At 64.3% G+C, this 57,671-nt stretch carries 48 protein-coding genes and 1 tRNA gene (2 of these 49 cut by a window edge); 29 read left to right on the forward strand and 20 right to left on the reverse strand.

Annotation, left to right across the window (positions count from 1 at the left end):
- The 5 genes from ISM_RS14560 to ISM_RS14580 form a co-directional block, all read left to right on the forward strand.
- Positions 1-107: the 3' portion of a holin-associated N-acetylmuramidase gene (locus ISM_RS14560; protein WP_009814954.1), read on the forward strand. Its footprint begins 505 nt before the window's first position; the window shows 107 of its 612 coding nt (coding positions 506-612); its start codon lies off the left edge, out of view; the stop codon is at positions 105-107.
- The gene (locus tag ISM_RS14565; protein ID WP_009814955.1) at positions 98-700 is read left to right on the forward strand and encodes a holin family protein; all 603 of its coding nucleotides are present in this window, start codon (positions 98-100) and stop codon (positions 698-700) included. Before ISM_RS14560 ends, ISM_RS14565 begins: the two co-directional genes overlap by 10 nt.
- Before the next feature lie 78 nt (positions 701-778).
- Entirely contained in the window at positions 779-2,752 is a 1,974-nt protein-coding gene (locus ISM_RS14570; protein ID WP_009814956.1) for a heme lyase CcmF/NrfE family subunit, read from the forward strand.
- Positions 2,749-3,204: a cytochrome c-type biogenesis protein gene (locus ISM_RS14575; protein ID WP_009814957.1), complete on the forward strand. Its 456-nt coding sequence runs from the start codon at positions 2,749-2,751 to the stop codon at positions 3,202-3,204. Before ISM_RS14570 ends, ISM_RS14575 begins: the two co-directional genes overlap by 4 nt.
- A 73-nt stretch (positions 3,205-3,277) precedes the next feature.
- Positions 3,278-4,057: an enoyl-CoA hydratase-related protein gene (locus ISM_RS14580; RefSeq protein WP_009814958.1), complete on the forward strand. Its 780-nt coding sequence runs from the start codon at positions 3,278-3,280 to the stop codon at positions 4,055-4,057.
- Between the two features lie 97 nt (positions 4,058-4,154).
- Here the strand turns inward: ISM_RS14580 and gltA are convergent, their stop codons facing one another.
- A complete protein-coding gene (gene gltA / locus ISM_RS14585) occupies positions 4,155-5,450 on the reverse strand; it encodes a citrate synthase (protein ID WP_040618587.1) in 1,296 nt (431 codons plus the stop codon).
- A 101-nt stretch (positions 5,451-5,551) separates the two neighbouring features.
- Positions 5,552-6,958, reverse strand: coding sequence for a glutamate--tRNA ligase (gene gltX, locus ISM_RS14590; protein WP_009814960.1), 1,407 nt, complete (start codon positions 6,956-6,958; stop codon positions 5,552-5,554).
- A gap of 89 nt (positions 6,959-7,047) precedes the next feature.
- Here gltX and ISM_RS14595 point away from each other — a divergent pair, with 89 nt between their 5' ends.
- Entirely contained in the window at positions 7,048-9,105 is a 2,058-nt protein-coding gene (locus ISM_RS14595) for a ComEC/Rec2 family competence protein (protein WP_009814961.1), read from the forward strand.
- Here the strand turns inward: ISM_RS14595 and lexA are convergent.
- The 6 genes from lexA to ISM_RS14625 all read right to left on the reverse strand — a co-directional run bounded on the left by lexA (position 9,099) and on the right by ISM_RS14625 (position 13,958).
- Positions 9,099-9,797 (reverse strand): transcriptional repressor LexA, encoded by a 699-nt coding sequence (gene lexA / locus ISM_RS14600; RefSeq protein ID WP_009814962.1) that lies wholly within the window; start codon positions 9,795-9,797, stop codon positions 9,099-9,101. The two genes, ISM_RS14595 and lexA, sit on opposite strands and share 7 nt — an antisense overlap.
- A gap of 103 nt (positions 9,798-9,900) precedes the next feature.
- On the reverse strand, positions 9,901-11,073 hold the full coding sequence (locus ISM_RS14605) for a molybdopterin molybdotransferase MoeA (protein ID WP_009814963.1): 1,173 nt from the start codon (positions 11,071-11,073) through the stop codon (positions 9,901-9,903).
- Positions 11,070-11,546 carry a cyclic pyranopterin monophosphate synthase MoaC gene (gene moaC / locus ISM_RS14610; RefSeq protein WP_009814964.1) on the reverse strand — a complete coding sequence of 159 codons (477 nt, stop codon included), beginning with the start codon at positions 11,544-11,546 and terminating at the stop codon, positions 11,070-11,072. Before moaC ends, ISM_RS14605 begins: the two co-directional genes overlap by 4 nt.
- Entirely contained in the window at positions 11,546-12,361 is an 816-nt protein-coding gene (gene trpC / locus ISM_RS14615; protein ID WP_009814965.1) for an indole-3-glycerol phosphate synthase TrpC, read from the reverse strand. The genes moaC and trpC overlap by 1 nt, the downstream gene beginning before the upstream one ends.
- Positions 12,358-13,380 carry an anthranilate phosphoribosyltransferase gene (gene trpD, locus ISM_RS14620; protein ID WP_009814966.1) on the reverse strand — a complete coding sequence of 341 codons (1,023 nt, stop codon included), beginning with the start codon at positions 13,378-13,380 and terminating at the stop codon, positions 12,358-12,360. The genes trpC and trpD overlap by 4 nt, the downstream gene beginning before the upstream one ends.
- A complete protein-coding gene (locus ISM_RS14625; protein ID WP_040618589.1) occupies positions 13,377-13,958 on the reverse strand; it encodes an anthranilate synthase component II in 582 nt (193 codons plus the stop codon). The genes trpD and ISM_RS14625 overlap by 4 nt, the downstream gene beginning before the upstream one ends.
- A 127-nt stretch (positions 13,959-14,085) precedes the next feature.
- On the opposite strand from ISM_RS14625, the gene ISM_RS14630 reads away from it, so the two are divergent.
- Positions 14,086-15,603, forward strand: a complete 1,518-nt coding sequence (locus tag ISM_RS14630) for a divergent polysaccharide deacteylase family protein (RefSeq protein ID WP_254655689.1) — start codon at positions 14,086-14,088, stop codon at positions 15,601-15,603.
- Positions 15,604-15,613: 10 nt separating this feature from the next.
- Here ISM_RS14630 and ISM_RS14635 read toward each other — a convergent pair whose 3' ends face one another.
- Genes ISM_RS14635 through fabI form a run of 7 tightly spaced genes read right to left on the reverse strand, consistent with a single transcriptional unit; the run spans position 15,614 to position 22,862 of the window.
- On the reverse strand, positions 15,614-16,174 hold the full coding sequence (locus tag ISM_RS14635) for a pseudouridine synthase (RefSeq protein WP_009814969.1): 561 nt from the start codon (positions 16,172-16,174) through the stop codon (positions 15,614-15,616).
- Positions 16,175-16,228: 54 nt separating this feature from the next.
- On the reverse strand, positions 16,229-17,740 hold the full coding sequence (trpE, locus tag ISM_RS14640; protein WP_009814970.1) for an anthranilate synthase component I: 1,512 nt from the start codon (positions 17,738-17,740) through the stop codon (positions 16,229-16,231).
- Between the two features lie 12 nt (positions 17,741-17,752).
- Positions 17,753-19,600, reverse strand: coding sequence for a peptidyl-prolyl cis-trans isomerase (locus tag ISM_RS14645; RefSeq protein ID WP_040618109.1), 1,848 nt, complete (start codon positions 19,598-19,600; stop codon positions 17,753-17,755).
- A gap of 44 nt (positions 19,601-19,644) precedes the next feature.
- Complete coding sequence (locus ISM_RS14650; protein WP_009814972.1) at positions 19,645-20,853, reverse strand: aminotransferase; 1,209 nt, start codon at positions 20,851-20,853, stop codon at positions 19,645-19,647.
- 60 nt (positions 20,854-20,913) lie between these two features.
- Entirely contained in the window at positions 20,914-21,414 is a 501-nt protein-coding gene (gene gpt / locus ISM_RS14655; RefSeq protein ID WP_009814973.1) for a xanthine phosphoribosyltransferase, read from the reverse strand.
- Positions 21,415-21,426: 12 nt separating this feature from the next.
- Positions 21,427-22,038 (reverse strand): LysE family translocator, encoded by a 612-nt coding sequence (locus ISM_RS14660; protein ID WP_009814974.1) that lies wholly within the window; start codon positions 22,036-22,038, stop codon positions 21,427-21,429.
- A gap of 8 nt (positions 22,039-22,046) precedes the next feature.
- Positions 22,047-22,862 (reverse strand): enoyl-ACP reductase FabI, encoded by an 816-nt coding sequence (gene fabI, locus ISM_RS14665; RefSeq protein ID WP_009814975.1) that lies wholly within the window; start codon positions 22,860-22,862, stop codon positions 22,047-22,049.
- 167 nt (positions 22,863-23,029) lie between these two features.
- Between fabI and pdxH the strand changes: the two genes are divergently transcribed.
- The 5 genes from pdxH to ISM_RS14690 all read left to right on the forward strand — a co-directional run bounded on the left by pdxH (position 23,030) and on the right by ISM_RS14690 (position 29,210).
- Positions 23,030-23,635, forward strand: coding sequence for a pyridoxamine 5'-phosphate oxidase (gene pdxH / locus ISM_RS14670; protein ID WP_009814976.1), 606 nt, complete (start codon positions 23,030-23,032; stop codon positions 23,633-23,635).
- Positions 23,636-23,775: 140 nt separating this feature from the next.
- A complete protein-coding gene (locus ISM_RS14675; protein ID WP_040618110.1) occupies positions 23,776-24,306 on the forward strand; it encodes a cold-shock protein in 531 nt (176 codons plus the stop codon).
- 38 nt (positions 24,307-24,344) lie between these two features.
- A complete protein-coding gene (locus ISM_RS14680; protein WP_009814978.1) occupies positions 24,345-24,764 on the forward strand; it encodes a DUF192 domain-containing protein in 420 nt (139 codons plus the stop codon).
- 44 nt (positions 24,765-24,808) lie between these two features.
- A tRNA-Pro gene (locus ISM_RS14685) sits at positions 24,809-24,885 on the forward strand.
- Between the two features lie 647 nt (positions 24,886-25,532).
- Positions 25,533-29,210 (forward strand): vitamin B12-dependent ribonucleotide reductase, encoded by a 3,678-nt coding sequence (locus tag ISM_RS14690; RefSeq protein WP_040618112.1) that lies wholly within the window; start codon positions 25,533-25,535, stop codon positions 29,208-29,210.
- A gap of 247 nt (positions 29,211-29,457) precedes the next feature.
- Here ISM_RS14690 and ISM_RS14695 read toward each other — a convergent pair whose 3' ends face one another.
- On the reverse strand, positions 29,458-29,958 hold the full coding sequence (locus tag ISM_RS14695; protein WP_156783408.1) for a hypothetical protein: 501 nt from the start codon (positions 29,956-29,958) through the stop codon (positions 29,458-29,460).
- A 202-nt stretch (positions 29,959-30,160) separates the two neighbouring features.
- On the opposite strand from ISM_RS14695, the gene guaB reads away from it, so the two are divergent.
- On the forward strand, positions 30,161-31,609 hold the full coding sequence (guaB, locus tag ISM_RS14700; RefSeq protein WP_009814981.1) for an IMP dehydrogenase: 1,449 nt from the start codon (positions 30,161-30,163) through the stop codon (positions 31,607-31,609).
- 66 nt (positions 31,610-31,675) lie between these two features.
- Here guaB and ISM_RS14705 read toward each other — a convergent pair whose 3' ends face one another.
- Positions 31,676-32,872: an MFS transporter gene (locus ISM_RS14705; protein WP_009814982.1), complete on the reverse strand. Its 1,197-nt coding sequence runs from the start codon at positions 32,870-32,872 to the stop codon at positions 31,676-31,678.
- Positions 32,873-32,983: 111 nt separating this feature from the next.
- On the reverse strand, positions 32,984-34,162 hold the full coding sequence (locus ISM_RS14710; protein WP_009814983.1) for an amidohydrolase family protein: 1,179 nt from the start codon (positions 34,160-34,162) through the stop codon (positions 32,984-32,986).
- 297 nt (positions 34,163-34,459) lie between these two features.
- Here ISM_RS14710 and ISM_RS14715 point away from each other — a divergent pair, with 297 nt between their 5' ends.
- The 8 genes from ISM_RS14715 (at position 34,460) to ISM_RS14750 (ending at position 43,047) form a co-directional block, all read left to right on the forward strand.
- Positions 34,460-34,894, forward strand: coding sequence for a MarR family winged helix-turn-helix transcriptional regulator (locus tag ISM_RS14715; protein ID WP_156783409.1), 435 nt, complete (start codon positions 34,460-34,462; stop codon positions 34,892-34,894).
- A 128-nt stretch (positions 34,895-35,022) separates the two neighbouring features.
- Positions 35,023-35,871, forward strand: coding sequence for an FAD binding domain-containing protein (locus tag ISM_RS14720; RefSeq protein ID WP_040618591.1), 849 nt, complete (start codon positions 35,023-35,025; stop codon positions 35,869-35,871).
- Positions 35,864-38,605: a molybdopterin-dependent oxidoreductase gene (locus tag ISM_RS14725; RefSeq protein ID WP_009814986.1), complete on the forward strand. Its 2,742-nt coding sequence runs from the start codon at positions 35,864-35,866 to the stop codon at positions 38,603-38,605. The genes ISM_RS14720 and ISM_RS14725 overlap by 8 nt, the downstream gene beginning before the upstream one ends.
- The gene (locus ISM_RS14730; protein ID WP_009814987.1) at positions 38,598-40,088 is read left to right on the forward strand and encodes a hypothetical protein; all 1,491 of its coding nucleotides are present in this window, start codon (positions 38,598-38,600) and stop codon (positions 40,086-40,088) included. The genes ISM_RS14725 and ISM_RS14730 overlap by 8 nt, the downstream gene beginning before the upstream one ends.
- Positions 40,089-40,937, forward strand: a complete 849-nt coding sequence (locus tag ISM_RS14735) for a UPF0280 family protein (RefSeq protein ID WP_009814988.1) — start codon at positions 40,089-40,091, stop codon at positions 40,935-40,937. It abuts the gene before it with no gap.
- On the forward strand, positions 40,924-41,505 hold the full coding sequence (locus ISM_RS14740) for an amino acid synthesis family protein (RefSeq protein ID WP_040618592.1): 582 nt from the start codon (positions 40,924-40,926) through the stop codon (positions 41,503-41,505). Before ISM_RS14735 ends, ISM_RS14740 begins: the two co-directional genes overlap by 14 nt.
- Entirely contained in the window at positions 41,502-42,086 is a 585-nt protein-coding gene (locus ISM_RS14745; protein ID WP_009814990.1) for an amino acid synthesis family protein, read from the forward strand. The genes ISM_RS14740 and ISM_RS14745 overlap by 4 nt, the downstream gene beginning before the upstream one ends.
- Before the next feature lie 145 nt (positions 42,087-42,231).
- Positions 42,232-43,047 carry a ferredoxin--NADP reductase gene (locus tag ISM_RS14750; protein ID WP_009814991.1) on the forward strand — a complete coding sequence of 272 codons (816 nt, stop codon included), beginning with the start codon at positions 42,232-42,234 and terminating at the stop codon, positions 43,045-43,047.
- Position 43,048: 1 nt separating this feature from the next.
- On the opposite strand, the gene ISM_RS14755 is transcribed toward ISM_RS14750, so the two are convergent.
- Complete coding sequence (locus ISM_RS14755) at positions 43,049-43,915, reverse strand: FRG domain-containing protein (protein WP_009814992.1); 867 nt, start codon at positions 43,913-43,915, stop codon at positions 43,049-43,051.
- A 180-nt stretch (positions 43,916-44,095) separates the two neighbouring features.
- Between ISM_RS14755 and ISM_RS14760 the strand changes: the two genes are divergently transcribed.
- The 6 genes from ISM_RS14760 (at position 44,096) to ISM_RS14785 (ending at position 53,806) form a co-directional block, all read left to right on the forward strand.
- The gene (locus ISM_RS14760; protein ID WP_040618114.1) at positions 44,096-45,082 is read left to right on the forward strand and encodes a TAXI family TRAP transporter solute-binding subunit; all 987 of its coding nucleotides are present in this window, start codon (positions 44,096-44,098) and stop codon (positions 45,080-45,082) included.
- Positions 45,083-45,180: 98 nt separating this feature from the next.
- Positions 45,181-47,109 carry a TRAP transporter permease gene (locus tag ISM_RS14765; RefSeq protein WP_009814994.1) on the forward strand — a complete coding sequence of 643 codons (1,929 nt, stop codon included), beginning with the start codon at positions 45,181-45,183 and terminating at the stop codon, positions 47,107-47,109.
- A 51-nt stretch (positions 47,110-47,160) separates the two neighbouring features.
- Positions 47,161-47,997, forward strand: a complete 837-nt coding sequence (gene nadC / locus ISM_RS14770) for a carboxylating nicotinate-nucleotide diphosphorylase (protein ID WP_009814995.1) — start codon at positions 47,161-47,163, stop codon at positions 47,995-47,997.
- A 4-nt stretch (positions 47,998-48,001) separates the two neighbouring features.
- Positions 48,002-50,062 (forward strand): phosphonate metabolism protein/1,5-bisphosphokinase (PRPP-forming) PhnN, encoded by a 2,061-nt coding sequence (phnN, locus tag ISM_RS14775; protein ID WP_009814996.1) that lies wholly within the window; start codon positions 48,002-48,004, stop codon positions 50,060-50,062.
- Between the two features lie 154 nt (positions 50,063-50,216).
- Positions 50,217-51,371 carry an RsmB/NOP family class I SAM-dependent RNA methyltransferase gene (locus ISM_RS14780; RefSeq protein ID WP_009814997.1) on the forward strand — a complete coding sequence of 385 codons (1,155 nt, stop codon included), beginning with the start codon at positions 50,217-50,219 and terminating at the stop codon, positions 51,369-51,371.
- Positions 51,372-51,571: 200 nt separating this feature from the next.
- Positions 51,572-53,806, forward strand: coding sequence for an ATP-binding response regulator (locus ISM_RS14785; protein WP_083780966.1), 2,235 nt, complete (start codon positions 51,572-51,574; stop codon positions 53,804-53,806).
- Positions 53,807-53,834: 28 nt separating this feature from the next.
- Here the strand turns inward: ISM_RS14785 and ISM_RS14790 are convergent, their stop codons facing one another.
- Complete coding sequence (locus ISM_RS14790; protein ID WP_009814999.1) at positions 53,835-54,470, reverse strand: gamma-glutamyl kinase; 636 nt, start codon at positions 54,468-54,470, stop codon at positions 53,835-53,837.
- Between the two features lie 193 nt (positions 54,471-54,663).
- Here ISM_RS14790 and recA point away from each other — a divergent pair, with 193 nt between their 5' ends.
- Both recA and alaS read left to right on the forward strand, forming a co-directional pair.
- Positions 54,664-55,746: a recombinase RecA gene (gene recA / locus ISM_RS14795; RefSeq protein WP_040618115.1), complete on the forward strand. Its 1,083-nt coding sequence runs from the start codon at positions 54,664-54,666 to the stop codon at positions 55,744-55,746.
- Between the two features lie 149 nt (positions 55,747-55,895).
- Positions 55,896-57,671 carry the 5' portion of an alanine--tRNA ligase gene (gene alaS / locus ISM_RS14800; RefSeq protein ID WP_009815002.1) on the forward strand. The gene runs 891 nt beyond the window's last position, so 1,776 of the gene's 2,667 nt are visible here — the first part of the coding sequence; the start codon lies at positions 55,896-55,898; its stop codon lies beyond the right edge, outside the window.

Genomic DNA, 57,671 nt, shown 5'->3' on the forward strand with positions numbered 1-57,671 from the left:
GGCGCGGCGGTAAGGGCGGCTGGATCAGGCGGGCGGAAGAGTTCATCTCGCCGCGCTATCACCTGAGCATGTCGGAATTTCAGGAAAGGGTGGCAAAATGGGGCTGATGGCAGAGATCCTCCGGCTGATTTTCGGCAATGGCCGCAATGTCGTCGCCGAAACCGCAGAGGTGTTTCGCGAGAACGCCGAGGCCGGATCCTTGCGCGAGGCGAGCCTGCGGGCCGCCGCGCTTGAGCAATTCGGCGCCGAGTTCGCCCATCCGGAGCGCAGCCGGTTTGATCGGGTGATGGATGGGCTCAACCGGGTGCCGCGCCCCGCCATGGCGCTCGGGACTCTGGGGCTGTTCATTGCGGCGATGGTGGACCCGCTGTGGTTCGCGGCGCGGATGCAGGGGATCGCCCTCGTGCCAGAGCCTTTGTGGTGGCTCTTGGGGGTGATCGTGTCCTTTTACTTCGGGGCGCGTCACCAGCAAAAAACACAAGAGTTTCAACGTGCCCTCAGCGCCACCATGGCCCGCGCGCCAGGCGTGGTGCAGCGGATCGAATACCTGCAATCCGGGCGGGCCGAGAAGCCGGGGCAGGCGGCGGCGGCGCATGATGCAGAAGTTGCCCTCGAGGCGGTGCGGCCCGAGGATAATCCAGCGCTCGAAGCGTGGCGGCGCACGGCACATCACGGGCCGCGGCAGGGGCGCGAGCGGTGATACACCCTGCGACAAAGTGATCGGCGTGGCGCTGCGAATCCCGTGGCCCCGCCGTTTCACGCGGCATATACTGCGCCTATGATTACAGAATTCGGCCACTTCGCCCTGATCCTCGCCTTTTGCATTGCCCTTGTTCAGGCCATCGTGCCGCTTGTCGGCGCGGCCAAGCGCTGGCCCGGCTGGATGGCCGTGGCAATCCCGGCGGCACAGGCGCAATTCCTGCTGATCACGCTGTCCTTTGCGGCGCTCACCTATGCCTTTGTGGTGTCGGATTTCTCGCTGCGTCTGGTGGTGCTCAACAGCCATACGGACAAGCCGCTCATCTACAAAATCAGCGGTGTCTGGGGCAATCACGAAGGCTCGATGCTGCTTTGGGTGCTGATCGTGGCGCTTTTCGGCGCGACGGTGGCGTGGTTTGGCACGGCCCTGCCGCCGAGCCTACGGGCGCGGGTGCTCGCGGTGCAGGCGATGATCGGCGCGGCCTTCATGGCGTTTCTTCTTTGGACATCGAACCCGTTCCTGCGGCTCGCCGTGCCGCCGATGAATGGCGAAGACCTCAATCCGCTGTTGCAGGATCCGGGCCTCGCGTTCCATCCGCCGTTTCTCTACCTTGGCTATGTCGGTCTCTCGATGACCTTCTCCTTTGCGCTGGCAGCGCTGATCGAGGGCCGGGTCGATGCGGCCTGGGGCCGGTGGGTGCGGCCCTATACGCTGGCGGCCTGGGTGTTCCTGACCATCGGTATCGCGCTCGGGTCCTGGTGGGCCTATTACGAGCTCGGCTGGGGCGGGTTCTGGTTCTGGGACCCGGTGGAAAACGCGAGCTTTATGCCGTGGCTTTTGTCGGTGGCCTTGCTCCATTCGGCCATCGTGGTGGAGAAACGCGAGAGCCTGAAAAGCTGGACCATCCTTCTGGCGATCCTTGGCTTTGGCTTCTCGCTCATCGGGACGTTTATCACGCGGTCCGGCCTGCTCACCTCGGTGCATGCCTTTGCCAATGACCCAGAGCGCGGGATGGTTCTGTTGCTCATCCTGGCGGTGTTCATGATGGCGGGGCTCATTCTCTTTGTGGTGCGGGCGGGGACGATGCAGGCGCGGGGCGTCTTTGGTCTCGGGTCGCGGGAGACGATGTTGGTGATCAACAATGTGCTCTTGGCGGTGGCGGCCTTTATCGTCTTTGTGGGCACGCTCTGGCCCTTGGTGGCCGAGATGTTTTTTGACCGCAAGCTCACCGTTGGGGCGCCGTTTTTCGACACGGCCTTTACACCCTTCATGGTGGTGCTCGGGATTATCCTGCCGGTGGGCGCGATGCTGCCGTGGAAGCGCGGCAAGATCGGCAGCGTGATGCGCAGCCTGATGCCCGCGTTCCTTTTGGCGCTGGCGGTGGCGGCGCTCATCTATGCGATGCAAAGCGGCAAGAGCGCGCTGGCGCCGGTGGGGATGTTCCTCGGCACGTGGCTCGTGGCCGGAGCCTTGGTCGATCTCTGGGGGCGCACCGGGCGGCAGGGCTGGCAGCAGCGGCTGGGCCGGATGCGCCGTTTGCCGCGGGCCGATTGGGGCAAGGCGGTGGCCCATGCCGGGATGGGCGTGACCATGGCCGGGATTGCCGGGCTGATGGCTTGGGAATCCGAGGATATTCGCGTGGCGCAAGTGGGCGACCGGTTCGAGGTGTCGGGCTATACAATCTGGTTGCGCGCGGTGAATGAGGTGCCGGGGCCAAATTACCGTGCGACACGGGCCGAGGTTGCGCTGTCTCGCGGCAGCGAGAGCATCGGCACGGTATTCCCGGAAAAACGCATCTATCCGGTGGCAGGGATGCCGACCACGGAGGCCGGGATCGACAACGGGTTCCTGCGCGATCTCTACGTGGTGATCGGTGACAAGCAGGAGGGCGGCGGCTGGGCCGTGCGCACCTATGTCAAACCGTTGGCGAACTGGATCTGGGGCGGGGCGATCCTGATGGCGCTCGGCGGGTTCCTGTCGCTGAGCGACCGGCGGCATCGGGTGGCCGCGGGGGCACGCAAGAGCGTGGCAGGCGGGGTGCCTGCGGAATGAAGCGGCTCGTGTTGATCCTGATGCTGATGGCGGCGCCGCTCTGGGCGGTGGAGCCGGATGAGGTTCTCGATGATCCGGCGCTCGAGACGCGGGCGCGGGAGATTTCCTCTGGGCTGCGCTGTCTCGTCTGTCGCAACGAGAGCATCGACGAGAGCAACGCGAGCCTTGCGCGCGATCTGCGCCTTTTGGTGCGCGAACGGCTTGTGGCCGGGGATAGCGACAGGGAGGTGGTCGATTTCATCGTCGATCGCTATGGCGAATATGTGCTGCTCGAGCCGCGCAAGGATGGGGCGAACCTGCTCTTGTGGTGGGCCGGGCCGGGGATGTTGATCCTCGCGGCGCTGGTTGCGGCGCTCTATGTGCGCGGCCAGCGGGTGCAGCCCGGATCGGAGCCAGAGGCGCTCAGCGCAGATGAGGCGCGGCGTCTCGACGAGGTCATGAAGGACGAGTGACGCGCGGTCCGGCTTTTCCAACGGGGCGGGGCAGGGTAGAGCTGGTCAAGCTTTGAGGGAGAGAGGGCCGCAGATGCGCGACTATAAGACCATCACCTATACCGTAACCGATGATGTGGCGGTGATCGCCCTGAACCGGCCAGACCGGATGAACGCGCTCAATTCCGCGATGCGGATCGAGATCACCGACGCCATGGGCCATGCCGGTCGCGAGGCGCGGGTGGTGGTGCTCACCGGCAATGGCAAGGCGTTTTGCTCAGGCCAAGATCTGAGCGATGGCGGCAACGCGGCCAATCTCGATCTCGAACGGGTGTTGCGCGAGGAATATGTGCCGATGCTGCATGCCATCGGCACTTGCCCGGTGCCGACGATCAGCGCGGTCAACGGGCCGGCGGCCGGGGCCGGGGCCAATCTGGCACTTGCGGCGGACGTGGTGATTGCCTCGGAAAAAGCCTATTTTCTGCAGGCCTTTACCCGGATCGGCCTGATCCCCGATGCGGGCGGCACCTATTGGCTGCCGCGCCAGATGGGGGCGGCCAAGGCGATGGGCGCGGCGCTTTTTGCCGAGCCGATCAGCGCCGAACAGGCGAGCGCCTGGGGGATGATCTGGGAAGCGGTGCCGGAGGAGGCGTTTGCGGACCATTGGGCCGCCCGGGCCGCCAGTCTCGCCAAGGGGCCGACCGAGGCCTATCGCCATCTGAAAACCGCCATTCGCGGCGCCTGGGATCACGATCTCGAGGGTCAGCTCGAGCTCGAAGCGCGGCTTCAGGGGGAATGCGGCAAGACGCGTGATTTCAAGGAAGGCGTGATGGCCTTTCTCGAAAAGCGTCCGGCGGAATACGAGGGACGCTAGGAGTTTCGCCTTCGGCGAGGATATTTGACGCCAGAAGAAGCGGATTTGAGGTTAAAAGAAAACCGCCCCGGAGGTGTCTCCGGGGCGGTTTTTTAGTTCAGCGGTTTTCCATGTCCACGTAGTCGCGGAAGGTCTCGCCCTGATAGAGCTGACGCGGGCGGCCGATCTTGAGCTGTGGATCGGCGATCATTTCCTTCCACTGCGAAATCCAGCCGACAGTGCGCGACAGCGCGAAGATCGGGGTGAACATCGAGGTCGGGAAGCCCATCGCCTCGAGAATGATGCCCGAGTAGAAATCGACGTTCGGGAAGAGTTTCTTTTCGGCGAAATAGGGATCGGCCAGCGCCTGTTTCTCGAGTTCCTTGGCAACCTGAAGCGTCGGGTTGTCCTCGACGCCGAGCAGGTCGAGCACCTCGTCGGCGCTTTGCTTCATCACTTTGGCGCGGGGGTCAAAGTTCTTGTAGACGCGGTGGCCAAAGCCCATCAGGCGGAACGGGTCGTCCTTGTCCTTGGCGCGGGCGATGAATTCGGGGATGCGGTCGACGCTGCCAATCTCGCGCAGCATTTCGAGGCAGGCCTGGTTGGCGCCGCCATGGGCCGGGCCCCAGAGGCAGGCGATGCCCGCTGCGATACAGGCGAAGGGGTTGGCACCCGAAGACGAGGCCAGACGCACGGTCGAGGTCGAGGCGTTTTGTTCGTGATCGGCATGCAGGGTGAAGATCCGGTCCATCGCGCGGCTCAGGATCGGGTTGACCTCGTAATCCTCGGCCGGCACCGCAAAGCACATGCGCAGGAAGTTCGAGGCGTAATCGACATCGTTGCGCGGGTACACGAAGGGCTGGCCGATGGTGTATTTATAGGCCATGGCGGCGATGGTCGGCATTTTGGCGATCATCCGGATCGACGCCACTTCGCGCTGCCACGGGTCGTTGATGTCGGTGCTGTCATGGTAGAAGGCCGACAGCGCCCCGACCACGCCCACCATGATCGCCATCGGATGCGCATCCCGGCGGAAGCCGCGGAAGAGGAAATGCATCTGTTCATGCAGCATCGTGTGATTGGTCACGCGGCTCTCGAAATCTTCGAGCTGGGCCGTCGAGGGCAGTTCGCCGTAGAGCAGCAGGTAGCAGACCTCGAGATAATGCGACTTCTCGGCCAGCTGATCGATCGGATAGCCGCGGTGCAACAGCTCGCCCTTGCCGCCATCGATATAGGTGATGGTGCTGTCGCAGCTCGCCGTCGAGGTAAAGCCCGGGTCATAGGTGAACACACCCGCCTGACCATAGAGCTTGCGGATGTCGATGACATCGGGGCCGGCAGTGGGCGTAAAGACCGGCAACTCATAGGTTTTGCCGTCGATTTCAAGCTTCGCGGTCTTTCCAGGTTCTGCCATCTTCATTCCTCCAGTTGTCTCGGGGCGCGCCCGGTCTCTCCGGGGCGCATGCTGCGCGGCGGGAGCGTTTCCCGCAAGAGATTCGGCGTGTCTACGCGTAACTACGCATCGCCAGACGCATCAGACAGCCGAGCGAGGGTTTCCTCTCGCCCCAGAACCAGCATCATATCGAAAACGCTGGGCGTCGCGGTGCGACCTGCCAAGGCAGCCCGAAGCGGGCCCGCCAGCTTGCCAAATTTCATGTCTTTGCTTTCAGCGAACGCTTGGGCCAAAGCCTCGATCGCCTCGCGAGACCACGTAGCATTTTGCAACTGCGGCGTCAATTCGCTTAGTATACCACGGGATACAGTATCGAGCTGAGCGGCGGCTTTTTCCTCGATGTCGATGGGGCGTTCGGCCAGCGCAAAATGCGCTTTTTCAAGGAGTTCCGGGTAGGTTTTGGCCCGTTCCTTGAGCTGCGGCATGGCCGCCTGTAGCCGGCTCAATTTTACGTCACTCAACGTGACCTTGTCTTGCGCCACCGCAAATGCCGTGACGTCATGCAGCAGTGCAGCATCGTCGGTGATGGCGATATGCTGACCGCAGATGTTTTCGAGCTTTTTAAAGTCGAACCGGGCCGGCGATTTGCCGATTCCTTTGAGGTCGAACCACTCTTGCGCCTGGGCGTCGGTGAAGAATTCATCGTCGCCATGGCTCCAGCCGAGGCGCGCCAGATAGTTGCGCATGCCGGCAGCCGGGTAGCCCATATCGCGATACTCCTCGACGCCGAGCGCGCCGTGGCGTTTCGAGAGTTTCTTGCCATCGGGCCCGTGGATGAGCGGGATATGGGCATAGGTGGGCAGCGGCCATCCCATCGCCTCATAGATCATCATTTGCCGCGCGGCGTTGTTGAGATGGTCGTCGCCCCGGATCACATGGGTCACGCCCATGTCATGGTCGTCGACGGCGACCGCGAGCATATAGACCGGCGTCCCGTCCGAGCGCAGCAGCACCATATCGTCGAGCTGATCGTTGCGGATGGTGACATCGCCCTGCACCTCGTCACGGATGGTGGTCGCGCCGTCGCGCGGGGCCTTGATGCGCACCACATAGGGCGCATCCGGGTGGCTCGCGGGATCGGCGTCGCGCCACGGGCTTTGATACAGGGTCGAACGGCCTTCGGCGCGGGCCGCGTCGCGGAAGGCCTGGATCTCGTCCTGGCTGGCAAAGCATTTATAGGCCTTGCCCTCGGCCAGAAGTTGATGCGCGACCTCGGCGTGACGCGGGGCGCGGTCAAACTGGCTGATCACCTCGCCATCATGATCGAGCCCGAGCCAGGCCATGCCGTCGAGAATGGCCTGGGTCGCCTCGGGGGTCGAGCGGGCGCGGTCGGTGTCTTCGATGCGCAACAGGAACTTGCCGCCGCGACCGCGCGCATAGAGCCAGTTGAAGAGCGCGGTGCGCGCCCCGCCGATGTGGAGATAGCCGGTGGGAGAGGGCGCGAAACGGGTGACTACGGCGTCGGTCATGAGAGCCTTTAACCTTTCGGTAACGATGTGGGGCATAGGTTTGGCGTCTGTCTATCGGGCCGCTGGCAAGGAGACAAGCATTGGCCGCTATGGAAGAGACGGGCGCGCGGGCGTTCTGGGCAGGGCCCCGGGACGCGATCGGCGCGGTGCTTTTGGCGCAGCGCGGGCATCTCTTTGCCTGGGTGCCGGTGATGATCGGGATCGGGATCGGGATTTTCTTTGGCCTGCGTCAAGAGCCGCAGACCGGTGTGCTCTGGGCGGCGGGGGCGGCCGCCGCGATGCTGCTGCTAGGGGCGAGGCTCTTGCCCGAGGCGCTGCGCCCCTTGGTGGTGGCGGGCGGTTTGATCCTCGGCGGTCTGGCGCTGGCGGGTCTACGGGCGCATCTGGTGGCGGGTCCGGTGCTTGGCTTTCGCTATTATGGCCCGGTGGAGGGGCGGGTCGTGGCGATGGATCGGTCCGGGTCCGATGCGATGCGGCTGACCCTCGATCAGGTGGTCCTTTATAACATGAGCCCGGAGCGGACGCCGAGCCGGGTGCGCATCGCGTTGCATGGCGGGGCGGGGGGGACGGCCCGGCCCGGGCAGATCGTGATGACCACCGCCCACCTGTCGCCGCCCGGCGGGCCGGTGGAGCCGGGCGGGTTCGATTTTCAGCGCCATGCCTGGTTTCTGCGGCTGGGCGCGGTGGGCTATACGCGGGTGCCCGTGCTGCGGGCGACGGATGAGGCGGCGGGGTTCTCCTGGGCAGGGCTGCGGCTGGCGATGTCGGAACGGGTGCAGGCGGCCCTGCCGGGAGAGCCGGGGGGCTTTGCGGCGGCGATCATCACCGGCGACAGGTCGGCGATGACGCAAGAGACGTTACAGGCGCTCAGGGTGTCCAACCTCGCGCATCTCTTGGCAATCTCGGGGCTGCATATGGGGTTGCTGGCAGGGTTTGTCTTTGCGGCGCTGCGGCTGATCATGGCCTGTGTGCCGCCGCTCGCGCTGCGCTGGCCCATTCGCAAATTCGCAGCCGGTGGCGCGCTTGCGGCGGCGGCGGTCTATCTGGGGCTCTCGGGTGGCAATGTGGCGACCGAGCGGGCCTTTGTCATGGTGGCGGTGATGTTGGTGGCGGTGATGCTCGACCGGCGCGCGATCAGCCTGCGGGCCGTGGCGCTGGCGGCGATCATCGTGCTGGCGCTGCGGCCTGAGGCGATGCTTGGTCCGGGGTTTCAGATGTCCTTTGCCGCGACGACGGCGCTGGTAGCGGTGTTCGGCAGGGTCTCGAGCTATGAGCGCGGATGGGTCCCCGGCTGGCTCAGGCCTGTGACGACAGTGGTGATCTCGTCGCTGGTGGCGGGGCTCGCCACCGCGCCCTTTGCGGCGGCGCATTTCAATCAGATCGCGCATTACGGGCTCTTGGCCAATCTCGTCTCGGTGCCGCTCATGGGGGTCTGGGTGATGCCGGCGGCGGTGCTGAGCGTGAGCCTGATGCCATTGGGTGGCGAGGCACTGGGGCTCTGGATCATGGGGCTTGGCCTGCGCTGGATCCTTGGCGTGGCGCATTGGGTTGCGGAGCTGGACGGCGCGCGCGGGGTGGTGACCGCGCCGGGGCCATGGGTGATCCCTTGTCTGGCATGGGGCGCGCTTTTCGTGATCCTCTGGCAGGGGAAGCTGCGGTTCTTCGGGCTGTTGCCGGTGGTCGCGGGATTCTGGATCTGGTCCGGGGCCGAGCGGCCTAAGGTGCTCATCTCTGAGGACGGTCGGCTGGTCGGCGTGATGACCGAGGCAGGCCGTGCGCTCAGCCGCGAGCGGGGGGCGGGGTTTGTGGCGATGAACTGGCTCGAAAACGATGGCGATGCCGGGGATCAGGCGGCGGCTGCGGCCCGCTGGGAGGCGGGTGCAGCGGAGATCGCGCGTTGGGACCTAAAGGTATTGCGCGGGGCGCAGGAGGTCAGGGGATTTGACGGATGCACCGCGTCGCAGAGGTTGGTGACGCCCAAGGACCCGGACCAGAACGCCCTGCCATGTCAGGTGTTCTCACCCAGATCCCTGCGGCAGAGCGGCGCGGTGGCGCTCTATCTTCGCAAGGGGGAGGTCATAACAATTACCGCGCGCCAGATCTCTGGCACGCGGCTTTGGAACAGTCGTGACATCCGGCGTCAGTAGCTGCGGATCAGCCCGACGAGACGGCCCTGCACCTTGACCTTGTCATCGGGCAGAACGCGGGTTTCATAGGCCGGGTTCGCTGCCTCGAGCGCGATGGCACCGCCGCGACGGAAGAACCGTTTGAGCGTGGCCTCCTGATCCTCGACCAGCGCCACGACGATATCGCCATTGTCGGCGGTCGATGTCTCGCGGATCACCACGATATCGCCGTCATTGATGCCAGCCTCGATCATCGAGTCGCCCTTGACCTCGAGCGCGTAGTGATTGCCCTGACCGCTGACCATCGCGCCGGGGACGGCCACGTTATGCGAGACATGGTTGATCGCCTCGATCGGCACACCGGCGGCGATGCGGCCCATGACCGGCAGCTCCAGCGCGTGCACTTCGACCGGACGGGCATTGGCGGGCTGTCCTGCCTCGGGGCGGTCGCCTTCGATGACGCGCGGGGTAAAACCGTGGGCCGGGGCGCCGCCGAGGCTCTCGGGGAGCTTCACAATCTCGAGCGCCCGGGCACGATGGGCGAGACGGCGGATAAAGCCGCGTTCTTCGAGCGCGGTGATCAGCCGGTGAATGCCCGACTTGGACCGCAGGTCCAGCGCCTCTTTCATTTCGTCAAAGCTTGGCGGGACGCCGTCGCGTTGAATGCGCTTGTTGATATAGTCGAGCAGATCGAGCTGTTTTTTCGTCAGCATTTGCCCCTCCATCGGACCATGAGTTAACTTTTGTTCTACGCATGTTCTCGTTTTGTGTCAACAGTGATGGCTGTTGCGCTGCAAACGGGGGCTATTGGAGCGGTTAGAGGGGGATATAGTCGACAGTCTCGCCCGCGCGGCGCGGCCCGTCCCCCACCGGGCGGATCAGGAGCGCGTTAGAGGCGGCGAGAACCGACAGGAGGGCACTGTCCTGACGGGGCTGGGCGGTGATCGTGTCACCGTCGAGGGTGGCGCGCATGTAATGCTCGCGCGGGCCATTGGCGGCGAGATCGGCACCAAGCTGGGCCTGATAGCGCGGCGCGGCGCGGGCGGGCAGGCCGAGCATGGCGCGGATCACCGGGGCGAGGAACACATGGCCGCAGACCATGGCCGAGACCGGATTGCCGGGCAGGCCGATCATCGCCGCATCGCCCATCCGCCCCGCCATCAGCGGTTTGCCCGGCCGCATGGCGATCTTGTAAAAGCTCCGCTGCAGCCCCATCGTCTCGGCCACCGGGCCCACGAGATCATGATCTCCCACCGACGCGCCGCCAATGGTGACGATCAGATCGGCATCGGCGGCGAGATCGAACGCCATGCGCAGCGAGGCCTCGTTGTCCCGCGCGATGGGCAGGAGCCGGGCGGTGGCCCCGAGGCTTTCCACCAGCGCCTTGAGGCCGTAACTGTTGGAGGCGATGATCTGATCGGGTCCGGGGTTCTCGCCGGGCATGACAAGCTCGTCGCCCGTGGCGAGAAGCGCCACCTTGGGCCGCGCGACAACCGGCACACGGGCGATGTTCATCGCCGCCAGCAGCGCGATGTCCGAGGGCCCGAGCAGGCGCGGCGCATCGAGGCGCATACCGGCCTCGAAATCGGCACCGGCAGGGCGGACGTAAGCCGCCTCGTCGAGCGTGTCCTTGAGGGTGATGATGTCGCCCTCGCGCGTCACATCCTCTTGGATCACCACCCGGTCGGTGCCCTCGGGCAGCGGCGCGCCGGTAAAGATCCGCACGGCGTAATCCTCGGCCACGAGCCCGTCGAAGCCATGGCCTGCCGCCGCCTCGCCGATAACGCGGAACCGGGCCCCGGGGGTGACGCGCGATGCGGCCACCGCATAGCCATCCATGGCGGAGGCGGCAAAGGGGGGCTGGGTAAGCGAGGTGGTGACGGAGCGGGCCAGCACGCGTTGACCGGCGTCGGCAAGCGGCACCTCTTCCACCGCGCCGGGAGAGACCAGCGCGAAGAGTTGGTCGAGCGCCGTCTCGACCGAGATCATTCGGCGGTGTAGCGGCCGGATTTCCCGCCCTCTTTGAGCGTGACACGAATGCCGCCGATCTGCATCGCCTTATCCACCGCCTTGACCATGTCATAGACCGTGAGCGCGGCGGTGCTGACGGCGGTGAGCGCCTCCATCTCGACGCCGGTCTGGCCAGTGGTCTTGACCGTGGCTTCGATCTCGACCCCCGGCAGCGCGGGATCGAGCGTCAGCTCGACCGCCACTTTGGTGACGGGCAGCGGGTGGCAGAGCGGGATGAGCTCGGGCGTTTTCTTGGCGCCCATGATCCCCGCCAGCCGCGCGACCGAGAGCACATCGCCCTTCTTGGCACGCCCCTCGGAGATCATCGCGAAGGTCTCTTGCGCCATGGTGACATGGCCGCGCGCGGTGGCCACACGCGCGGTCACCGGCTTGTCGGAGACATCGACCATATGGGCGTCGCCCTTGGCGTCGAAATGGGTGAGCTCGGCCATCACATCCCGCCGGACATGAGCGGATTTGCCAAAAGCTCTCGGGTGGCGCTGGCCACGTTCTCTTGGCGCATGAGCGCCTCGCCGATGAGAAAGCTGCGCGCGCCGTAGCGGGCCATATCAGCGAGATCCTCGGGCGTGAAAATGCCGCTTTCGCAGACGATCATCCGATCCACGGGCACCAGTTTCGCCAGCTTGCGGGTGGTGTCGAGCGTGGTCTCGAACGTGTTGAGATCGCGGTTGTTGATCCCGATCATCCGCGAATTGAGCCGCGTGGCGCGTTCAAGTTCTTCGGCGTTATGCACCTCGAGCAGGGCGTCCATGCCCCACTCCTGTGCGGCGGCCTCAAGCTCGGCCGCCTGTTCATCCGAGACGCTGCCCATGATGATCAGGATGCAATCGGCATTGAGGCTGCGGGCCTCGACCACCTGATAGGGGTCATACATGAAATCCTTGCGCAGCGCGGGCAGATCGCAGGCGGCGCGCGCCTCGGTCAAAAAGGATTTGGCGCCCTGAAAGCTCGGCGTGTCGGTCAGCACCGAAAGGCAGGTCGCACCGCCCTCGGCATAGGCCTCGGCCAAGGTGGCGGGATCGAAATCTTCGCGGATGAGCCCCTTGGAGGGGCTCGCCTTCTTAATCTCGGCAATCAGCCCATAGCCCTGTTTCGACGCCAGTTCGAGCGCCTCGGCAAAGGGGCGTACCGGGTCGGCATTGCGGGCCATGTTCTCGAGCTCGTCGAGCGAGACTTGCGCCTTGTCGGCCGCGATTTCTTCAAGCTTGTAGGCCTTGATTTTCTCAAGGATGGTGGGCGTGCTCATGCAGCCTCCGAAGTGATTTTAGCTAATTCTTCTATCTTAGTGCGGGCGGCCCCGCTGTCGATGCTCTCCGCCGCTTTTTCCGCGCCTTGGCGCAGCGTGTCGGCATGGCCCGCGACCACCAGAGCGGCGGCCGAGTTGAGCAGCACCGCGTCGCGGTAGGCCCCGGGCGCGCCTGACAGAAGCTCGCGGAACGCCGCCGCGTTCTGCGCCGGATCACCGCCGAGGATCGCCTCGAACGGGTGCACCGGCAGACCTGCCTCTTCGGGGTGCAGCTCATATTCAGTGATCTGCCCGTCGAGGCCCAGATCAGCGACCCAGCTCACCCCGGTGATGGTCAGCTCGTCCGTGCCGTCGCTGCCATGCACGAGCCAGGCGCGTTCCGAGCCGAGAATGCCCAAGACCTCGGCCATGGGCCGGATGAGCGACCGGGAGAACGCGCCGGTGAGCTGACGCCGGGCGCCTGCGGGATTGGTCAGGGGGCCGAGAATGTTGAAAATCGTGCGCGTCGCGAGCTCGGTTCGGACCGGGCCGACATGGGCCATGGCCGGGTGATGCATGGGCGCCATCATGAAGGCGATGCCGACCTGATCGAGCGATTTTTCAACCACATTTGGCCCGACCATCACATTGATGCCCATCTGGGTCAGCGCATCGGCCGCGCCGGATTTCGAGCTCAGATTGCGGTTGCCGTGCTTGGCCACCGGCACGCCGCAGCCCGCCACGACAAAGGCGGTGGCGGTCGAAATATTGAGCGTGCCCTTGCCGTCGCCACCGGTGCCGACGATGTCCATCGCGCCCTCTGGCGCGCGGACCTTGCGGCATTTCGCGCGCATCACGGCGGCGGCGGCGGCATATTCATCCACCGTCTCGCCCCTTGTGCGCAGCGCCATCAAAAGCCCGCCGATCTGGGCCGGGGTGGCTTCGCCGTCAAAGAGGATCTGGAACGCGGTTTCGGCCTCGGCACGGGTCAGCGGACGATCGGCGGCCGCACCGATCAGCGGCTTGAGCGCATCACTCATGCCGCCACCGGCATCAGGTCGAGGAAATTCTTGAGCAGCGCATGCCCATGTTCCGAGGCGATGGATTCCGGGTGGAACTGAACGCCTTGAATGGGAAGCGTGCGATGTTGTAGCCCCATGATCGTGCCATCTTCGAGCTCGGCGGTGATTTCGAGACAGTCGGGCAGGCTCTCGCGGTCGACCACCAGCGAATGATAGCGCGTCGCCTCAAAGGGCGTGGGCAGGCCGGCGAAGACACCTTTGCCGGTATGATGCATCATGCCCATCTTGCCATGCACGATCTCGGAATGGCGCAGCACCTTGCCGCCAAAGGCCTGACCGATGGTCTGATGCCCAAGGCAGACGCCCATCAGCGGAGTTTTCGTCTCGGCGGCGGCCTCGGTCAGGGCGAGACAGATGCCCGCCTGATCGGGATCGCAGGGCCCGGGCGAGAGCAGAATGCCCGCCGGATTCATCGCCATCGCCTCTTGCACATTCAGCGCGTCATTGCGTTTGACCACCACTTCGGCCCCCAGCTCGCCCAGATAATGCACGAGGTTGTAGGTGAAGCTGTCATAGTTATCGATCAGAAGAAGCATATCGGCACTCTCGGGGTATTTCGGGGGCTGGCGGCCCGGCCCATCGTCGCGGTATACTTGTTCAGTCTTGGGCAGGAGCGTCAAGAGGGGCAGACCTGCCCACGGGAAATAATGAGGGCGAACGAGCATGGCACGCAAGTTTATCGCAGGGATTTTGGCCGGAACTGTGGTCTCGGGGGTTGGTCTGGGGGCGGCGTCGCTGATGTCACCGCTGCCGGGGGACACCGCACCACAGGCCGGGCGCGCCGAGGTGCCTGCGGGGTCCAAGTTCAACGCCGCGCGCGAGGATGGCGAGGTCACGCTGCCCACCACCGAAGAGACGCCGCAGGCCGGGATGGCCCCCAAGATCGAGAGCGCCAGCCCCGATGATCTGAGCAGCCTGCAAGGGGCGGACACCGACCCTGCCGCTGAGCCGAGCGCCGAGATGGCCGAGCCCACATTGGCCGCGCCCGAGCCGGGTCAGGAGGCCACGGGCATGGCGGGCGAGGTGGAAAACCCGGTGCTACCCAGCCCGCAAGCGGTCGCGCCCCAAGCGCCCGCCGCCGATTCGGATCTGTCGATTTCCACCGACCCGGCCCAGCCCATGGCCCCCCAGGCCGAGGAGGAGGCCACCGGCTTTGCCAGTGCAGAGAGCGGCAGTTTCCCCAGCTCTGAATTGGCCGATGCGGCCACCGCTCCGGAGGGCGCCGGAGCTGTGTCGCAAGAGACGGGCGCGGCAGAGGATGGCGCGCAAACCCCTGATAGTGAACGCAATGAGGCTGAGCATATGCTGCCCGTGGTGCCAGAGCCCGCGCCGAAAGTGACCGAGCCGGAGCCGTCGAAAACCGTGGGCAATCTGGCCAAGAATGTCACCACCAACCGGCTGCCCAGCATCGGGGCCGAAACCGAAGCGGCACAGACCGAGACGGATACCGCAGAGGCGCTGCCAGAGCTTGCGCCCACGGATCTGCCCGCGATCGAGGCCCATGCGGCCGAGTTCGACAACCCGGAGGGCAAGCCGATGGTGTCGATCGTGTTGATCGACAATGGGCGGTCGCCGATTGGGTTGGAGGCGCTGGCGGCGTTTCCTTATCCGTTGAGCTTTGCGGTCGACCCGAATTCGGACGGGGCGGCGGAGGCGATGGCGCGGTATCGGGCGGCGGGGTTCGAGGTTTTGATCCTCACCGACCTGCCGCAAGGCGCCTCGGCGGCGGACACGGAAACCACGATGCAGACGCTTTTTGCCGAGCTGCCAGAGGCGGTCGCCGTGATGGAAGGCACCGGCACGGGGCTGCAATCAAGCCGTGAAGCGGCCGAGCAATTGGCCCCGATCCTCAAGGAAACCGGTCACGGATTATTGATGTTTCCCAAGGGCTTGGACACGGCAAGCAAGCTCATCGCGCGCGAGGGCGTGCCGACGGCCACGATCTTTCGCGACTTTGATAGCGATGGGCAGACGGCCACGGTGATCCGGCGCTTTCTCGATCAGGGCGCGTTCAAGGCAAGCCGCCTTGAGGGCGGGGTGATCATGCTCGGGCGGCTGCGGGCCGAGACGGTCAGTGCGCTGCTGATCTGGGGGCTGCAGGACCGGGTGAGCCAGGTCGCCTTGGCCCCGGTGTCGGCGGTGCTCAAGGCCGGAAATGAGGATGCGGTAACACAGCAGTAACACGTCGGTATTACGACTGTGTGGATTTCGCCTCTTGCCAGGTGCCGGGGGCGATGCCGTCGAGCGTCCAATCCCCCACTGACCAGCGCACCAGCCGCAGCGTCGGATAGCCCACATGCGCCGTCATCCGCCGCACCTGACGGTTGCGGCCCTCGGTGATGGTGAGGCGCAGCCAGCTGTCCGGCACGGATTTGCGATAGCGCACCGGCGGGTCGCGCGGCCAGAGATCGGGCGGCGCGATCCTCTCGGCCTGCGCCGGGCGAGTGGGGCCGTCCTTGAGCGTCACGCCCCGGCGCAGCGCGGCGAGGGCCGCGTCATCCGGCTCGCCCTCGACCTGCACCAGATAGGTCTTGGGCGCTTTGAATTTCGGGTGGCTGATCCGCGCCTGCAACCTGCCATCATCGGTGAGCAGCAAGAGCCCTTCGCTGTCGCGATCAAGCCGTCCCGCCGGGTAGACGCCGGGGATGTTGATATGGTCCGAGAGGGTCGCGCGCGGGCTGTCGGCCGTGCCGCGATCAGTGAACTGGCTCAGCACGCCGAAGGGTTTGTTGAAGAGCAGAAGCCGGCTCATGCGCCGACGGGCGGCAGACCGGGAAGCAGACCGGGAAGCTGTGTCCCGCCGCGCCTAGCCATTGCCATTGCCGGTGAACCGCGCCGCATCGGCCGCGGCGCGGCGGATGGCGTTCGATTTATGCACCGTCTCCATATATTCGGCCTCGGGGTCGCTGTCATAGACCACGCCGCCGCCGGCCTGAATATAGAGGTTCTCGTCCTTCACCACCGCCGTGCGCAGCGCGATACAGACATCCATGTCGCCGCCCGCGCTGAAATAACCGACGCCGCCGCCATAGACGCCGCGCTTTTCCGGTTCGAGCTCGTCGATGATTTCCATCGCGCGGACCTTGGGCGCGCCGGACACGGTGCCTGCGGGCAGACCGGCCAGAAGCGCGCCGAGCGCGTCCTGGTCCGGGGCCAGTTCGCCCACCACATTCGAGACGATATGCATGACGTGGCTATAGCGTTCGATGATGAATTCTTCGGTCGGGCGCACGGTGCCGATCTTGGCGACGCGGCCCACATCATTGCGCCCGAGATCCAAGAGCATGAGATGTTCGGCCAGCTCTTTCTGGTCGGCCATCAGATCGGCCTCGTTGGCGCGGTCCTCGGCGGGGGTCGCGCCGCGCGGGCGGGTGCCGGCGATGGGGCGGATGGTCACCTCGTTGCCGAAGACGCGAACGAGGATTTCGGGGCTGGCGCCCACCACCTGAAAGCCGCCGAAGTTGAAATAGAACATGAAGGGCGACGGGTTGGTGCGCCGCAGGCTGCGGTAGAGGGCGAAAGGCGGCTGGCGGAAGGGCTGGGTCCAGCGCTGTGACGGCACCACCTGAAAGATGTCGCCAGCGCGGATATATTCCTTGGCCTTCTCGACCGCCTGTTTATAGCCCTCGCGGGTGAAATTCGACACCGGCGCCGCGTCCTCGCGGGCTTCGCCCAGATCACGGGTGTTCTGGGGCAGGGCGCGTTCGAGATCGCGCACCGCATCCATCACCCGTTCGGCGGCCTGCGCATAGGCGGCCTTGGCCGATTGGCCCGAGCCGACCCAAGCCGGAGAGACCACGATCACCTCGCCCTTGACCCCGTCGAGCACCGCCACCACCGACGGCCGCAGCATCAGCGCATCGGGCAGGCCGAGCGGATCGGGGTTCACATCGGGCAGATGTTCGACGAGCCGGATCATGTCATAGCCGAGATAGCCAAAGAGCCCGGCGCTCGCGGCGGGGAGGTCTTCGGGCAGGTCGATGCGGCTTTCCTCGATCAGGGCGCGCAGATTGGTGAGCGGATCGCCGTCTTGATCGGTGAAGGCGTCGCCATCGAAACGGGCGTCGCGGTTGATGCGGCTCGCAGGACCGTGGCATTGCCAGACCACATCCGGCTTCATCCCGATGATCGAATAGCGCCCGCGCACCTCGCCGCCGGTGACGGATTCGAGCAAGAACGCATCGCGGGCCGCGCCGGTGAGCTTGAGCATCAGCGACACGGGCGTGTCGAGATCGGCGGCGAGCCTTGCATAGACCACCTGGTTCTTGCCCGCGGTAAAGCCCGCGGCAAAATCGTCAAAGCTTGGGGTCAGATCCACCGGAAGGCTCCGTTACTGGAAGTTCGCATGGACGGCATTGAGCGCCGATTGATCGAGCGCGATGCCCGCGCGGGCGCGGATGTCATCGGCCAGCGCCTGAAACAGATCCTGCGAGAGCGAGTTCGCCGCCTGGTTCTTGAGCACCTGGCTCAGCACCACGAGATCCTGCGCCTCGGCATCGGGCGCGTTGACCGCGTCGAGCCGCAGCAGGAAGAGGCGGCCGTTGCCCTCGACGATTTCCACCTGACCCGGCTCCATCTCGAACACGGTTTCGATGAATTCGCGGGGCGCGTCGACGTCAAAGCCGCGGCGGGTGATGTCCTTGGCGGTGCTGATGTCGGTAAAGCCGAGTTCCTCGAAGGATGTGCCTTGGCTCAGCGCCGCGATGTCGGCCTCCGATTGGCTGCGCAGCGCCTCGACGATGGTTTGCCGCGTCCAGGCCTCGGCCAGCGCGTCGCGCACCTCCTCCACCGGCTGCACGCGCGGGGCGATGGTTTCGTCGAGCCGCATGGCGAAGAGGCCGCCATCGTCGAGCTCGATCACCTGCGGGTAGTCGTCGGTGGTGACGGCGGCGGCGGCCTGACGGAAGCTTTCATAGCCGCCGATGCCCTCGGTCACCTCGGGGTGCCAGTCGATCTTGCCAAGCTCCAGATCGGTTTCCTGGGCCAGTCCCTCGATCGTGGCGCCCCCGGCGAGCAGGTCGTCGATATTGTCCATGCTGCTTTCGATCACGCGGCGGGCGCGGTCGCCGGCAAGCTCGTCGCGGAGCATCGGTTCGGCCTCTTCAAAGGGCACGACCTGCGCCGCGAGCACGCCATTGACGCGGAAGAGGGCAGGGCCGAGATCGGTGTCGACCGGGCCGACCACATCGCCAGCCTCGGCGGCGAAAACGGTGTCGCCAGCGGCGCCGAGCTGGGCCCGGGTCACGTCGCCGATGTCGACGTCAGAGAGTTCCAGATCGCGGGCGGCGACCAGATCCTCAAAGCTCGCCTCGCCGCTCTCGATCCGGGCCAGCGCGTCGCTGGCGGCGGCAGAGTCGAGGAAGACGAGACGTTCGACAAGGCGGCGCTCGGGCTGGTTATATTCGGCGCTGCGTTCGTCATAGGCGGCGCGCAGGGCGTCCTCGTCGACCTCGACCGTGTCGAGGATCATGTCGGGGGTGAGCCAGGCATAGGTGATCGCCTTGGTCTCGGGCGTGGTGAACTCGGCCTGATGCGCCTCGTGATAGGCGGCGAGATCCTCCTCGGTGGGCTCGGGCAGGCCGGTTTGCAGATCGGCGCGGGCGAGCACGGCCCAGCTGATGTCGCGGCGTTCGCCGAGGTAGTTGATCAGCGTGTCGCCATAGGCCTCGGGGGCGCGGACCCCGGCCACCACGGCGCCTTGCAGCAGCGTGCGGGCGGTTTCGGCGCGCATGTCTTCCTCAAAGCGGGTCTCGTTGAGACCGGCCTGTTGCAGAGCAAATTCATAGGCTTGGCGGTCGAACTTGCCATCGAGACCTTGGAAGGCCTGGATGTTGAGGATCTCGTCGCGCAGGTTTGCGTCGCCGATGGAAATGCCGATGCGTTGCGTCTCATCCTCGAGCGCGGTGGTGGTCACCAGCCGCCCGAGCACCGCCTGATCGAGACCGAGCTCGCGGGCCTGGGCGAAGGAGAGCCGTTCGCCGCGCTGGGCCTCGAGGGCGCGGATCTCGTTTTGCAGGGTGCGGGCGTAATCGTTGATGTCGATCTTGGTGTCGCCGACCGATCCGACGCTCTGGACATTGCCAGAGAGATTGGTCACGCCAAAGCCGCCGAGGCCGAGGATCAAAAGGCCCATCAGAATCCAGACGGCGGTTTTCGACAATGTGTTTCCAGACGCCATGAGACCTCGCGCGGCTAAGGTGTATAAAGGGTGTTCCGGTCTGTCTAAGCCTTGCCGGATGCGGGGGCAAGGGGCAGCGAAACCTGTGACAAACGGTCGAAAAGCTCTGCAATTCCGGCGCGGTCGACATTGGCGAAGGCGATGCGGAGCTGACGCTGACCGGCGCTGTCCTCTTCGGGCATGAACATGGTGCCGGGCAGCACCAGCACACCGGCCTCGCGGACGAGGGCGGGGGCCAGCTCGTTCGAGGGCAGGGCGAAGGGATGCTCGACATAGGCGAAATAGGCGCCGCAGCCGAGAAGCCGCCAGCCCTTGGCTTCGACCTTGGGGAAATGTTCGGAAATGGCGGCGCGGCGGTCGAGGATTTCGGCCCGTTCACCGGCGACCCATTGGCCGAGGTTCTGCATCCCCCAGAGCGCCGCGATCTGGCCCAGCTGGTTCGGGCAGATGGTGACGGTGTCGAGAAATTTCTCTGCCTGCGCAAGGCGTTGCGGTGCACAGACCATGGCGCCGACGCGGTGCCCGGTGAGCCGGTAGGCCTTGGAGAAGGAATAGAGCTGAATGAGCGTGTCGCCCCAGTTCTCATCGCCAAAGAGATCATGCGGCGCGCCGCTGCGGGCGTCGAAATCGCGGTAGGTCTCATCGACGATGAGGGCGATGCCGTGACTCTGGGCGAGCGTATACATGGCGCGCAAGAGTTCGGGCGGGTATTCGACGCCGCCGGGGTTGTTGGGGCTGACCAGCACGATGGCGCGGGTGCGCGGGGTGATGAGCGCCCGGGCGGCCTCAGGGTCGGGCAGCAGATCATCGCCGGTGGCCAGCGGCACAGCCGTCACGCCGACCATATCGAGCCACATTTTATGGTTGAAATACCAAGGGGTTGGCAGGATGATCTCATCCCCTTCGCCGCAGAGCGTCGAGAGGGTGGCGCAGAAGGCCTGATTGCAGCCGGAGGTGATCCCGACATTGCCCGCAACAATGGTCCCGGAATAGGCGTCAGACCATTGTTTCGCGACCTCTTCGCGCAGCTCGGGCAGGCCCAGAACCGGGCCATAGAGATGCGCCTCGGGGCGGTTCAGCGCGGCATCGGCGATCACCTGACGCAGCGGTTCCGGGGGCGGGTCGACCGGGGCGGCCTGGCTCACATTGATGAGCGGCCGGTCGGCGGGAAATTCCACCCCGTCGAGCCAGCGGCGGGCCTCCATCACGGGCGGAAAGAACGTGCCTTCGGTACGGGGCAGCGGGCGTGTCATGGCGAAAATTCCCTGTCGGTACTACGTCGGTATCGCGTCGGCAAAGCGACTGTGGCGATTTTAGCGGCCGCGATACGGTTCTACATATTGCAAAGCGAGATCCCAGGGGAAGAAAATCCACGTGTCCTGGCTCACCTCGGTGACATAGGTCTGTACGAGATCGCGGCTCTTGGGCTTGGCATAGACCGTGGCGATATGCGCCTTGGGCAGGAGCTTGCGCACCACTTCGAGCGTGCGGCCAGTGTCGACGAGATCGTCGATCACCAACACGCCGTGACCGTCGCCGATCAGATCCATGTCGGGGGCCTTGGTGATCTGGGCCGCGCCCTGGGTCTGATGGTCGTAGCTCTTGATCGAGATCGTATCGACGGTGCGAATGTCCAGCTCGCGGGCGATGATCATCGCCGGGGCCATGCCGCCGCGGGTGATCGCCACGAGGGCGCGCCATTCGCCGTTTTCCGGCCCCTTGCCATCGAGCCGCCAGGCCAGCGCGCGGGCGTCGCGGTGAAGCTGGTCCCAGCTGACGTGGAAGCCTTTTTCATGGGGGAGTTGATCGGTCATGGGGTCGGTCCGTTAACGAGTGAAGAGAAGGCGCAGGCCGAGAAGGCCGAGCACGGCGGCGGCGATGCGGTCAAACACGGGTTTGAGCCGCAGATAGCCATCGCGGGCGCGCCGCGTCGAGAGCAGGAGGGCAAAGCCGCCATAGGCGAGCCATTCCACCAGCATGTGATTGACCACGATCAGCGCCTTGTCCCCGAGCGGAATGTCGCGCGGGAAGATCACCACCAGCACGGCGGAGGCAAAGAGCATGGATTTCGGATTGGAGAGGTTGACCAGCAGCCCGGCCACAAAGCTGCGCCGGGCGGCAGGGGCGGTCGTCGTCATGGCGGGCAGCGGATCGCCCGCGCCGCGCCAGATGGTGACGGCGAGATAGAGGAGATAGCCCGCGCCCAGCAGTTTCAGCGCGAGGAAGGCCCAGGGAAAGAGGGTAAAGACCGCGTCGAGCCCGAGCAGCGCCAGCGTCGTCCAGAGCGCCGCGGCGAGGCCGAGGCCGAGACCCGTCATCACCCCGGCGCGGCGGCCCGACACAAGCGTCGTGCGCAGCGCCAAAAGCATGGCGGGGCCGGGGCTGATCAGCGCGGCGAGCAGCGTCAGATTGAAGGCAATGAGCTGCGCGGGCTCCATAGCCGCGCTCAGCCCTTGCCGGTGGCGTCGATATCGGGCGCGTCCACGGCCTTCATGCCGACGATGTGATAGCCTGCGTCGACATGCAGGTTTTCGCCGGTGACGCCGGAGCCGAGATCGCTCAGCAGGTAGAGCGCCGAATTGCCGACATCATCGATGGTCACATTGCGGCGCAGCGGCGAGTTGAGCTCGTTCCATTTCAGGATATAGCGGAAATCGCCGATGCCGCTGGCGGCGAGCGTCTTGATCGGGCCGGCGGAGATGGCGTTGACGCGGATGCCGTCCTTGCCGAGGTCTTCGGCGAGATATTTGACTGAGGCCTCGAGCGCCGCCTTGGCGACCCCCATCACATTATAATGGGGCATGACCTGTTCGGCGCCGTAATAGGTCAGCGTCAGCATCGAGCCGCCATCGGTCATCAGCCTTTCGGCGCGTTTGGCCACGGCGGTGAAGCTGAAGCAGGAGACATCCATCGTCATCAGGAAGTTTTCGCGGCTGGTGTCGACATAGCGACCGCGCAGCTCGTTTTTGTCGGAAAAGCCGATGGCATGGACGAGAAAGTCGATCTTGCCCCAGGTCTTTTCGATCTCGGCAAAAGCGGCGTCGATGCTTTCGGGTTTGGAGACGTCGCAATCATAGAGATGCGGCACGCCGAGCTGTTGGGCGAGCGGTTCGACCCGCTTGCGGAAGGCGTCGCCCATATAGGTAAAGGCCAGTTCGGCGCCGGCGTCGGCGCAGGCCTTGGCAATGCCCCAGGCAATGGACTTGTCGTTGGCGAGCCCCATGATAAGTCCGCGTTTGCCCGCCATCAGTTGATTTGACATGTCCTGTCCTCGGTCCAGTTCAATCTTTACTGTTCCTTTAGGCCAATGGCATGGAGGCATCAAGACTGGGCAGCGCGAATAGCGTCGCAGTGATGTCACGAAACTATGCGTTAGTTTAAGGCGAATCACCGCGGCCCAGATGTGGAACGTGGAGAAGGGGACGGCAGATGTCCGATCGTACTGGAATTTTCGCAGGGGATGATCCGTTCGAGATCGCGCGCCAATGGCTCGGCGAGGCGGAGGCGAGCGAGCCCAACGATCCCAACGCCATGGCGCTGGCCACGGTGGATGAGCAGGGCCTGCCCAATGTGCGGATGGTTCTTCTCAAGACGATCGCGGAAGACAGCATTGTTTTCTATACGAATTATGAGAGCGCCAAGGGCCGCGAGATCGACGGTCAGGGCAAGGCGGCGATGGTGCTGCATTGGAAGAGCCTGCGCCGTCAGGTGCGGATGCGCGGGCTTGTGACCCGCGAAGAGGGGCCCGAGGCGGACGCCTATTTTGCCTCGCGGTCGCTGCAAAGCCGGCTCGGCGCCTGGGCGTCAGAGCAGTCGCGGCCACTCGCCTCGCGGCAGAGTCTGATGGCGAAGGTCGCCAAGATCACCGCGACCAAGGGTGTGAGCCCCGATCGACCGCCATATTGGGGTGGCTATCGCATTATACCACTAGAAATTGAGTTCTGGGCCGATGGGGCCTTCCGGTTGCACGACAGGTTCGTCTGGAGACGTGAAAAAATTGGTGACGCGTGGAATATCCTACGGTTGAATCCTTAAATTTCACGCTGCGTGAAATGCAAAATGTAAATAAATTAACAACTAACATGCTTGCAACTCGAGCTTCTTTACAGCAATCTGCCCCTGCATGGGGGGGATACTGTCATGCATGAAATATCAAAGTATAAAGAGACCTATGAATGGCGGATAACGTTCGCAAAATCCGAGGACGTGTTAAATGGTTCGACCCTGTAAAGGGCTTTGGGTTCGTCGTCGCCGAGGAAGGTGGTAAGGACATTCTTCTGCATGCGAATGTCCTTCGGAACTTCGGGCAAAGCTCCGTGGCGGATGACGCCGGGATCGAGCTCGATGTTCAGCAGACGGACCGTGGCGAACAGGCCGTAACCGTTTATGAGATTACCCCTCCGGATCTCATCGAGAATTCGGGACTGGCCGATCTCGAAGATATCGACCCCGAAGTGATCCGCAACGCGCCGCTTGAGCCGGCGCGGATCAAATGGTTCGACAAGGGCAAGGGGTTCGGCTTTGCCAATACCTTTGGCCGGGAAGAAGATGTCTTCGTGCATATCGAAGTTCTGCGCCGCTCCGGGCTTGCCGATCTTCAGCCGGGCGAGGCCTTGGCGATTCGCGTGATTGAAGGTAAGCGTGGTCGCATGGCCACGGAGGTACGCGGATGGGAAAGCGCAGCCAAAATCTTGTCAGAAGACTGAGCCTCGGCGCGGTCCTTGGCCTGTGGGCCGGGGCGGCGATGGCGGCACAATGCCGCGAGGATCAAGTTCATCTGCGCGGCGACTGGGGAGCTGCGCGGTTCACCGTCGAGGTGGCCGATGATCGGGCTGAACGCAACCAAGGCCTGATGTTTCGCAAATCCATGGCGCGCAGTGCCGGGATGCTGTTTGTCTACCCCACGGCCAAGCCTGTGTCCTTCTGGATGAAGAACACCTATATCCCGCTCGATATTCTCTTTGCCGACGAGACCGGCGAGATCAGCCGGATCCATGAGATGGCCGAACCGTTGAACACGGGGCAGATCTTTGGCGGCAACCGCATCCAATATGTTCTGGAGATCAACGGCGGCCTCGCCAAGGCGATGGGAATCGTGCCCGGGACGCGGATTTTCCACCCGGCGATCCAGGGCGACAGCTGCGATCAGGCGCTGTCGAATTAGCACTTTCCAATCAGGGGATTCGGCGCTAGACAGCCGCCATGGTCCGGGGCGTGGCGCAGTCTGGTAGCGCACCTGTTTTGGGTACAGGGGGTCGTGAGTTCGAATCTCGCCGCCCCGACCATCCTCTTTTTATCCCTTAGATAGCAGTGATGAGAGTGGCGCACACTATATGTAGCGTTGCCACATAACATCACTTTGCCCCGCCACCGGCGCGGATCGCGCCCGGATCACGCCCCGATCAGAGGCCGGAGCCGTTCGTGGGCGAAAATTTTTTTCGCGCACAACTTATCCTCAATCAACCTGTCCACCGGCTGGGGATAACCCGGGGGGTGGTTCGTGTAACCGGTGAGCCATCGCGGCTAAACCTGCCGAAAACCGTAGCTTTCGACGGTTGCGCCTGCGGGCCGGGGCGCGGCGGGCTGCGAGAGGCGGGGTGGGGAGGAATCGGAGCCATCGGCGGGCGGCGTTGCGCAGAGCCCATGGGTCAAGATTATTTTGCCGAGAATTGGATAAAAATCCCGTTGACCAAACGAGGTAAAATACGCCACGTTGTGTGAGCCGGTAGGCAAGCTACAATATATAGTGTGGCGCCGGCCGGCGAGGGGCAAATACCCAATCTTGTTACAGAGCTCGGCTCTGGCCTGTGTTTGTGCGCTTGGAACATGTCGTTTCGGCGTCGGGGTGCGTTTGTCTTTCGCCAATCTATTTGGGCCTGTCCGCTCGGGCAGGGTCTGGGTTCGGACGCTGAAGACATGAGGCAGCATAGTTATGAAAATCGATAGAAGATTTACCAAGGCAGGCGAAGACGCATACGCGGCATTGGATTTTATCACCACGAGTTCAGAAATCCGAAACCCCGATGGCACGACCGTCTTCAAGCTCGACGAGGTCGAAGTGCCCGCAGGCTGGAGCCAGGTCGCAAGCGATGTGATCGCTCAGAAATATTTCCGCAAGGCAGGTGTTCCCGCACGTCTTAAGAAGGTCCGCGAAAAGGGCGTGCCGGAATTCCTGTGGCGCTCGGTCCCCGATGGGGAGGATGTTGCAAAGGGCGGTGAGACCTCGGCCAAGCAGGTGTTTGACCGGCTGGCAGGGGCCTGGGCCTATTGGGGCTGGAAAGGTGGCTATTTCACCACCGAAGAGGATGCCCGCGCCTATTTCGACGAAATGCGCTTTATGCTGGCGCGCCAGATGGCCGCGCCCAACAGCCCGCAATGGTTCAACACCGGCCTGCATTGGGCCTATGGCATCGATGGTCCGAGCCAGGGCCATTACTATGTCGATCACAAATCCGGCAAGCTGACAAAATCGAGCAGCGCCTACGAGCATCCGCAACCGCACGCCTGTTTCATCCAGTCGGTTGCGGATGACCTCGTCGGCGATGGCGGCATCATGGATCTGTGGGTGCGCGAGGCGCGGCTGTTCAAATATGGCAGCGGCACAGGCACCAATTTCTCGTCGCTGCGCGCCGAGGGCGAAAGTCTCTCGGGCGGCGGCAAGTCGAGCGGCCTCATGGGGTTCCTCAAGATCGGCGACCGGGCGGCGGGCGCGATCAAATCGGGCGGCACCACGCGCCGGGCGGCCAAGATGGTCATCTGTGACGCGGATCACCCCGATATCCAGGAATTCATCAACTGGAAGGTCAAGGAAGAGCAGAAGGTCGCGTCGATCGTTGCCGGCTCGAAGATGCATGAGATGAAGCTCAATGACATCTTCTCGGCGATCCGCGCCTGGGACGGCAGCAGCGAAGACGCGGTCGACCCCAAGAAGAACGAGCAGCTCAAGACCGCCATCCGTGGCGCGAAACAGGTGCAGATCCCCGAGACCTACGTCAAGCGGGTGCTGGACTATGCCAAGCAGGGCTATGAGAGCATCGAGTTCCCGACCTATGACACCGACTGGGATTCCGAAGCCTATGCGAGCGTCTCGGGGCAGAACTCGAACAACTCGATCCGGGTCACCGATGCCTTTCTCAAGGCGGTCAAGGATGATGCCGATTGGGCGCTTATCAACCGCACCGATGGCAGCGTTGCCAAGACCATCAAGGCGCGCGACCTGTGGGAAGATGTGGGCCACGCGGCCTGGGCCTGTGCCGATCCCGGCATCCAGTTCCATGACACGGTGAACGCCTGGCACACCTGCCCGGAAGACGGCGAAATTCGCGGCTCGAACCCGTGTTCGGAATATATGTTCCTCGACGACACGGCTTGTAACCTGGCCTCGATGAACCTGTTGACCTTCTTCAAGAATGGTCAGTTCGACGCCGATGCCTATGTCCATGCCACGCGGCTCTGGACCATGACGCTCGAGATCAGCGTGCTGATGGCGCAATTCCCGTCGAAAGAGATCGCGCAGCTGAGCTATGAGTTCCGCACGCTGGGTCTCGGCTATGCCAATATCGGCGGTCTGCTGATGAACATGGGCCTTGGCTATGACAGCGACGAGGGCCGGGCGATGTGCGGCGCGCTGACCGCGGTGATGACCGGTGTCGCCTATGCCACCAGCGCCGAGATGGCCGGTGAGCTTGGCCCCTTTGCGGGCTATGAGCGCAACGCGGCGCATATGCTGCGCGTCATTCGCAACCACCGCAACGCCGCCTATGGCGCGAGCGAGGGCTATGAAGCGCTGGCGGTGAAGCCGGTGCCGCTCGATCTGGCGAATTGCCCGGATCAGACGCTGGTCAAGCTGGCGATGGCGAGCTGGGACGAGGCGCTGGCGCTCGGCGAGAAGCATGGCTATCGCAACGCGCAGGCGACCGTGATCGCGCCCACCGGCACCATCGGTCTGGTGATGGATTGCGACACCACCGGCATCGAGCCCGATTTCGCGCTGGTGAAGTTCAAGAAGCTCGCCGGGGGCGGCTATTTCAAGATCATCAACCGGTCGGTGCCGGCAGCGCTTGAAAAGCTCGGCTATGGCTCGGCTGAGATCGAAGAGATCGTGTCCTATGCGGTCGGTCATGGCACCATCGGCAATGCGCCGGGGGTCAACCACACCTCGCTCGTCGGGCATGGGTTTGGTCCGCATGAGCTTGAAAAGATCGACGCGGCGCTGGGCAGTGCCTTTGACATCCGCTTTGTCTTTAACCAATGGACGCTGGGCGAGGAGTTCTGCAAGAACGTGCTCGGCATTCCGGCGGCCAAGCTCAACGATCCGACCTTCGATCTGCTGGCGCATCTGGGCTATTCCAAGGCCGATGTGGACGCGGCCAATGACCATGTCTGCGGCACCATGACCCTTGAGGGCGCGCCGCATCTCAAGACAGAGCATTACCATATCTTCGACTGCGCCAACCCCTGCGGCAAGAAGGGCAAGCGCTATCTCGGGGTCAACAGCCACATCACCATGATGGCGGCGGCGCAGAGCTTTATCTCGGGCGCGATCTCGAAGACGATCAACATGGCCAATGACGCCACGATCGAGGATTGCCAGAAAGCCTATGAGCTGAGCTGGTCGCTCGGTGTGAAGGCCAATGCGCTCTATCGTGACGGCTCCAAGCTCAGCCAGCCGCTGGCCGCGAGCCTGGTGGAGGATGACGATGAGGCGCAGGAGATCTTTGAGAGCGGCACGCCGCAGGAGAAGGCCGCCGTGCTCGCCGAGAAGATCGTCGAGAAGGTGATCGTCAAGGAGATCGTCAAGAGCCACCGCGAGAAGATGCCGGAACGCCGCAAGGGCTATACCCAGAAGGCGATTGTCGGCGGGCATAAGGTCTATCTGCGGACCGGTGAATATGGCGATGGCAGCCTCGGCGAGATCTTCATCGACATGCACAAGGAAGGCGCGGGCTTCCGGGCGATGATGAACAATTTCGCCATCGCGGTGTCGGTCGGTCTGCAATATGGCGTGCCGCTCGAAGAGTTCGTCGATGCCTTTACCTTCACCAAATTCGAGCCCGCGGGCATGGTGCAGGGCAATGACAGCATCAAGAACGCCACCTCGATCCTCGACTATATCTTCCGCGAGCTGGCGGTGAGCTATCTCGACCGGACCGATCTGGCCCATGTGAAACCGCAGGGCGCGAGCTTTGACGATCTGGGCCGTGGCGAGGAAGAGGGCGTGCGCAACATCACCGAGATGACCGATGATGCCGCCAACCGTTCGCTTGAGGTGCTCAAGCAGATCAGCTCGACCGGCTATCTGCGCAAGCGGCTTCCGCAAGAGCTTGTCGTGCTCAATGGCGGGCAGGGGGCTGTGGCCCGCGCCGCCGGGGGCGATCCGGTGAGCACGCTGCAGACCTTGGTGCCCGAAACCAATACCGCGACGGTGACCACGACCACCTCGGCGGCGGCGGTTGCGGCGGGCAGTGCCACCGGCATGGATGCGCGGGTCAAGGCCAAGATGCAGGGCTATGAGGGTGATCCCTGTGGCGATTGCGGCAATTACACGCTGGTGCGCAACGGCACCTGCATGAAATGCAACACCTGCGGGGCGACCAGCGGGTGTAGCTAAGGGGCCAGCGCGCGGTGCCCTCGGGCATCGCGCGGCCCCGACGAACAGGGCCAGACCGGGACTTTGTGCAGCCGTCCGCAGGTCAGCCCAGCAGGGCGGGTGCGCTCGCCCTGACGGCGCTCAGGCCGCAGGCAGAAACCGGGCGGTACATAGAGTGAGCTTGAGTGGCGAAACTATACGGAGGGCGGCGCCCTCCGTTTTTCTTTGTTGGATCAGGTGTTTGCGGGGTGAAGTTTATTTGCGCCGGTTACTTTTTCTCGGCGGCCCAGCGGTCGAAATCGGCGCGGGTCTTGAGCGGTGTGGCGCAGAGGATGTCGCCGCGCACGAGGTCCTGCAGGCAGTGGCGCGAGATCGGCCGTGCGGGGTTTCCGTCGATGGCGGCGAAGCCGTTCGATTGAAAGAGCAGCGTGCGGACCCGGCCCGAGGGCAGTGTCATGAGGATCACCCGGCCCGCGCGGCCTGCGACGCGGTCGATGGGGCATGGGCGCGAGAGGCGCAGGCTCTGGCCGCGCTTGATCTGGCACAGGGCGATGCCTGCCGAGCAATGGCCGTTGCGCGGACCGCAATTGGCGAGCTTGGTCAGGCAGAGCTCATCCCCGTCGCAGGCGGCCTCGGCCAGGGCGATGGGCCAGCCGGAGGCGTAATAGCCCTCGCCGGAGACCTGAACCTCAGGTGCGGCGGGCGAGGCGGGCGGGGTCGGCAGGAAAAGGCTCAAAGCGGCAGCGGCGGCGGCAAGAAAGGCGGTCATGGGAAAATCCTGAATGCGGTCGATAATCACTTGGGCATAAGGCGCGCGGCCGCTTTTGCAGATCCCGCCTGCCAAGGCCCGCACGCCATGGCCAAAAGACTAGACCGCGCCCGGATCATGCTGCAACCGCGAAAGCCCTTTTCATTCCGGGCCGACCGTGTAATAGGGAAGCGCCAAACGACCCCTGCCATGGAGATGCGCAATGGAGATTCGTGAGGCTCTCACCTTCGATGATGTTCTTTTGGTTCCGGCCGCGTCCAGCGTGCTGCCCAGCACAGCCGACACGCGCACCCGCGTGACCAAGAGCATTGCGCTCAACATTCCGCTGCTCAGCTCGGCCATGGATACGGTGACCGAAGGCCGTATGGCGATCTGTATGGCTCAGGCGGGCGGCATGGGCGTCATTCACAAGAACCTCGGCGTCGAAGAGCAGGCCCGCGAAGTGCGCCGCGTGAAGCGGTTCGAGAGCGGCATCGTCTATAGCCCGGTGACGCTGCGCGTGGACCAGACGCTGGCCGATGCCAAGGAATTGGTGGAACGCTATAACTTCACGGGCTTTCCGGTGGTCGATGAAAAGGGCCATGTGGTCGGTATCCTGACCAACCGCGACATGCGCTTTGCCAAGAGCGATGACACGCCGGTCAAGGTGATGATGACCTCCGACAATCTCGCCATGCTGGCCGAGCCGGCCGATCTCGAAGAGGCCAAGAGCCTGATGCGGGCGCGGCGGATCGAAAAGCTCTTGGTGCATGATGGCAAGGGCAAGCTCACCGGACTGTTGACGCTCAAGGACACCGAAAAGGCCGTTCTCAACCCGACCGCCTGCAAGGATGATCTGGGCCGTCTGCGCGTCGCCGCCGCCACCAGCGTTGGCGACAGCGGGTTCGAGCGGACCGAGGAACTCGTCCGGGCGGGGGTCGATATCGTCGTGGTCGACACGGCGCATGGCCATTCGGCCGGTGTCATCGAGGCGGTGCGCCGCGCCAAGGCGCTGTCCAATGAGGTGCAGGTGATCGCGGGCAATGTGGCCACCGCCGAGGCGACCCGTGCGCTCATCGATGCGGGCGCGGATGCGGTCAAGGTCGGTATCGGGCCGGGCTCGATCTGTACCACGCGGATGGTGGCGGGCGTCGGTGTGCCGCAGCTCACCGCGATCATGGATTGCGCCCGTGCGGCGGGCGATGTGCCAGTGATCGCCGATGGCGGCATCAAGTTTTCGGGCGATTTTGCCAAGGCGATTGCCGCCGGGGCCTCTTGTGCCATGGTTGGCAGCATGATCGCAGGGACCGATGAAAGCCCCGGTGAGGTGATCCTCTATCAGGGCCGCAGCTTTAAGAGCTATCGTGGCATGGGCAGCCTTGGGGCGATGGCGCGCGGCTCGGCCGACCGCTATTTCCAGAAGGATGCGGCGAGCGACAAGCTCGTTCCCGAAGGGATCGAGGGGCAGGTGCCTTACAAGGGCTCGGCAGGCGCGGTGATCCATCAGCTCGTCGGCGGTCTGCGGGCAGCGATGGGCTATACCGGCTGTGCCACGGTCGAAGAGATGCGCCAGAACTGCGAGTTCGTGAAGATCACCGGTGCCGGGCTGCGCGAGAGCCATGTGCATGACGTGCAGATCACCCGCGAGAGCCCGAACTACCGGGTGGGCTAAGGCCCAAGTTGAATGAATGAGAGAGGGGCGGGGCCGGTGGCCGCGCCCTTTTTTCTTGGCCGGGGCTTAAGTGCGGGGCCTGCGGCGCGCGTCCCAAAGCGTCAGCATATAGATCGCGAGCCCGGCGGCCGACAGGCCCGCGCCGACATAGCCCGAGGCCGGAAAGCCGTAGCCCGCCAAGAGGACTTGTGCCGCGAGAAACGGCCCGACCGCATTGGCCACGTTGAAGGCCGCGTGATGGAGCGAGGCGGCCAGTTGCTGGGCCTCGCCCGCGACCGACATCAGCCGGATTTGCAGCACCGTCGAGATGCCGCCCAGCACGCAGATGGCAAAGAGCCCGAGGGCCATCGGCCAGAGGCCGGAGGCGGCGAGCGTTGGGTAGAGCAGCAGCAAAACCGTGCCGAGCCCGAGGCAGAAAAAGGCGCTGGCGTTGAGGTGGCGGTCGGCGAGCGCGCCTGCCAGCAGGTTGAACACCGTCATGCCGAGACCGGCGACACCGAGCATCACCGCGACGGCGGTCTCGGAGCTGCCGAGCGTCGTCTGCACCGTCGAGGCGATATAGGTATAGACCGCGAAGAAGCCGCCAAAGCCCACCGCGCCGGTGGCCAGCGTGAGCCAGACCTGCCGGTTGCGCAGGGCGGAAAGCTCGCGCAGCGGCGAGGCGGCGCTGTCGGCGGGGCTCGGCGGGGTCTTGCGCCAGACGGCGAAGGCGGTGGCGAGCGACAGGAGGCCAACCAGCAGATAGGCCGAGCGCCAGCCGGTGATCTGGCTCATGAGGCTCGCGGCGGGGACGCCGATCGTGGTGGCGATGGTCAGCCCCATCATCACCCAGGCCACCGCCGTGGCGCGTTTGTGGGGCGGCACGACCGAGGCCGCGACCAGCGCCGAGACGCCGAAATAGGCGCCATGCGGCAGGCCCGAGAGGAACCGGGTGAACGTGAAGCTCGCATAGTTCGGGGCGAGGGCGGAGAGCGTGTTGAAGACGGCAAAGGCCAGCATCAGCCAGATCAGCATCGCCCGTTTGCGCAGCCGCGCGCCGGCCACGGCGAGCACCGGCGCGCCCACCACCACGCCCAGCGCATAGGCGCTGATGGCGTCGGCGGCGCGGGCCTCGGAGACGCCATAATGCGCGGCGAAATCGGGCAGGAGCGCCATCGAGGCAAATTCGGTGGTGCCGATGGCAAAACCGCCCAGAGCGAGGGCAAAGAGCGCGGCATTGGGCGAAATGTCGCCCGGCGCGTGAGAGAGCGCGGTGTCGGTCATGGGGATCGCTATGGCTTGTGGCGGGTGAGGGCGGGCAGGGGACGAGAGGCGGGGCGGGCCCCGTTCCCCCTGCTAAACCGCCCTGCGGGGCGTCACAAGCCCCTGATCCGTCTAGCCGGTCACGATCTCGGGAATGCGGCCGGCGGGGGGCGTGTTGCGGCTGCGCTGTGAGGTGACCTTGCCGTCGATCACGGTCATGCCGATGCCGGGCAGGTTGCCGAGGCTCACCGATTCAAGGAGGTCCTTGCCGGGGGCGTGCTGGGCCTGATCCATCAGCACGAAATCGGCGCTGTAGCCGGGTTCCAGCAGGCCTACGTCCAGCTCGCGCTGGCGGGCGGTGTTGCCATTGGCAAAGCAAAAGGCGGTGGCCGCATCGACATGGCCGAGGCTCGACAGCATGGCGACCATGCGCAGGATGCCCAAGGGCTGCACACCCGAGCCTGCCGGCCCGTCGGTGCCGAGGATGATCTGATCGAGCTTGTCCAATTCGCGGGCGGTGTTGAGCGTCAGAAGGGCCGCGCGTTCATTGCCGTTGTGAACAATCTCGAGCCCTTTGGTGCAGCCTTCGCAGAGGCAGATGATCTGATCATCGGGCAGGGCGGAATGGCCGCCATTGATATGGCCGACCACATCGGTGCCGGTCTCGAGCACCATATCGGCGTCGATGAGACCCGAGCCGGGGATCGAGGGGCCGCCGGTGTGGATGGTGGACTGAATGCCATATTTGCGAGCCCAATCAACCATTTGGCGGGCGGTCTTGCCATCCTTGACGGTGCCGAGCCCGACCTCGCCGAGATATTTGACACCGGCGTCGGCGAGATCTTTGAAATCCTGCTCTTCCATGCCGTGTTCGATGACCGGCGCCCCGGCGTGGACCTTGACGCCGGAGGGGCGGAAATTCTCGTACCAACGCTGGGCCGCGATCGCCATGGCCTTGAGCCCGATGATGTCCTTGGGGCGGCCGGGCATGTGGACTTCGCCCGCCGAAATCATCGTGGTGACACCGCCATGCAGCGTGCTGTCGATCCAGTGCAACTGTTGCTGGCGCGGGGTGTAGTCGCCGACCACCGGGTGCACATGGCTGTCGATCAACCCCGGCGCGAGGGTCACGCCATGAGCGTCGATGAGCGTATCGGCGCCCTCGGTGTCGAGGTCTTTTTCATAGCCGATCTCGCTGATCTTGCCATCGAGCGCGATCACGCAATCGCCATCGGCGATGGGGGCCTCGATCTTGCCGGTCAACAAAAGGCCGATATTGCGGATAACCAGTTTCTGGGGCGTGTCGCTCATCTCTTGATCCTTTCCGGCGCGAGGCGGTAAAAATTCTACGCAATAGTTGTTTGCATACTAATGGCGAAAGCTTGTATTGCAAGATCAAGCATCGCGCCCTCGGGCGGGGTGGGTCAAGAGGCCCTGCGTGGTCCGGGCCAAACCCCAGACGTTGCGCAGTTGGAAACCTGTGATAACCTCGCAGAACGGTGGGCGTCTGGCCTGTGTGTTTGGCCTGAGCCGCGGACCGGTTTTGTGACAGGTTACGAGTATGAAAAGGAGTGAGTGAATGGGGCGTCAAACAAGATGGAAACCCGCATGACGACTGAAGTATCTGAGGCAACGCAGTATGTTCTCGACGATCAGGTCGGTTATCTCATGCGGCTTGCCGCGCAACGACACGCGGCGATCTTCCTCGCCAATAGCAATGTGGATCTGACGCCGACGCAATTTGCCGCGCTGGTGCGGCTGGCCGAGGTGGGCGAATGTTCGCAAAACGAGCTTGGACGCAAGGTGGCGATGGATATTGCCACCACCAAGGGCGTGGTGGACCGCCTCAAGGACAAGGGGCTTATCCAGTCGCGGGCTGATCCCAATGACAAGCGTCGAGCACTTTTGTCTCTGGTGCCGGGGCAGGAGGCGTTCATCGCCGGGCTGCATCGGGCCGGGCATGAGATTTCCGCCAAGACGCTCGAGCCGCTCACCAAGGCCGAGGCCGAACGGTTTTTGCGCCTGCTGCGCAAAATGATCTGACAGGGCAAGGCCCAAGCTGTGGCCCATCACGGGTGCGGCCGCAGCTTGGCGAAATCTGTTGACAGGTTAGGTTCAGTATTTATGTTAGCATACTAACGAAACTGGAGAAGCCTTGGGGAGTGCCTGACCTGTCTATCCTGTCGCCTGATCGCCTCGAAGATGCGCTGCTCGCCCTGCAGGGCGGGACGATGGATATTTTGGCCGGGGGGACGGATTTCTTTCCGGCGGGCCGGGCGGGGCCGGGGCGCAAACCCATTCTCGATCTGAGCCAGATTGCCGCGTTGCGGGGGATTGCCCGCGACGGCGCGGGCTGGCGGATCGGCGCGATGACCCGGTGGAGCGATATCTGGCGGATGGATCTGCCGCCGGCCTTTGCCGGGCTGCAGGCGGCGGCGCGCGAAGTGGGCTCGATCCAGATCCAGAACAGCGGTACGGTGGCGGGCAATATCTGCAACGCCTCGCCTGCGGCGGATGGGATGCCGCCCTTGCTCACCCTTGAGGCCGAGGTCGAGATCGCGGCCCAGGGCGCGCGGAGGCGGGTGCCTTTGCAGGAGTTCGTCACCGGCGTGCGCAAGATTGATCTGCGGCCCGGTGAGATCGTCACGGCCCTGCATCTGCCCGAGCTGCCCGAAGGCGCGGTGGGCCGGTTCGAAAAGCTCGGCAGCAGGCGCTATCTGGTGATTTCCATTTCCATGGTCTCGGCGCTGATTGGTGTGACCGAGGGGCGCATCAGCACGGCGCGCGTCGCGGTTGGCGCGGCGTCGCCGGTGGCGCAGCGGCTGCCCGCGCTTGAGGCGGCTTTGACCGGCGTTGCGGCGGCGGATCTGGCAACATTCGCATTTGACGATCCGGCATTTTATCAGCCGCTCAGCCCGATTGACGATGTGCGCGGCAGCGGTGCCTATCGGCGCGAGGCGGTGGCAGAGCTCTGCCGTCGGGCAATTCTCTCTGCCTGCGAGGGGTGTGGCGATGACTGATCCGATCAGCAAGGTGAAACTGGGGTTCACCCTCAATGGCGCGGCGGTCGAGATCGCGCCGGAGGCGGGCGAGCGCCTGTCGCAGAGCCTGCGCGAGAGGCTTGGCCGGCGCGACGTCAAGATCGGCTGTGACGCGGGCGATTGCGGGGCCTGTTCGGTGCTCATCGAGGGCGAGAACCATTGCGCCTGTCTGGTGGCGGCGCATCAGGTGCAGGGGCTGCGGGTCGAGACGCTCGCCGGTCTGGTCGAGCGCGAGCCGATCACCCAAGGGCTGATGGAGCGGTTCCAGGATCATGGCGCGGCGCAATGCGGGATCTGCACGCCGGGGATGATGGTGTCGGCGACGGCGCTGTTGCGCGAAGAGCCCGCGCCGAGCGACACCCAGATCGAGGATGCGCTGGGCGGGGTTCTGTGCCGCTGTACCGGCTATCGCAAGATCATCGACGCGGTGGCCGGACGCGCGCCGCGGCTCGATGGGCGGGCCGAGGTCGGCGGCGCGATCCGGCGGCTCGATGGGCTGGCCAAGGTGCGCGGCGAAGAGCGGTTCGGCGATGATGTGGCACCGCAAGGCACGCTCGAGCTGGTGGTGATCCGCTCGCCGCATGCGCGGGCCGGGTTTGAATTTGGCGATCTGGAGGCCTGGGCCGCCGCGACGCCGGGGGTGGTCACGGTGCTCACCGCTGCGGATATTCCCGGCGAGAATTGTTTCGGGGTGATCCCGCCCTTTGCCGATCAGCCGGTCTTTGCCGAAGGTGAGGCACGGTTTCGGGGCGAGGCAGTGGCGGCGGTGGTGCTGACACCCGAGGCGCGGCGCGACTTTGCGCAGGGCGATTTCCCGGTGACCTGGCAGGAGCGCCCGGCGGTGATGGGCGTGGCCGAGGCGCGGGAAGAGGGGGCGCCGCAGCTTCATGAGGGGCGCGCGGGCAATCTGATGATCACCGGTTTTGTCGCGCGGGGCGATGCCGAGGCGGCGCTTGGTCGTGCCGAGGTCGTGGTCGAGGGCCGGTTCGAGAGCGGGTTTGTGGAACATGCCTATATCGAGCCGGAGGCGGGGTTTGCCCAGATGGCGGGCGACAAGGTGGAAATCCACGCCTGTACGCAAGCGCCGGTGATGGATCTCGAGGCGCTGGAGATCATTCTCGGGATGGATCGCAGCCGCATTCGCATCGTGCCGACGGGCGTTGGCGGCGGCTTTGGCTCCAAGCTCGATATCTCGGTGCAGCCCTTCCTCGCGCTGGCGGCGCTGAAGACCGGGCAGCCGGTGCGCATCGCCTATAGCCGCACGGAATCGATGCAATCGACCACCAAGCGCCACCCGTCGCAGATTCATCTGCGGATCGGGGCGGATGGCGAGGGGCGGCTCTGTGGCTTTGCCTTTGACGGGGATTTCAACACCGGGGCCTATGCGTCCTGGGGGCCGACTGTGGCCAACCGGGTGCCGGTCCATGCCTCGGGGCCCTATCAGCTTGGCGATTATCGGGCCGAGGCGCGGGGCATTCACACCCATTGCCCGCCCTCGGGGGCGTTTCGTGGCTTTGGCGTGCCGCAGGCGGCGATTGCGCAAGAGAGCCTGTTTGACGAATTGGCGGGCAAGCTTGGTCTCGATCCGCTGGAGTTTCGCATTCAGAACGCGCTGCGCGATGGGGTGCCGACGGTCTGCGGGCAGGTGTTCGGGCAGGGCGTCGGCATCGGTGCCTGTCTCGAGGCGCTGCGCCCGGCCTGGGCCGAGCTGCGCGCCGAGGCGGAGGCGTTCAACCTCGACCAAGCCGGGCCTTTGCGGCGTGGCGTCGGTGTGGCGGCGGGCTGGTACGGCTGTGGCAATACCTCGCTGCCGAACCCATCGACCATTCGCGCCGGGCTGCGCCCGGATGGGCAGGTGGTGCTGCATCAGGGCGCGATGGATATCGGGCAAGGCGCGAATACGGTCATCTCGCAGGTCTTTGCCAGCGCCTTGGGCCTCGCGGCGGATCGCCTTGTGCTGATCGGGGCGGATACGGATGTGACGCCGGATGCGGGCAAGACCTCGGCCTCGCGTCAGACCTTTGTGTCGGGCAATGCGGCCAAGCTCTGTGGCGCGGCGCTGCGCGGCGAGATCCTGCGCGCGATGAACGCGGGCGAGGGCGCGGTGCTGCGGTTTGAGGCGGGGGCGGTTCTGGCCGAAGAGAACGGACGGCAGCAGCGGCTCGACCTCGCGGCGCTGCCGATGGATGATCTGGGCTATGTGATGCGGGCCGAAGAGACCTATGACCCGCCGACCAAGCCGCTCGACGAGAACGGGCAGGGCGAGCCCTATGCCCAGTTCGGCTATGCCGCGCATCTGGCGATGGTCGAGGTGGACACGCGGCTCGGCACTGTGCGGGCGCGGAAATTCGTGGCGGCGCATGATGTCGGGCGGGCGATCAACCCGATGCTGGTCGAGGGCCAGATCGAGGGCGGCATTGCGCAGGGGCTCGGCATGGCGCTGATGGAGGAATACCTGCCGGGGCGGACGGAAAACCTGCATGATTATCTGATCCCGACCATTGGGGACATTCCCCCGGTGCAATCGCTCATCATCGAAGTGCCGGATGCGCATGGGCCCTATGGGGCCAAGGGGCTTGGCGAACATGTGCTGATCCCGACGGCGCCTGCGATCCTCAATGCGATTGCCCATGCCACCGGGGTCCGGATGCGGTCGGTGCCGGTGACGCCGTCGAAACTGGCGGCTGCGTTGAAAGGGGACAAGAATGGCTGATACCAAGCGTGAGGCGCCGGAGAAAATCCGCTGTGATGCCTGCCCGGTCCTGTGCTTTATCGCCGAAGGGCGGTCGGGGGCCTGTGACCGCTATGGCAATGAGGGCGGCAAGCTCGTCCGGCTCGACCCGTTGACCATCATCGAGAACACGATCGAGAGCGGCGCCAAGGCGGTGCCCTTTCTCAAGGATGGTGACGGCATGGATTGGGATGGCGATCTGGTCCAGTCGCAACGCCCCTTTGTCACGGCGGTGGGCGCCGGCACCACCTATCCCGATTACAAGCCCGCGCCCTTTATCGTGAGCCAGGAGGTCAATGGCGCCGATATGGTGACCATCGTGACCGAGGGCATTTTCAGCTATTGCGGCGTCAAGGTGAAGATCGACACGGATCGGTTCATCGGCCATGAACGCGCGGTGGTGCGCGTCGATGGCGAGCCGGTGGGCCATGTGATGACCAGCGAATACGGATCAAAGATGCTGTCGCTCGGCGGGGTCGAGCATCTTACCGGCGGGTCCAAGAAAGAGGGCCGGGTGACCTGTGACGCGCTGCTCAAACTGTGCAATCGCGAGGCGGTGGAGATGACCATAGACGAGGGCGCGACGCTGGTCGTGCAAGCCGGTGAGCCGCCCATCGTCAATGGCGAGCCGGAGCGGCTCATGCGGGTCGGCTGTGGCTCCGCGACCATCGGCATGTTTGCCTCGCAATGGGTCGATCATGTCGATGAGGTGATCGTGGTCGATGACCATATCACCGGGGTTCTGTCAGAGCATCAGGCGGGCAAGATGCTCGACGTGAAGCCGACGGGGATCAAGATCAATGGCCGCCGCTCGACGCCGGGGCGGTATTTCCAGGTGGCCAATCCCGGCACCGGTTGGGGCGGGACGGATATTGATGATCCGCTGACCATTCTCAAGCCAGCCGATGCCAAGCTCGCCTGGGAGGGGCTGCGGCTCTTGATGGTGTCGACCACCGGCGAGCAATATGCCTATTTCGAGCTCGATGCGGCGCTGGAGCCGGTGGCGAAACCGCTGCCCGAGGCGTTGCAGCAATCGGTCGAGCGGATCGCGGAGAATTGCGAGCCGTCGCTTTGTTCGGTGCTTTTCATGGGCGGCGCGGGCGGGTCGCTGCGCGCGGGCGTCACAGAAAACCCGGTGCGGCTCACCCGGTCGGTGAAACAATCGCTCACCCATGTCTCCTGTGGCGGGGCCGATGCCTATGTCTGGCCCGGCGGCGGGATCACGGTGATGGCCGATGTGCTCGACATGCCGCCCAACAGTTTCGGCTATGTGCCGACCCCGGCGCTGGTCGCGCCGATCGAGTTCACCATGCGGCTCAGCGATTATATCACGCTCGGCGGTCATGCCGATCATGTGCGCCCGCTCGCCGATGCGATCCCCGAGGGCGCGCGGCGGGTGGCGCGGATCGATCCCGATGCGAACCCGGTGGCGCGGCATAATTTCCGCTGGGACGACGAGGGCTAGATGGGGGACGCGGCACCAGAGCGGCTGCATCTGCAGCACGGGCCGATTGACCTGTTGATCGAGGCCGAGCCTGAGGCGCTGCGCGCGGCGGCTTTTGCGGCGGCTCAGGGCGTCTTTCAAGGCTTGCTGGAGGCTTTGGTGGATGAGCTGCCGGAATTGCGCCGGGCCGCGCCCATCGCGCCGGTGCACGGCCCGGTGGCGCAGCGCATGGCCTGTGCCGTGGCCGCGCATGCCGAGCACGGGTTTGTCACGCCGATGGCGGCGGTGGCGGGGGCGGTGGCCGATGAGGTGCTCGACGCGATGCGCCATGCCGCGCCGCTCAGCCGGGCCTTTGTCAACAATGGCGGCGATATCGCGCTGGGCCTCACGGAAGGCCAGAGCTACCGCGTGGCGATCAGCAGCCGCGAGGGGCGTATTCTCGGCCATGTCTCGGTGCGGGGCGGCGATGGGGTCGGCGGTATCGCCACCAGCGGCCAGGGCGGGCGCAGCCTGTCGTGCGGCATTGCCGAGAGCGTGACGGTGCTGGCGGCGACGGCGGCGGATGCGGATGTGGCGGCGACGCTGATTGCCAATGCGGTCGATCTGCCGCACCATCCGCGGATCAGCCGTGCCCCGGCCTGTGATCTCGCGCCTGACAGTGATCTTGGCGCGCGGCTCGTGGTCACCGGGGTGCCGCGCCTGTCGGGCGATGAGATCGAGATGGCGCTGGCCGAGGGGGGCAGGCGGGCCGAGCGCATGCTGGCCGAGGGTCGGATCAAGGGCGCGATGCTGTGTTTGCAAGGGCAGGCACGGGTCATCGGGTCCGGTGCAATTGCAGAATTGGAGGGGCATGCAGATGTCGATGCTTAAGATACGCAAGACCATGGTTGTGGTCGAGGAAATCCACCATGAGGGCGGGCCGGTGGCGGACACGCCTTTGTTGCGCGGCGCGGCGCTGGCGGTGGTGAAGAACCCCTATGCCGGGCGGTATGAGCCGGATATTCAACCCTTTATGGACGATCTGCGCCCGCTGGGCCTCCAATTGGCGGAACGGCTCGCCGAGGCGCTGGGCGGGGCGGAGGCCATCGAGGGCTATGGCAAGGCGTCGGTGGTGGGCGAGGGCGGTGAGCTTGAGCATGGCGCGCTCTGGCATGCGCCGGGGGGCTATGCGATGCGCGAGGTTCTGGGCGGGGCCAAGGCGATTGTGCCCTCGTCGAAAAAGCTCGGCGGGCCGGGGGTGCGGATCGACGTGCCGATCACCCATATCGACGCGAGCTATGTGCGCAGCCATTTCGACAGTATGGAGCTCGGGCTCAACGATGCGCCGCGCGCCGATGAAATGCTGGTGGCGCTGGTGATGACCACCGGGCCGCGCATTCACGCGCGGGCGGGCGGGCTCGCCGCGTCGGAGATCAAGGGAGAGGATGGATTGCGATGAAAGCCAAGATCAGGAAAACGGCCGTTTTTGTCGAAGAGACCCATATCGAGGGCGGCCGCGAGATCAGCCCGGCCACCCGCAAGGCGGTGGCGGCGGCGGTGATCGAGAATCCCTATGCCGGGGAATATGTCGAGGATCTGAGCCTTCTGATGGAGGTGGGCGAGGAGCTTGGCGCGCTTTTGGGCGAGAAATGCGTCAAGGCGCTCGGCATTCGGCCAGAGCAGGCCGAGAGCTATGGCAAGGCGGCGATGGTGGGCGAGAACGGCGAGCTGGAACATGCCGCGGCGATCCTGCATCCCAAGATGGGCGCGCCCTTGCGCAAGGCGGTCGAGAAGGGCGCGGCGCTGGTGCCCTCGTCCAAGAAGCGGGGCGGCATGGGGCAGGATCTCGACGTGCCGTTGGGGCATAAGGATGCGGCCTATGTGCGGAGCCATTTCGACGGGATCGAAATCCGCATCAGCGACGCGCCGCGGGCCAATGAAATCCTCGTGGCGATTGCAGTGACCGATAGTGGTCGGCCGCTGCCACGGGTGGGCGGGCTCACCGCCGGGGAGGCCGAGGGCAAGGACGGGTTGCGTTAAGCCGCAAGTGACCGTCACAGCGAGAGGCGCGTTCCCAGCGGGGCGCGCCTTTTGCATTGCGGGGAGGCGGCCGGAGTTGACAGGGGGCGTGGGGCTTGATAGTCATTAGTATGCTAACAAATAATCAAGCCGGAAAGCGTCAGACATGGATGAGATTGCCCAGCCTGTGAAGCCCCAAGACTTTGCCATTCCCGCCGGTGTCTTTGCCGAGACGGTGACCGAGGTGCAGCATTACACCGATCACCTCTTTCGGTTTCGTATCACCCGGCCTGCGAGTTTCCGGTTCCGGTCGGGCGAGTTTGTGATGATCGGGCTGCCCAATGCGGAAAAGCCGGTGTTTCGCGCCTATTCCATCGCCAGCCCGTCCTGGGATGAGGAGATCGAGTTTTTCTCGATCAAAGTGCCCGATGGGCCGCTGACCCAGCATCTGCAGAAGCTGCGCGAGGGCGATACGGTGCTGATGCGGCGCAAGCCGACGGGGACGCTGGTCAATGATGCGCTCTTGCCGGGCAAGCGGCTCTATATGTTCTCGACCGGCACCGGGATCGCGCCTTTTGCGTCGCTCATTCGCGACCCGGAGACCTATGAGAAATTCGATGAGGTGATCCTCACCCATACCTGTCGGCAGGTGGCCGAGCTGCGCTATGGGCAGGAGTTGGTGGCGGCGCTGCAAGATGATCCCCTGGTGGGCGAGATGGCGCGGGCGCAGCTGCGGCATTATTGCTCTGTGACGCGTGAGGCGTTTCCGGTGACGGGGCGGATCACCGATCTCATGGAAAGTGGAAAGATCTTCGAGGATCTCGGCGTGGCGCCGATTGCGCCGGAGACGGATCGCGGCATGATCTGCGGCTCGATGATGATGCTGCGCGACACCAAGGCGCAGCTCGAAGCGTTCGGGCTTGAGGAGGGGGCGAATAACAAGCCCGCGACCTTTGTGGTGGAACGGGCCTTTGTAGACTAGGCTATTCCTGCGGCGGGCGCGGGTAATATTGACGGCTCAGCCAGGCGCAGAGCCCGTCGAGCCCGGGAAAGAGCACCCGTTCGGTGATGTTCGACTGGTCGAGCTTGTCGCGGATTTCCCATTTGAGTTCCGCCGGGATCACCACTTTTTGCCAGATGTTGGGATTGTCGCAGAGCCATGTGTCGAGGCCTCCGGCCTCGCCGATCTGCACCGAGAAACAGGCGTATTGGTTGACGATCCGGGCGCTGAGCGAGGGCGGTTCAAAGAAGAGGACCTGCCCGGCGGTGTTGCGCTGCGGGGCGCTGAGTTCCTCGAAACTGGCGATCTCTTCCGAGAGCATTTCATCGGTGAAGACATGCGCGCCCTGAGCCCGCAGCAGCCCCCGGAGATTGTCGGAGAGAAGGTCATGAGCGCGGTGGCTGTCGACCATCCAGATCGCACCATCGCGGTCGAATTCCTGGAAATCCCAACAGGCGAAATGGGCGGCGATGAGCGGCGAATAGGTCCAGTCCAAGAGCCGCGTCGGCAGCCCGTGGTGCTGGGCCAGCGCGATCCAGTGCCAGAAGTTCGACGGCTCATGCTCATTCGGTTCGAGATGGGAGCGGGCGTATTTCTTGAAATTGCGCAGCAGGTGTTTTTCCAGCACCACCTGCCGCCCGTCATGGCGCGAGAGCCCCGAGGATAGCGGCACATCGGCGCGGGAATGGCCGCGAAAGAGATGATGCGAGCGGTGGCGCAGCATGCGCGGGTTCCACGCATCCTCGAGCAAGACCTCCTGCAGCTCGCCCCAAGAGCCGATACGCCTTGTGCGGGCGTCCAGGACGGTTTCTATGCCGGTCGGATCGGTGGGCGAAAAGCGGTCGGTCATGACATCTCCCTCTGGGTCGGGGTGACATTCCGGTTCTGGCGTGCCGGGATTGTCATCCTTATAGAATAATCGCGTGGTAGCGCAGGAAAATCACAAAAATGTTGACTCGCGAGTACAGTCGTTCGTAGGCTAACAATAATAACAATAAAATAATCGTCTTTCCAACAGGAGACCAACCCCATGACCAAGCTTGTCTTACAGAGAGTTGCCGCCGCTGCGGTGGCGACGCTTCTCGGATCCGGGGCCGCCATGGCCGCGAGCAACATCACCCTTTGCGGCGGCAGTCCCGGCGGGCTCTGGTCGCTGTTGGGGGCGGGGCTCGACAAGGCGGTGCGCCAGATCGAGCCGGAGAGCACGGTGACCTATCAGACCTCGAGCGGCGGCTTTGCCAATATCGTGCAGCTCAAACAGGGCAAATGCGATGTGGCCATCGTCCATATCGGCGAGGTGGTGATCGCGGCGCGGGGCGACGCGCCCTTCAAAGAGCCGACCACCGGCGTGGCGGCAATCTCGCTGCTCTATGATTGGGCGCCGATGCAATGGGTGACCGACAAGGCCTTTGCCGAGGAAAACAACATTTCTTCCATCGCCGATCTTGCCGGGTTTACCGGCAAATATGATCTCGTGGTGAACCGGCGCGGCATCCTGCCGTCGATTCTGGCGGAAAAAGCGCTCGAGCTTGCGGGATCGAGCTTTGAGCAGATCGAGTCGAATGGCGGCAGCGTGCAGTTTCAGGGGTCGAAAACCGCCTCGGAAGTGATGCAGGACGGCAAGGCCGACACCTGGGTCAACGCCACTTTCGTCGGCAGCGGGTCGATCAAATCCATCGCCGAGGCGCGCGAGCTTACGCTTCTGTCGGTGCCCGATGATGTGATCGCCAAGATGCAGGAAGATTTCGGCTCCAAGGTCGTGACCATCCCGGCGGGGGCCTATGATTGGCTCGACAAAGAGGTCAAGACCTTTGGCGCGCAGGCCGCTCTGATCGCGGCGGAAGATGCCGATCCGGCCATGGTCGCGCTGCTGGCGCGGGCGATCTATGAGCACCCGGAGGAAATTCAGGGCGTTCACAAGGCGATGGGGGCGTTTGACGGCGCGCTCGGCGCGTCGATCTCGCAGTTCGGCTATCACCCGGCAGCGGCCGAAGTGATCAAGGGCGCAGGTCTCTGAGGCGGGCTCTCGCGGCGCGACGCTACCCTCGCGCCGCGAGACCATAGCCCCGGACCCCCTGACGCGATTGCTCTCCTTTTGAAAGGCGCTGGCTGGCCATGAGACCGGTATTTCTCAACATGATGTTTTCGACCGGGTGCCGGCGCAGCATTTCAGGGCCGCTCTACTGGCCGATCCGCCTCTATACGGCGCTGTTCACGATCTGGGTCCTCTGGGCCGCGACGCTGGCCCGGGTGGATGCGCTGTCGCTGACGGTGATCTTTCTGAGCCTGATCTATGTGCCGGCCTTTATCCTGATCGGGGCAGGGCGCGATTCCGACCCGGAACGATCGAGCCCCTTTGACTGGTTTCTGTCGGCTCTGGCGGCGGCGTGCGCGGTCTATTTCATCTTTCACATCCCCGAGACCGCGATGCGGATCAGCCTGCTCGACGAGCTGCGCATGGATCAGTTCATCATGGCGGGGCTGTTGATCCTGCTCACGCTCGAGATCACCCGGCGCACGGTGGGCATGTTCCTGACGCTGATCGTGATCGGGTTCATCCTCTATAACCTCTGGGGGCATCTTATCCCCGGGCAGATGGGGCATGGGCTCATCACGCTGGGCCATTTCATCGATATCAATGTCTACACGACCGATGGTCTCTTCGGGGTGCCGGTGCGGGTGGCGGCGACCTATGCCTTTCTCTTCGTGATGTTTGGAACGTTTCTCGAGAAAGCCAAGGGCGGCGAGTTCTTCTTTAACCTCGCGGCGGCGGTGTCGGGGCGGTCGGTGGGCGGCCCGGCCAAGATCGCGGTGTCGTCCTCGGCGCTGTTTGGCACGATGTCGGGCAGTCCGACCTCGGATGTGGTGGCGACCGGGTCGATCACCATCCCGATGATGCGGCGGTTGGGCTATCGGCCCGAGCTGGCGGCGGGGATCGAAGTGGCGGCCTCGACCGGGGGCAGCCTCTTACCGCCGGTGATGGGGTCGGCGGCCTTCATCATGGCCGAGCTCACCGGGATTGGCTATGGCAGCATCGTGCTCGCCGCGATCCTGCCGGCGCTTCTCTATTACCTCGGGATTTTCATTCAGGTGCATCTGCGCTCTGTCGCGCTCAACCTCGCGCCGTTGGAGCGCGACGCGGTGCCGACGCTGCGCGAGACGATGCGGCGGGGCGGGCATTTCCTGCTGCCGCTCGCAGGCCTCGTGGTGCTCTTGGTGATGGGCTATTCGCCGACCATGGTCGCGGCGTTCAGCGCGCTGGCGGTCTGGGCCGTGTCCTATCTGCGTCGCGACACGCGGCTGGGTCTGCGGGCGACGCTTGAGGCGCTGTCGGACACGGCGATACGGATGTTGGGCGTGACCGGGGCTTGCGCGGCGGCGGGGCTGGTGATCGGTGGCATCACCATGACCGGGCTTGCGTCGAAATTCTCCTTTGTGGCCTTTGCTCTGGCGGGCGACAGCGTCGTGCTGGCGCTGCTTCTGAGCGCGGCGGTGACGATCATTCTCGGGCTCGGCATGCCGACGCCCAGCGCCTATGTGCTGGCGGCGGTGCTTGTCGGGCCGACGCTGGTCAATGACTATGGGTTTCAGGAGCTGAACGCGCATCTCTTTCTGCTCTATTTCGCGGTGATGTCGGCGATGACGCCACCGGTGGCGGTGGCGGCCTATGCAGCGGCGGCGATATCGCTGGCCAATCCGTTGCGGATTGCGGTGATCGCGATGCGGTTTTCGATCGTGGCCTTTCTGGTGCCCTTCATGTTCGTGATCAACCCGCTGATGCTCAGCCCGTTTGCGAGCTTTGAGGCCTTTGCCACCAGCCTCGCAGCGGTGCTGGCCTGTAACCTCATCGCCTTTGGCAGCGAGTGGCACGGGACGGGCAGGACCGCGCCGCTGGTGCGGCTGGCCATGTTCGGCGCGGCCTTCTTGCTCGCGGTGCCGCTGCTCTGGCCCAAGCTGCTGGGCGCGGTGCTTGGCGCGGCGCTCTTGATCTATTGCCTGCGCGTGTTTCGTCAGATGAGCCCCGGCGCGGCGACCCAACCGTAACCTTTTATTTTTCGGCCCAGAGGGCCACCTGATCATCGAAAGGATCACCCAATGTTGCTGGATCTTCGCAAAATCAACCAGTTGATCGACCTCTGGCTGGATGAAGACGTGAATTACTATGACCTGACGGCCAAGATCATGGTGGATGATGATGCGGTGGCCAAGTTTGGCATGAACGCGCGCGAGCCGATCACCCTCTCGGGGATCAAGATTGCCGAGATGATCTTTCGCAAGATGGATCCGGAGTGCACCTTCGAGAGCAAGCGCCGCGATGGCGACAAGATCGACACCGGCGAGACATTCGCGGTGATCACCGGCAATGCGCAGGCGCTTTTGACGGCCGAGCGGGTGGCGCTCAACCTCGTGCAGCGGATGTGCGGGATTGCCGGGCTGACGGCGCAATATGTCCAAGAGATCGAGGGCACCAAGGCGATCCTGCTCGACAGTCGCAAGACGACCCCGGGGCTGCGCATGCTCGAGAAATACGCGGTGACCTGTGGTGGCGGGCGCAGTCACCGGCTCGGCCTCGACAATGGGATCATGCTCAAGGACAACCATATCGCGGTGGCGGGCGGCATTCGCGCCGCGGTCGAGCGGGCCAAGGCCTATGCGCCGATGCTCACCAAGATCGAAGTCGAATGTGACCGGCTCGATCAAGTGGATGAGGCGCTGGCGGCCGGGGTCGATGTGATCATGCTCGACAATATGAGCAATGATGACATGCGCGAAGCAGTCAAGATCGTCGGCGGGCGCATTCCCCTCGAATGTTCGGGCGGTGTGCGGCTCGACACGATCCGGGGCAAGGCCGAAACCGGCGTCGATTATGTCTCGGTCGGGCGGATCACCCAATCGGCCACCTGCGTTGATATCGGGCTCGATGACGTCTGAGGCGATGACCCCCAAAGGCGTGGCCACAGCGCGGGGCACGCTCTTTGTCATTGTCGGCCCAAGCGGGGTCGGCAAGGACACGTTGATCGATGGCGCGCGCGCGGCGCTCGGGCAGAGCCATTGGTTCCGCTTTGTGCGCCGGGTCATCACACGGCCCGCCGACAGCGGCGGCGAAGAGCATATCGCGATCAGCGAGGCGGATTTCGACGCGGCACTGGCGGAGGGGCGTTTCTTTCACCATTGGCGCGCCCATGGGCTTGGCTATGGCGTGCCGGCGGATGTGGCCGGGGATCTGGCGGCCGGGGTGAATGTGGTGCTCAACGGCTCGCGCGCCGAGGTGGCGGCGCTGCGCGATAAATATCCACGGACGGTGACCATTCAGGTGACGGCGTCGCGCGCGGCGGTCGAGGCTCGGCTTCGGGCGCGGGGGCGCGAGGATGAGGCGCAGATCGCCAAGCGGCTCGACCGGCTGAGCGCAACCGGGCTGGTCGAGGGCGCGCTTGAGCTGCGCAATGAAGGGCCGGTGGCCGATGGGGTCGCGGCGCTGGTCGATCTGATTGCCGGATCTTGTGATCTCTGCGCCACCGCGCAGGGGCTCGATATGGATTTCGCGATGGGGGCCGTTTGTCTCGCCCATCGCGGCAACCCGGTGGCGGCGCGGCTCTTGGCCGGGAGCACGCGGGTGGCGGTGTCCTTTGAGGGGGCGGAGGTGGTGGCCGATCTGGGCTGGAGCTCGGATAGCACTCTCGTCGGGCGTGACGCGCTGGCGCTGTCTTCGGCGGCGATGGAGAAGCTCGGGCTCGCGGGCGGAGAGTGCCTGCGCATCGCGCGTTCACCCACGCCGCAGAGCCGCGAGGTGTTACAGCGCAAGATCCGCGGCGGCACGCTTTCGGCGCCCGAAATCACCGGCTTTGTCGATGATCTGGTTAATGGACGGTTCAGCCCGCCGGAGGTCGCGGGGTTTCTGGTGACCGCCTCGACCAATCTGGCGCTCGATGAGATCATCGCCTTGACCAAGGCCCGTGCGAGCCATGCGCGGCGGCAGCGCTGGGCCGCGGATGTGGTGGTGGACAAGCATTCCATGGGCGGCATTCCGGGCAATCGGATCACCCCAATCGTCATTCCCATCGTGGCGGCACACGGGCTGACAATGCCGAAAACCTCGTCGCGGGCGATCACCTCGGCGGCGGGCACGGCGGATATGATGGAGGTCATGGCGCGGGTGGATCTCGGCCCGGAAGAGTTCCGCAAGGTGGTCGAGGCGACCGGCGGTGCAATCTGCTGGAACGGGCGGCTGACGCATTCGCCGGTCGATGATGTGATGAACGCGATCAACCGGCCACTTGGGCTCTCGTCGGCGCTGCTCGATGTGTCGTCGATCCTGTCGAAGAAGCTGGCGGCGGCGTCGAGCCATGTGCTCATCGATCTGCCGCTGGGACCGCAGGCCAAGACCCGCACAGAGGAGGAGGCGGCGCATCTCAAATCGCTCTTTGAGAGCGTGGGCGAGGGCGTCGGTCTTTCGGTGCGGGTGAATATTGCCGATGGGTCGCGGCCCATCGGGCGCGGTGTCGGCCCGCTTCTCGAAGTGATCGACGTGCTCGATGTGCTGCGCTCGGACCCGGATGCGCCACTGGATCTGGCCGAGAAGGCGGTGGATTATGCGGCGCAGATCCTCGAATGGGCGGGCGGTGTCGAGGCCGGGCAAGGGGCCGCGCGGGCGCGGGCGCTGATCGCGAGCGGCGCGGCGCTGGCCAAGCTCGAAGAGATCGCACAGCATCAGGGCGCCCATGAGTATGCGCGCAGCCCGGGCAGTTTTACCGCCCTAGTCACAGCACCTGAGGCGGGTCGCATAGCCTCGGCCGATATTCGCACCATCGCCTCTGTGGCGCGTCGGGCGGGCGCGCCGCGCGACAAGGCGGCGGGCGTCGTGGTTTTGGCGCAGGTGGGGGCGCAGGTCGACAAGGGCCAGCCCTTGCTGCGCATCCACGCCTCGAGCGGGCAGGCGCTGGCCGCCGCGCAGGAGGTTCTGGCGGGAGGTGCGATGCCCTTTGCCATCTCGCCCTGATCGGGCCGGTTGCAGCGCCGGTCCGGATGCGCCATGAAGCGGGCAAGACGCAGGTGGCGAGAGGGCGGAGACAGATGGCGAAGAGAGCATTCATTACGGCGGGTTTGGGCCAGGGGGCCCGGAACCGTTCCGCCATCCTTTGCGGGGCGCGGGCATGACCCCGGCTGCGCGCTATCAGACCGCCGCCGAAATCCTCGATGAGATCTTGGGCGGTGTGGCCGCCGAAAAGGCGCTCACCAATTGGGCGCGGCGGGCGCGGTTTGCCGGGTCCAAGGACCGGGCGGCGGTGCGCGACCATGTGTTTGACGTGCTGCGTCAGCGGCAAAGCTGTGCGGCGCGGGGTGGGCCGGATGGTCGGGGGCTCATCCTTGGGCTGCTGCGCGGTGATGGCATCGATCCCGACACGGTGTTCACAGGCGATGGCTATGGGCCGGCGGTGCTGAGCGAGGCCGAGCGTGAGGCAGGGGACGCGGGCGATGTGCTCGATCTGCCCGCATGGATCGTGGCCCCGATGCGTGAGGCGCTGGGCGAAGATTTCGACAGGACCGAACATGCCCTGCGCGAGCGTGCGCCGGTGATGCTGCGGGTCAATCTGGCCAAGAGCGATCCGGCGGCGGCGCGGGCGGCACTGGCCGATGAGGGCGTGATCGCAGAGCCGGTCGCGGGCAGCGCCACGGCGCTTGTGGTCACCGAGGGCGCGCGGCGCATTCGGCTTGGCCGGGCCTATCTCGATGGGCTGGTCGAGCTGCAGGATGGATCGAGCCAGGCGGCAGTCGCGGCGCTGGCCGGGCGGGCCCCGGCGCGGGTTCTCGACTATTGCGCCGGGGGCGGCGGCAAGAGCCTCGCGCTGGCGGCGCTCTGCTCGGCAGAGATCTATGCCCATGACGCCGATCCGGCCCGCATGTCCGACCTGCCAGAGCGCGCGGCGCGGGCCGGGGCCGACATCACGCGGCTTGATCGCGAGGAGATCGCCGGGCACGCGCCCTATGATCTGGTGATCTGTGATGTTCCCTGTTCGGGCAGCGGCACCTGGCGGCGCACCCCGGAGATGAAATGGCGGTTCTCCGAAGCCGATCTTGCGGCGCTGGTCCAAACTCAGGCGGAGATCCTCGACGAGGCCGCGGCCCATGTGGCGCCGGGGGGGTATCTCGCCTATATGACCTGTTCGATCTTGGCCGAGGAAAACGAGGCGCAGGCCGAAGGCTTTGGCGCGCGGCATCCGGGGTTTGCACTGCGGGGCACGCGGCGTTGGCCGGTATCCGCGTCGGGCGATGGATTTTTTCTGGCACAATTTGAACGTGTGTCGTAGCCTCGGGGGGATTTTACGGGCACTGCGTTCAAGTTAATCCTGATTTAATAATTTCGGCCCAGATTGGGTGGGGTACCCCACGTTTCAAAGGCCATGACGTGACAGTTTCAGACCCAAGCTTTTCGTCGCTGCGACGGCTCTCGAGCCAGCTTCGCCCGCATGCCACGCTGGTGTTTCTGGCGGCAGGGCTCTTTGCCGCGATGGCCTTTATCGTCCCCGATACCATGGCGCAGGTGACCTTGGGGCTGATTTCGATAGGGCTCTTGGTTGCGGCGACGGGCCTCTTGGCGGGGGCGTTCTTCGATCATTTCGAGCGGCGTCGGCTGCTTCGGTCGATCGAAATGGTCACGGCCCAGGATTTCGCGGCCTGTATCGTCACCGGCGCCGAAGGCGAGATCCGCTTTCGCAATGCCGCGGCAGAGCGCGAATTTCCTGCCATGCTCTCGGGCAATCTCGGTCAGCTGTTGCAGGACAGCGTGGCCAATCCCGGCACGCTCTTGTTTCGGCTCGAGGGGCGGGCGGATCGGGTGGGCGCCGCACATGAAGATGTGCTGACCCGGCGTGGTCATATCCGGATCTCGGTCCATCGCGCCGATGAGGGGCTCTATCTCTGGCGCATCGAAAAGGCGGCGGATATGGTGCCACGCCGCGCCGATCCGATGCCGCTTCCGATGATCACCGTCGGGCGTAACGACGCGGTTTTGTTCATGAATCAGGCGGCGCGCGACCTGATTGGCGAACGTGCGAGAACGCTTGATCGCATCTGTCCGCGCTTGCCGATCCGCTCGGGTCTGGTGAATGACGTGGCCACCCGCGATGGCGTCTATGGCTGTCTCGCGGTGGAGCTTGACGGCGTCGCGGGCCGGCGCGAGATTTTTCTGATCCCCGGCATTGCCGCCACCGAACGCCAGCCGGATGGCTGGGCCTTTTTCGACGAAATGCCCGTGCCCTTGCTCAAACTCTCGGCTGAGGGGATTGTGCAGCTGTCGAACCGGCCGGCGCGTGATCTTCTGGGGGCGGATCTCTGCCATGGTCGCCCGCTTGGCGAGATGCTCGAAGGGCTGGGGCGGCCGATCCGGGATTGGATCGGCGATGCGGCGGCGGGACGGGGCACGGTGCATTCCGAATTCCTCCGGGTGCGCCGCGACGATGCGGAAACCTTTGTTCAGGTGACCCTGAACCGCGCCCGCGAAGAGGGGGAAACGATCCTGATCGCGGTGATGAATGATGCGACCGAATTGAAATCTTTGGAGGCTCAGTTTGTTCAGAGCCAGAAGATGCAGGCCATTGGCCAACTGGCCAGCGGGGTGGCGCATGATTTCAACAACCTGTTGACCGCAATCACGGGTCATTGCGATCTCTTGCTGCTGCGCCATGACCAACATGACAGCGATTTCAGTGATTTGCAGCAAATCAACCAGAATGCCAATCGCGCGGCCGTTCTGGTCAACCAGCTTCTGGCCTATTCCCGCAAACAGACGCTCACCCCCGAAATCATGGATCTGCGCGACACGCTCGCGGATCTGACCCATCTGCTCAACCGGCTGGTGGGGGAACGGATCGACCTGTCGCTCAGCCATGATCCGGAACTGTGGTCGATCCGCGCTGACCGGCGACAGTTTGAACAGGTGTTGATGAACCTCGTCGTCAACGCGCGCGACGCCATGCCGGACGGCGGCGAGGTGCGCATTCGGACCGAAAATCTGGTGCTGGATAGCCCGATGATCCGCGACCGGGCGACTGTTTCGCCGGGTCGCTACGTCAAGGTTTCGGTCGAGGATGAAGGGGTTGGCATCGCACCGGAAAAGCTCCGGAAGGTGTTCGAGCCCTTCTACACGACCAAACGCGTGGGCGAGGGGACGGGGCTCGGCCTGTCGACGGTCTACGGGATCATCAAGCAAACCGGCGCGTTCATCTTTGTCGACAGTGAGCCCGGACGCGGTGCCTGTTTTTTCATGCTGTTTGCGGCCTTCGATCGCGAGATACGCCCGCAGGTCGAACGGTTTGCCCCGCTCGAGCTCGGCGCGCCGGTGGAAGGCTGTGTGCTGCTTGTCGAGGATGAGGCGCCGGTTCGGGCCTTTGCGTCGCGGGCGATGCAGCTGCGCGGTCTGACCGTGGTCGAGGCCGAATCGGCGGAAGAGGCGCTCGAACTCCTAGCGGATGAAGACCTTGCCGTGGATGTCTTTGTCACCGATGTGGTGATGCCGGGCATGGATGGCCCGAGCTGGGTGCGCAAGGCGCTTGAGCAGCGGCCAGATGTGCGCACGATCTTCATGTCCGGATATGCGCAGGAAGACTTCTCGGATGCGCGCAGCGCCATCCCCAGATCAACCTTCCTGTCGAAACCTTTTTCCCTCACGGAACTGACCGAGGCGGTGCAACAGCAGATCGTGAATGAAGCAGGCTCAGGAACCGAAGAGAGGCCGCTTCCTTAGCGCTAGACGCCGCTAACTCGGGACGGAGTCAACCGACGGAGCCGATCTCCGGTGGGGTATAGGCCCCATCGGCTCCGATACTGTCATAGAGGATAAAATCGGCGGCTGCCTTGCGACGGAGGCGCGTCGTCACCTCGTCGGATAGGCATAGCTCCTGTGGAGCGGAAATGTTTCTGTGCTCGGGAGAGACCGGTCGACCGAACCGAGTTCTGAGAAAGGCTTGCAGCCCCTCCTGATCTTCATAGCGGAAGAGACGGGTCACTTGTGTGCCGTTCTTCTGGGGTTCCATGAATTTGGCCTGGCTGCCGACATTGGCGAAGGCGGGTTTCTTCCCCTGAAGATAGGCGAGGACAAAATCGTCAAAGCTGATCCGCCGCGTGGAGTTCTTGTGCCCTTCAAGCTCAGGGCGCTGGCGATAGCGATACCAGCTTCCGAGCCAGGCGATCGGCTCCCGCATGACGGCGATCACCTCGAGATCAGAGCCGATGAATTTCTCCAGAGCAGGCCGAAAAAAGCGATTGTAGCGAAAAACCGGCGCGTGTTTGAGCTCGGGTGGATCGGAAATCACCATGGAAGCGAAGGGGGCCAGTGCTGCCTGATAGGCGGTGCTGCCGGTTTTGGGCACCGAGAGAAACACGAGTTTTTGCTTGGCAAAGACCATCATCTGAGAAGCTGCTCCGGCTGCTGGCCCGGGAAAGGCGCAAATTAATCAAGTTTTAATCGGTTTAGAAGAAACTCGAGCTGCAAACAATTGTCTTGAAATGTTCTCATTTTGTGCTCATAAGGGGTGAGAACAGCACGCGAACAAAGCATAGATTGCCGCCCGTCCCTGGGTGTGGAATAAGAAAGGCAACGCAATGGCAACGGCAGATTTACTTTCCATGGACAGCAAGCGTAACCCCGACAAGCAAAAGGCGCTGGACAGCGCCCTGGCGCAGATCGAGCGGCAATTTGGCAAGGGCTCGATCATGAAGCTCGGGGCCGACAACCCGGTTCAGGAGATCGAGGCCACCTCGACCGGCTCGCTCGGGCTCGACATCGCGCTCGGGATCGGCGGCCTGCCCAAGGGGCGGATCATCGAAATTTACGGGCCCGAAAGCTCGGGCAAAACCACGCTGACACTGCATTGCGTGGCCGAAGAGCAGAAAAAAGGCGGCGTTTGCGCCTTTGTCGACGCGGAACATGCGCTCGACCCGATCTATGCGCGGAAACTTGGCGTCGATCTCGATGAATTGCTGATCTCGCAGCCCGACACCGGGGAACAGGCGCTCGAGATTGTCGATACGCTCGTCCGCTCGGGCGCGGTGAGCATGGTTGTGGTCGACTCGGTTGCGGCGCTGACGCCGAAATCCGAGCTTGAAGGTGACATGGGCGACAGCAATGTCGGCGTGCAGGCGCGGCTCATGAGCCAGGCGATGCGCAAGCTGACCGGCTCGATCAGCCGGTCGAAATGCACGGTGATCTTCATCAACCAGATCCGCATGAAAATCGGCGTTATGTTCGGCAGCCCCGAGACCACGACGGGCGGCAATGCGCTCAAATTCTACAGCTCGGTTCGGCTCGACATTCGTCGCATCGGCGCGCTCAAGGATCGTGACGAGGTGGTCGGCAACGCGACCCGCGTCAAGGTCGTCAAAAACAAGGTCGCGCCGCCCTTCAAGCAGGTGGAATTCGACATCATGTATGGCGAAGGTATCTCGAAAATGGGCGAGCTGCTCGATCTCGGGGTCAAGGCCGGGGTGGTCGAGAAATCCGGCAGCTGGTTCAGCTATGGCGACGAGCGGATCGGGCAGGGGCGTGAGAACGCCAAGACCTTCCTGAAGGAAAACAGCGCCATTGCGCTGGCCATCGAGGATAAAATTCGCGCGGCCCATGGGCTCGAATTCGACATGCCCGAGATCGAGAAACAGGGTGACGAGGACGACATCCTCGAAGGCTGAGCCCAGCTGCGGCGCAGTCGTCGCCGACAAACCATCAGACCCGGCCCGCATTTTGCGTGGGGCCGGGTTTTTCTTGCGGTGGACAGCATGGCGCGGGGCCGTTAAATCACCTTGACGCCCTGCGTATTTGACCCGCGAAAGAGAGCCCCATGCCGACGCTGAACGAAATCCGCTCGACCTTCCTCAATTTCTACGAGCGCAATGATCACCAGATTGTCGAGAGTTCGCCGCTCGTGCCGCGCAACGACCCGACCTTGATGTTCACCAACTCGGGCATGGTGCAGTTCAAGAACCTCTTTACCGGGGTCGAGACGCGCGATTACAGCCGCGCGACCACCAGCCAGAAATGCGTGCGTGCCGGCGGCAAGCACAATGATCTCGACAATGTCGGCTATACCGCGCGGCACCATACCTTCTTTGAAATGCTCGGCAATTTTAGCTTTGGCGACTATTTCAAGGAACAGGCGATCCCCTATGCTTGGGATTTGCTGACCAAGGATTTCGGGCTCAACAAGGACAAGCTTCTGGTCACGGTCTATCACACCGATGACGAGGCGGCGGAGATCTGGAAGAAATACGCGGGCCTGAGCGATGATCGGATCATCCGTATCGCGACGGATGACAATTTCTGGTCGATGGGCCCGACCGGGCCTTGTGGTCCGTGCACCGAGATTTTCTATGACCATGGTCCCGAAATCTGGGGTGGCCCTCCGGGTAGCCCGGAAGAGGATGGCGACCGGTTCATCGAGATCTGGAACCTCGTTTTCATGCAGAACGAACGGTTCGAAGACGGCACGATGCGCGAGCTCGACATGCAGTCGATCGACACTGGCATGGGGCTCGAACGGATTGGCGCGCTCTTGCAGGGCAAGCATGACAATTACGACACGGATCTGATGCGCAGCCTGATCGAGGCGAGCGCCCATGTCACGAGCCAAGACCCCGACGGGCCTGGCAATATTCATCACCGGGTCATCGCCGACCATCTGCGGTCGAGCGCGTTTTTGATTGCCGATGGGGTCATGCCCTCGAACGAGGGGCGCGGCTATGTGGTGCGGCGGATCATGCGCCGCGCGATGCGTCACGCGCATCTTCTGGGGGCGAAAGACCCGGTCATGCATCAGCTGGTGCCGGCGCTTGTCACGCAAATGGGGCAGGCGTTTCCGGAATTGGGCCGGGCGCAGAGCCTCATCCAAGAGACGCTCAAGCTCGAAGAGACGCGGTTCAAGCAGACGCTCGACCGGGGGCTTCGCCTGCTCGACGACGAGCTGGGCGGGCTGCCCGAGGGGGCGGCGCTGCCAGGGCAGACGGCGTTCAAGCTCTATGACACCTATGGTTTCCCGCTCGACCTGACGCAGGATGCGCTGCGTGAAAAGGGCCGCGAAGTCGATGTATCGGGCTTTGACGAGGCCATGGCCGAGCAAAAGGCCAAGGCGCGGGCGGCTTGGTCCGGCTCGGGCGAGGCGGCGGATGCGACCATCTGGTTCGATATTGCAGAGAGCCACGGCACCACGGATTTCCTCGGCTATGACACCGAGACCGCCGAAGGTCAGATCGTGGCGCTCGTCGCGGACGGGGCCGAGGTCAAGAGCGCGGGTAAGGGCGACAGCGTTCAGATCATCCTCAACCAGACGCCCTTCTATGCGGAATCGGGCGGTCAGGTGGGCGACACCGGTGTGATCCGCAGCGCCGAGGGCGCGGCCAAGATCACCGACACGCGCAAGGTGGCCGGCGTCTTCATCCATATCGGCGAAGTGACCGAGGGCAAGCTCGTGGCCGGAGCGGCGGCGCAGCTCGAGGTGGATCACACGCGGCGCACGGCCATTCGTGCCAATCACTCGGCCACGCATTTGCTGCACGAAGCGCTGCGCAATGCGCTGGGCGATCATGTGGCACAGCGTGGCTCGCTCAATGCCGAGGACCGG

The organism is Roseovarius nubinhibens ISM, assembly GCF_000152625.1.
GTDB lineage: Bacteria > Pseudomonadota > Alphaproteobacteria > Rhodobacterales > Rhodobacteraceae > Roseovarius > Roseovarius nubinhibens.

Excerpts from the sequence above, each read along its gene's own strand:
- gpt (WP_009814973.1), bottom strand. The coding sequence starts at position 21,414 with ATGACCGATCAACTCCCCCATGAAAAAGGCTTCCACGTCAGCTGGGAC.
- trpC (WP_009814965.1), bottom strand. The coding sequence starts at position 12,361 with ATGAGCACGCCCACCATCCTTGAGAAAATCAAGGCCTACAAGCTTGAA.
- ISM_RS14635 (WP_009814969.1), bottom strand. The coding sequence starts at position 16,174 with ATGAGCCGGCTTCTGCTCTTCAACAAACCCTTCGGCGTGCTGAGCCAG.
- ISM_RS14715 (WP_156783409.1), top strand. The coding sequence starts at position 34,460 with ATGACGACTGAAGTATCTGAGGCAACGCAGTATGTTCTCGACGATCAG.
- ISM_RS14695 (WP_156783408.1), bottom strand. The coding sequence starts at position 29,958 with ATGACCGCCTTTCTTGCCGCCGCCGCTGCCGCTTTGAGCCTTTTCCTG.
- guaB (WP_009814981.1), top strand. The coding sequence starts at position 30,161 with ATGGAGATTCGTGAGGCTCTCACCTTCGATGATGTTCTTTTGGTTCCG.
- gltX (WP_009814960.1), bottom strand. The coding sequence starts at position 6,958 with ATGACCGACGCCGTAGTCACCCGTTTCGCGCCCTCTCCCACCGGCTAT.
- ISM_RS14625 (WP_040618589.1), bottom strand. The coding sequence starts at position 13,958 with ATGCTTCTTCTGATCGATAACTATGACAGCTTCACCTACAACCTCGTG.
- ISM_RS14650 (WP_009814972.1), bottom strand. The coding sequence starts at position 20,853 with ATGACACGCCCGCTGCCCCGTACCGAAGGCACGTTCTTTCCGCCCGTG.
- ISM_RS14755 (WP_009814992.1), bottom strand. The coding sequence starts at position 43,915 with ATGACCGACCGCTTTTCGCCCACCGATCCGACCGGCATAGAAACCGTC.
- ISM_RS14790 (WP_009814999.1), bottom strand. The coding sequence starts at position 54,470 with ATGATGGTCTTTGCCAAGCAAAAACTCGTGTTTCTCTCGGTGCCCAAA.
- ISM_RS14645 (WP_040618109.1), bottom strand. The coding sequence starts at position 19,600 with ATGGCGTCTGGAAACACATTGTCGAAAACCGCCGTCTGGATTCTGATG.
- ISM_RS14630 (WP_254655689.1), top strand. The coding sequence starts at position 14,086 with ATGGCACGCAAGTTTATCGCAGGGATTTTGGCCGGAACTGTGGTCTCG.
- ISM_RS14780 (WP_009814997.1), top strand. The coding sequence starts at position 50,217 with ATGACCCCGGCTGCGCGCTATCAGACCGCCGCCGAAATCCTCGATGAG.
- ISM_RS14745 (WP_009814990.1), top strand. The coding sequence starts at position 41,502 with ATGAAAGCCAAGATCAGGAAAACGGCCGTTTTTGTCGAAGAGACCCAT.
- ISM_RS14705 (WP_009814982.1), bottom strand. The coding sequence starts at position 32,872 with ATGACCGACACCGCGCTCTCTCACGCGCCGGGCGACATTTCGCCCAAT.
- ISM_RS14730 (WP_009814987.1), top strand. The coding sequence starts at position 38,598 with ATGGCTGATACCAAGCGTGAGGCGCCGGAGAAAATCCGCTGTGATGCC.
- ISM_RS14580 (WP_009814958.1), top strand. The coding sequence starts at position 3,278 with ATGCGCGACTATAAGACCATCACCTATACCGTAACCGATGATGTGGCG.
- trpD (WP_009814966.1), bottom strand. The coding sequence starts at position 13,380 with ATGAGTGATGCGCTCAAGCCGCTGATCGGTGCGGCCGCCGATCGTCCG.
- ISM_RS14735 (WP_009814988.1), top strand. The coding sequence starts at position 40,089 with ATGGGGGACGCGGCACCAGAGCGGCTGCATCTGCAGCACGGGCCGATT.
- ISM_RS14710 (WP_009814983.1), bottom strand. The coding sequence starts at position 34,162 with ATGAGCGACACGCCCCAGAAACTGGTTATCCGCAATATCGGCCTTTTG.
- moaC (WP_009814964.1), bottom strand. The coding sequence starts at position 11,546 with ATGGCCGAGCTCACCCATTTCGACGCCAAGGGCGACGCCCATATGGTC.
- ISM_RS14765 (WP_009814994.1), top strand. The coding sequence starts at position 45,181 with ATGAGACCGGTATTTCTCAACATGATGTTTTCGACCGGGTGCCGGCGC.
- ISM_RS14690 (WP_040618112.1), top strand. The coding sequence starts at position 25,533 with ATGAAAATCGATAGAAGATTTACCAAGGCAGGCGAAGACGCATACGCG.
- ISM_RS14760 (WP_040618114.1), top strand. The coding sequence starts at position 44,096 with ATGACCAAGCTTGTCTTACAGAGAGTTGCCGCCGCTGCGGTGGCGACG.
- lexA (WP_009814962.1), bottom strand. The coding sequence starts at position 9,797 with ATGCTGACGAAAAAACAGCTCGATCTGCTCGACTATATCAACAAGCGC.
- ISM_RS14605 (WP_009814963.1), bottom strand. The coding sequence starts at position 11,073 with ATGATCTCGGTCGAGACGGCGCTCGACCAACTCTTCGCGCTGGTCTCT.
- ISM_RS14740 (WP_040618592.1), top strand. The coding sequence starts at position 40,924 with ATGTCGATGCTTAAGATACGCAAGACCATGGTTGTGGTCGAGGAAATC.
- ISM_RS14570 (WP_009814956.1), top strand. The coding sequence starts at position 779 with ATGATTACAGAATTCGGCCACTTCGCCCTGATCCTCGCCTTTTGCATT.
- ISM_RS14750 (WP_009814991.1), top strand. The coding sequence starts at position 42,232 with ATGGATGAGATTGCCCAGCCTGTGAAGCCCCAAGACTTTGCCATTCCC.
- ISM_RS14725 (WP_009814986.1), top strand. The coding sequence starts at position 35,864 with ATGACTGATCCGATCAGCAAGGTGAAACTGGGGTTCACCCTCAATGGC.
- phnN (WP_009814996.1), top strand. The coding sequence starts at position 48,002 with ATGACCCCCAAAGGCGTGGCCACAGCGCGGGGCACGCTCTTTGTCATT.
- ISM_RS14785 (WP_083780966.1), top strand. The coding sequence starts at position 51,572 with ATGGCCTTTATCGTCCCCGATACCATGGCGCAGGTGACCTTGGGGCTG.
- ISM_RS14575 (WP_009814957.1), top strand. The coding sequence starts at position 2,749 with ATGAAGCGGCTCGTGTTGATCCTGATGCTGATGGCGGCGCCGCTCTGG.
- fabI (WP_009814975.1), bottom strand. The coding sequence starts at position 22,862 with ATGTCAAATCAACTGATGGCGGGCAAACGCGGACTTATCATGGGGCTC.
- ISM_RS14595 (WP_009814961.1), top strand. The coding sequence starts at position 7,048 with ATGGAAGAGACGGGCGCGCGGGCGTTCTGGGCAGGGCCCCGGGACGCG.
- ISM_RS14565 (WP_009814955.1), top strand. The coding sequence starts at position 98 with ATGGGGCTGATGGCAGAGATCCTCCGGCTGATTTTCGGCAATGGCCGC.
- ISM_RS14660 (WP_009814974.1), bottom strand. The coding sequence starts at position 22,038 with ATGGAGCCCGCGCAGCTCATTGCCTTCAATCTGACGCTGCTCGCCGCG.
- pdxH (WP_009814976.1), top strand. The coding sequence starts at position 23,030 with ATGTCCGATCGTACTGGAATTTTCGCAGGGGATGATCCGTTCGAGATC.
- recA (WP_040618115.1), top strand. The coding sequence starts at position 54,664 with ATGGCAACGGCAGATTTACTTTCCATGGACAGCAAGCGTAACCCCGAC.
- ISM_RS14680 (WP_009814978.1), top strand. The coding sequence starts at position 24,345 with ATGGCGGCACAATGCCGCGAGGATCAAGTTCATCTGCGCGGCGACTGG.
- nadC (WP_009814995.1), top strand. The coding sequence starts at position 47,161 with ATGTTGCTGGATCTTCGCAAAATCAACCAGTTGATCGACCTCTGGCTG.
- ISM_RS14675 (WP_040618110.1), top strand. The coding sequence starts at position 23,776 with ATGGCGGATAACGTTCGCAAAATCCGAGGACGTGTTAAATGGTTCGAC.
- gltA (WP_040618587.1), bottom strand. The coding sequence starts at position 5,450 with ATGGCAGAACCTGGAAAGACCGCGAAGCTTGAAATCGACGGCAAAACC.